Source organism: Actinoplanes sp. CA-142083 (assembly GCF_050942195.1).
Classification (GTDB): domain Bacteria; phylum Actinomycetota; class Actinomycetes; order Mycobacteriales; family Micromonosporaceae; genus Actinoplanes.
The window spans coordinates 4,736,629-4,792,906 of sequence record NZ_CP192076.1 but is presented as its reverse complement, the minus strand read 5'-3'; the positions used below and the strand labels follow the sequence as shown (position 1 = coordinate 4,792,906).

At 70.7% G+C, this 56,278-nt stretch carries 52 protein-coding genes (2 of these 52 running past the window's edge); 23 read left to right on the top strand and 29 right to left on the bottom strand.

Annotated elements, in window-relative coordinates; all coding sequences use genetic code 11:
* Positions 1-715, bottom strand: the 5' portion of a protein-coding gene (locus ACQPZX_RS21905) for a helix-turn-helix domain-containing protein (RefSeq protein ID WP_433383641.1). The gene continues 110 nt to the left of window position 1, outside the view; only the first 715 of its 825 coding nucleotides appear in the window; the start codon lies at positions 713-715; its stop codon lies off the left edge, out of view.
* A gap of 200 nt (positions 716-915) precedes the next feature.
* Here ACQPZX_RS21905 and ACQPZX_RS21900 point away from each other — a divergent pair, with 200 nt between their 5' ends.
* A complete protein-coding gene (locus ACQPZX_RS21900; protein ID WP_433383639.1) occupies positions 916-1,638 on the top strand; it encodes a M15 family metallopeptidase in 723 nt (240 codons plus the stop codon).
* Here the strand turns inward: ACQPZX_RS21900 and ACQPZX_RS21895 are convergent.
* The 4 genes from ACQPZX_RS21895 to ACQPZX_RS21880 form a co-directional block, all read right to left on the bottom strand.
* Entirely contained in the window at positions 1,625-2,410 is a 786-nt protein-coding gene (locus ACQPZX_RS21895; protein ID WP_433383637.1) for a polysaccharide deacetylase family protein, read from the bottom strand. The genes ACQPZX_RS21900 and ACQPZX_RS21895 overlap by 14 nt on opposite strands.
* Positions 2,411-2,528: 118 nt before the next feature.
* The gene (locus tag ACQPZX_RS21890; RefSeq protein WP_433383635.1) at positions 2,529-3,959 is read right to left on the bottom strand and encodes a serine/threonine-protein kinase; all 1,431 of its coding nucleotides are present in this window, start codon (positions 3,957-3,959) and stop codon (positions 2,529-2,531) included.
* A gap of 39 nt (positions 3,960-3,998) precedes the next feature.
* Positions 3,999-5,399 carry a hypothetical protein gene (locus ACQPZX_RS21885; protein WP_433383633.1) on the bottom strand — a complete coding sequence of 467 codons (1,401 nt, stop codon included), beginning with the start codon at positions 5,397-5,399 and terminating at the stop codon, positions 3,999-4,001.
* Positions 5,400-5,456: 57 nt separating this feature from the next.
* Positions 5,457-6,056, bottom strand: coding sequence for a TetR/AcrR family transcriptional regulator (locus ACQPZX_RS21880; protein WP_433383631.1), 600 nt, complete (start codon positions 6,054-6,056; stop codon positions 5,457-5,459).
* A gap of 154 nt (positions 6,057-6,210) precedes the next feature.
* Between ACQPZX_RS21880 and ACQPZX_RS21875 the strand changes: the two genes are divergently transcribed.
* From ACQPZX_RS21875 to ACQPZX_RS21860, 4 genes are all read left to right on the top strand, one after another.
* The gene (locus ACQPZX_RS21875) at positions 6,211-6,774 is read left to right on the top strand and encodes a permease (RefSeq protein ID WP_433383629.1); all 564 of its coding nucleotides are present in this window, start codon (positions 6,211-6,213) and stop codon (positions 6,772-6,774) included.
* A 208-nt stretch (positions 6,775-6,982) separates the two neighbouring features.
* A complete protein-coding gene (locus tag ACQPZX_RS21870; protein ID WP_433385371.1) occupies positions 6,983-7,558 on the top strand; it encodes an endonuclease V in 576 nt (191 codons plus the stop codon).
* Between the two features lie 62 nt (positions 7,559-7,620).
* A complete protein-coding gene (locus tag ACQPZX_RS21865) occupies positions 7,621-8,664 on the top strand; it encodes an ATP-binding protein (RefSeq protein WP_433385368.1) in 1,044 nt (347 codons plus the stop codon).
* The gene (locus ACQPZX_RS21860) at positions 8,630-10,420 is read left to right on the top strand and encodes a vWA domain-containing protein (protein WP_433383627.1); all 1,791 of its coding nucleotides are present in this window, start codon (positions 8,630-8,632) and stop codon (positions 10,418-10,420) included. Before ACQPZX_RS21865 ends, ACQPZX_RS21860 begins: the two co-directional genes overlap by 35 nt.
* A 12-nt stretch (positions 10,421-10,432) precedes the next feature.
* On the opposite strand, the gene ACQPZX_RS21855 is transcribed toward ACQPZX_RS21860, so the two are convergent.
* Positions 10,433-11,158 (bottom strand): SDR family oxidoreductase, encoded by a 726-nt coding sequence (locus tag ACQPZX_RS21855; RefSeq protein ID WP_433383625.1) that lies wholly within the window; start codon positions 11,156-11,158, stop codon positions 10,433-10,435.
* Positions 11,159-11,244: 86 nt separating this feature from the next.
* Here ACQPZX_RS21855 and ACQPZX_RS21850 point away from each other — a divergent pair, with 86 nt between their 5' ends.
* Genes ACQPZX_RS21850 through ACQPZX_RS21835 form a run of 4 tightly spaced genes read left to right on the top strand, consistent with a single transcriptional unit; the run spans position 11,245 to position 15,019 of the window.
* Positions 11,245-12,084: a LysR family transcriptional regulator gene (locus ACQPZX_RS21850; protein WP_433383623.1), complete on the top strand. Its 840-nt coding sequence runs from the start codon at positions 11,245-11,247 to the stop codon at positions 12,082-12,084.
* A 9-nt stretch (positions 12,085-12,093) separates the two neighbouring features.
* Positions 12,094-12,840, top strand: coding sequence for an IclR family transcriptional regulator (locus tag ACQPZX_RS21845; protein ID WP_433383621.1), 747 nt, complete (start codon positions 12,094-12,096; stop codon positions 12,838-12,840).
* Between the two features lie 44 nt (positions 12,841-12,884).
* Complete coding sequence (locus ACQPZX_RS21840; RefSeq protein ID WP_433383619.1) at positions 12,885-13,841, top strand: PDR/VanB family oxidoreductase; 957 nt, start codon at positions 12,885-12,887, stop codon at positions 13,839-13,841.
* 8 nt (positions 13,842-13,849) lie between these two features.
* Positions 13,850-15,019, top strand: a complete 1,170-nt coding sequence (locus tag ACQPZX_RS21835) for a cytochrome P450 (RefSeq protein WP_433383617.1) — start codon at positions 13,850-13,852, stop codon at positions 15,017-15,019.
* A 653-nt stretch (positions 15,020-15,672) separates the two neighbouring features.
* Here ACQPZX_RS21835 and ACQPZX_RS21830 read toward each other — a convergent pair.
* The 8 genes from ACQPZX_RS21830 to ACQPZX_RS21795 all read right to left on the bottom strand — a co-directional run bounded on the left by ACQPZX_RS21830 (position 15,673) and on the right by ACQPZX_RS21795 (position 25,766).
* Complete coding sequence (locus ACQPZX_RS21830; RefSeq protein ID WP_433383615.1) at positions 15,673-17,337, bottom strand: sulfatase-like hydrolase/transferase; 1,665 nt, start codon at positions 17,335-17,337, stop codon at positions 15,673-15,675.
* A 106-nt stretch (positions 17,338-17,443) separates the two neighbouring features.
* Positions 17,444-19,573: a tetratricopeptide repeat protein gene (locus ACQPZX_RS21825; protein ID WP_433383614.1), complete on the bottom strand. Its 2,130-nt coding sequence runs from the start codon at positions 19,571-19,573 to the stop codon at positions 17,444-17,446.
* A gap of 32 nt (positions 19,574-19,605) precedes the next feature.
* The gene (locus ACQPZX_RS21820; protein ID WP_433383612.1) at positions 19,606-21,063 is read right to left on the bottom strand and encodes an aldehyde dehydrogenase family protein; all 1,458 of its coding nucleotides are present in this window, start codon (positions 21,061-21,063) and stop codon (positions 19,606-19,608) included.
* Positions 21,064-21,147: 84 nt separating this feature from the next.
* Complete coding sequence (locus tag ACQPZX_RS21815) at positions 21,148-22,149, bottom strand: branched-chain amino acid ABC transporter permease (protein WP_433383610.1); 1,002 nt, start codon at positions 22,147-22,149, stop codon at positions 21,148-21,150.
* Complete coding sequence (locus ACQPZX_RS21810; RefSeq protein ID WP_433383608.1) at positions 22,146-23,033, bottom strand: branched-chain amino acid ABC transporter permease; 888 nt, start codon at positions 23,031-23,033, stop codon at positions 22,146-22,148. The genes ACQPZX_RS21815 and ACQPZX_RS21810 overlap by 4 nt, the downstream gene beginning before the upstream one ends.
* Positions 23,030-23,746 carry an ABC transporter ATP-binding protein gene (locus ACQPZX_RS21805; RefSeq protein ID WP_433383607.1) on the bottom strand — a complete coding sequence of 239 codons (717 nt, stop codon included), beginning with the start codon at positions 23,744-23,746 and terminating at the stop codon, positions 23,030-23,032. Before ACQPZX_RS21805 ends, ACQPZX_RS21810 begins: the two co-directional genes overlap by 4 nt.
* The gene (locus tag ACQPZX_RS21800) at positions 23,743-24,468 is read right to left on the bottom strand and encodes an ABC transporter ATP-binding protein (protein ID WP_433383605.1); all 726 of its coding nucleotides are present in this window, start codon (positions 24,466-24,468) and stop codon (positions 23,743-23,745) included. The genes ACQPZX_RS21805 and ACQPZX_RS21800 overlap by 4 nt, the downstream gene beginning before the upstream one ends.
* Positions 24,465-25,766, bottom strand: coding sequence for an ABC transporter substrate-binding protein (locus ACQPZX_RS21795; protein ID WP_433383602.1), 1,302 nt, complete (start codon positions 25,764-25,766; stop codon positions 24,465-24,467). The genes ACQPZX_RS21800 and ACQPZX_RS21795 overlap by 4 nt, the downstream gene beginning before the upstream one ends.
* A gap of 108 nt (positions 25,767-25,874) precedes the next feature.
* Here ACQPZX_RS21795 and ACQPZX_RS21790 point away from each other — a divergent pair, with 108 nt between their 5' ends.
* From ACQPZX_RS21790 to ACQPZX_RS21780, 3 genes are all read left to right on the top strand, one after another.
* Complete coding sequence (locus ACQPZX_RS21790; protein WP_433383600.1) at positions 25,875-26,669, top strand: IclR family transcriptional regulator; 795 nt, start codon at positions 25,875-25,877, stop codon at positions 26,667-26,669.
* 70 nt (positions 26,670-26,739) lie between these two features.
* Positions 26,740-28,203, top strand: a complete 1,464-nt coding sequence (locus ACQPZX_RS21785; RefSeq protein ID WP_433383598.1) for a benzaldehyde dehydrogenase — start codon at positions 26,740-26,742, stop codon at positions 28,201-28,203.
* A 237-nt stretch (positions 28,204-28,440) separates the two neighbouring features.
* Positions 28,441-29,700 (top strand): vanadium-dependent haloperoxidase, encoded by a 1,260-nt coding sequence (locus ACQPZX_RS21780; protein WP_433383596.1) that lies wholly within the window; start codon positions 28,441-28,443, stop codon positions 29,698-29,700.
* A 146-nt stretch (positions 29,701-29,846) separates the two neighbouring features.
* Here ACQPZX_RS21780 and ACQPZX_RS21775 read toward each other — a convergent pair whose 3' ends face one another.
* On the bottom strand, positions 29,847-30,260 hold the full coding sequence (locus tag ACQPZX_RS21775; protein WP_433383594.1) for a hypothetical protein: 414 nt from the start codon (positions 30,258-30,260) through the stop codon (positions 29,847-29,849).
* 113 nt (positions 30,261-30,373) lie between these two features.
* Between ACQPZX_RS21775 and ACQPZX_RS21770 the strand changes: the two genes are divergently transcribed.
* Positions 30,374-30,766 (top strand): DUF1801 domain-containing protein, encoded by a 393-nt coding sequence (locus tag ACQPZX_RS21770; RefSeq protein ID WP_433383592.1) that lies wholly within the window; start codon positions 30,374-30,376, stop codon positions 30,764-30,766.
* On the opposite strand, the gene ACQPZX_RS21765 is transcribed toward ACQPZX_RS21770, so the two are convergent.
* Entirely contained in the window at positions 30,763-31,248 is a 486-nt protein-coding gene (locus tag ACQPZX_RS21765) for an N-acetyltransferase family protein (protein ID WP_433383590.1), read from the bottom strand. The genes ACQPZX_RS21770 and ACQPZX_RS21765 overlap by 4 nt on opposite strands.
* Positions 31,249-31,300: 52 nt before the next feature.
* On the opposite strand from ACQPZX_RS21765, the gene ACQPZX_RS21760 reads away from it, so the two are divergent.
* Both ACQPZX_RS21760 and ACQPZX_RS21755 read left to right on the top strand, forming a co-directional pair.
* Positions 31,301-31,630 (top strand): ArsR/SmtB family transcription factor, encoded by a 330-nt coding sequence (locus ACQPZX_RS21760; protein ID WP_433383589.1) that lies wholly within the window; start codon positions 31,301-31,303, stop codon positions 31,628-31,630.
* An 11-nt stretch (positions 31,631-31,641) separates the two neighbouring features.
* Entirely contained in the window at positions 31,642-32,316 is a 675-nt protein-coding gene (locus tag ACQPZX_RS21755) for a cation transporter (RefSeq protein ID WP_433383587.1), read from the top strand.
* A 71-nt stretch (positions 32,317-32,387) separates the two neighbouring features.
* Here the strand turns inward: ACQPZX_RS21755 and ACQPZX_RS21750 are convergent, their stop codons facing one another.
* The 4 genes from ACQPZX_RS21750 to ACQPZX_RS21735 are packed head-to-tail and all read right to left on the bottom strand — an operon-like array spanning position 32,388 to position 37,585.
* Entirely contained in the window at positions 32,388-34,364 is a 1,977-nt protein-coding gene (locus ACQPZX_RS21750; protein WP_433383585.1) for a beta-galactosidase, read from the bottom strand.
* 49 nt (positions 34,365-34,413) lie between these two features.
* Positions 34,414-35,754, bottom strand: coding sequence for an ABC transporter substrate-binding protein (locus ACQPZX_RS21745; protein WP_433383583.1), 1,341 nt, complete (start codon positions 35,752-35,754; stop codon positions 34,414-34,416).
* 11 nt (positions 35,755-35,765) lie between these two features.
* Entirely contained in the window at positions 35,766-36,644 is an 879-nt protein-coding gene (locus ACQPZX_RS21740) for a carbohydrate ABC transporter permease (protein ID WP_433385365.1), read from the bottom strand.
* Positions 36,645-36,682: 38 nt separating this feature from the next.
* On the bottom strand, positions 36,683-37,585 hold the full coding sequence (locus tag ACQPZX_RS21735; RefSeq protein ID WP_433383581.1) for a carbohydrate ABC transporter permease: 903 nt from the start codon (positions 37,583-37,585) through the stop codon (positions 36,683-36,685).
* Between the two features lie 187 nt (positions 37,586-37,772).
* On the opposite strand from ACQPZX_RS21735, the gene ACQPZX_RS21730 reads away from it, so the two are divergent.
* Positions 37,773-38,822: a LacI family DNA-binding transcriptional regulator gene (locus tag ACQPZX_RS21730; RefSeq protein ID WP_433383579.1), complete on the top strand. Its 1,050-nt coding sequence runs from the start codon at positions 37,773-37,775 to the stop codon at positions 38,820-38,822.
* On the opposite strand, the gene ACQPZX_RS21725 is transcribed toward ACQPZX_RS21730, so the two are convergent.
* The gene (locus ACQPZX_RS21725) at positions 38,800-39,378 is read right to left on the bottom strand and encodes a GrpB family protein (RefSeq protein WP_433383577.1); all 579 of its coding nucleotides are present in this window, start codon (positions 39,376-39,378) and stop codon (positions 38,800-38,802) included. The genes ACQPZX_RS21730 and ACQPZX_RS21725 overlap by 23 nt on opposite strands.
* A 14-nt stretch (positions 39,379-39,392) precedes the next feature.
* Positions 39,393-40,118 (bottom strand): AfsR/SARP family transcriptional regulator, encoded by a 726-nt coding sequence (locus ACQPZX_RS21720; protein ID WP_433383575.1) that lies wholly within the window; start codon positions 40,116-40,118, stop codon positions 39,393-39,395.
* Positions 40,119-40,221: 103 nt separating this feature from the next.
* Here ACQPZX_RS21720 and ACQPZX_RS21715 point away from each other — a divergent pair, with 103 nt between their 5' ends.
* Positions 40,222-40,410 (top strand): hypothetical protein, encoded by a 189-nt coding sequence (locus ACQPZX_RS21715; protein ID WP_433383573.1) that lies wholly within the window; start codon positions 40,222-40,224, stop codon positions 40,408-40,410.
* Between the two features lie 67 nt (positions 40,411-40,477).
* Positions 40,478-41,191, top strand: a complete 714-nt coding sequence (locus ACQPZX_RS21710) for an AfsR/SARP family transcriptional regulator (protein WP_433383571.1) — start codon at positions 40,478-40,480, stop codon at positions 41,189-41,191.
* Here the strand turns inward: ACQPZX_RS21710 and ACQPZX_RS21705 are convergent.
* Complete coding sequence (locus ACQPZX_RS21705) at positions 41,170-42,861, bottom strand: Imm49 family immunity protein (RefSeq protein ID WP_433383569.1); 1,692 nt, start codon at positions 42,859-42,861, stop codon at positions 41,170-41,172. The genes ACQPZX_RS21710 and ACQPZX_RS21705 overlap by 22 nt on opposite strands.
* Positions 42,862-43,034: 173 nt before the next feature.
* On the opposite strand from ACQPZX_RS21705, the gene ACQPZX_RS21700 reads away from it, so the two are divergent.
* The 3 genes from ACQPZX_RS21700 to ACQPZX_RS21690 all read left to right on the top strand — a co-directional run bounded on the left by ACQPZX_RS21700 (position 43,035) and on the right by ACQPZX_RS21690 (position 48,061).
* Positions 43,035-44,435 carry an alpha/beta hydrolase family protein gene (locus ACQPZX_RS21700; RefSeq protein WP_433383567.1) on the top strand — a complete coding sequence of 467 codons (1,401 nt, stop codon included), beginning with the start codon at positions 43,035-43,037 and terminating at the stop codon, positions 44,433-44,435.
* 82 nt (positions 44,436-44,517) lie between these two features.
* Positions 44,518-45,150, top strand: coding sequence for a sensor domain-containing protein (locus ACQPZX_RS21695; protein ID WP_433383565.1), 633 nt, complete (start codon positions 44,518-44,520; stop codon positions 45,148-45,150).
* A 451-nt stretch (positions 45,151-45,601) separates the two neighbouring features.
* Positions 45,602-48,061: a glycosyl hydrolase family 95 catalytic domain-containing protein gene (locus ACQPZX_RS21690; RefSeq protein ID WP_433383563.1), complete on the top strand. Its 2,460-nt coding sequence runs from the start codon at positions 45,602-45,604 to the stop codon at positions 48,059-48,061.
* A 42-nt stretch (positions 48,062-48,103) separates the two neighbouring features.
* On the opposite strand, the gene ACQPZX_RS21685 is transcribed toward ACQPZX_RS21690, so the two are convergent.
* From ACQPZX_RS21685 to ACQPZX_RS21675, 3 genes are all read right to left on the bottom strand, one after another.
* Positions 48,104-49,552, bottom strand: a complete 1,449-nt coding sequence (locus ACQPZX_RS21685) for a flavin-containing monooxygenase (RefSeq protein WP_433383562.1) — start codon at positions 49,550-49,552, stop codon at positions 48,104-48,106.
* Positions 49,549-49,917, bottom strand: coding sequence for a hypothetical protein (locus ACQPZX_RS21680; RefSeq protein ID WP_433383560.1), 369 nt, complete (start codon positions 49,915-49,917; stop codon positions 49,549-49,551). The genes ACQPZX_RS21685 and ACQPZX_RS21680 overlap by 4 nt, the downstream gene beginning before the upstream one ends.
* A gap of 97 nt (positions 49,918-50,014) precedes the next feature.
* A complete protein-coding gene (locus tag ACQPZX_RS21675) occupies positions 50,015-50,845 on the bottom strand; it encodes an alpha/beta fold hydrolase (protein WP_433383558.1) in 831 nt (276 codons plus the stop codon).
* Positions 50,846-50,894: 49 nt separating this feature from the next.
* On the opposite strand from ACQPZX_RS21675, the gene ACQPZX_RS21670 reads away from it, so the two are divergent.
* On the top strand, positions 50,895-52,583 hold the full coding sequence (locus ACQPZX_RS21670; RefSeq protein WP_433383556.1) for a GMC oxidoreductase: 1,689 nt from the start codon (positions 50,895-50,897) through the stop codon (positions 52,581-52,583).
* A 97-nt stretch (positions 52,584-52,680) separates the two neighbouring features.
* Here the strand turns inward: ACQPZX_RS21670 and ACQPZX_RS21665 are convergent, their stop codons facing one another.
* Positions 52,681-54,249 carry a pectate lyase gene (locus ACQPZX_RS21665; RefSeq protein WP_433383554.1) on the bottom strand — a complete coding sequence of 523 codons (1,569 nt, stop codon included), beginning with the start codon at positions 54,247-54,249 and terminating at the stop codon, positions 52,681-52,683.
* Positions 54,250-54,394: 145 nt separating this feature from the next.
* Between ACQPZX_RS21665 and ACQPZX_RS21660 the strand changes: the two genes are divergently transcribed.
* Positions 54,395-54,961, top strand: a complete 567-nt coding sequence (locus ACQPZX_RS21660) for a MerR family transcriptional regulator (protein ID WP_433383552.1) — start codon at positions 54,395-54,397, stop codon at positions 54,959-54,961.
* 42 nt (positions 54,962-55,003) lie between these two features.
* Here the strand turns inward: ACQPZX_RS21660 and mmsB are convergent, their stop codons facing one another.
* A complete protein-coding gene (mmsB, locus tag ACQPZX_RS21655; protein WP_433383550.1) occupies positions 55,004-56,254 on the bottom strand; it encodes a multiple monosaccharide ABC transporter permease in 1,251 nt (416 codons plus the stop codon).
* Positions 56,251-56,278, bottom strand: the 3' end of a protein-coding gene (gene mmsA / locus ACQPZX_RS21650) for a multiple monosaccharide ABC transporter ATP-binding protein (protein WP_433383548.1). Its footprint extends 1,505 nt past the window's final position; 28 of the gene's 1,533 nt are visible here — the last part of the coding sequence; its start codon lies beyond the right edge, outside the window; the stop codon is at positions 56,251-56,253. The genes mmsB and mmsA overlap by 4 nt, the downstream gene beginning before the upstream one ends.

The window sequence follows — 56,278 nt, the reverse complement described above, 5'->3', positions numbered from 1 at the left end:
CGCGGATGAAGTGGGCCTGGTCGAAGTAGCCCGCGGTCTGGGCGACCTCGGCCCAGTCGACGGGTTGCCGGGCGTCCACCGTGATGATCAGCTGGGCGAAGCGGTAGATCCGCGCCATCCGCTTCGGGGTGATCCCGACGTGCTGCTTGAACTGCGCGGCCAGGTGGTTGCCAGTCACCCCGGCGGCGTCGGTCAGCGCGCCGATCGGGACGGTGCCGTAGGACGACTCCAGGCGCCGGCCGGTGTGCCGGACCAAATCGAGGCCCTGCGACGGCGACCCGGCGAGCCGCGATCGCAGCTCCTCCTCCAGGACCCGCAGCGAGTCGGTGACCTCGTCGCGGATCCGATCCACCGACCGCTGCCAGCCGCGGTCCACCGGCATCCAGGCGTTTCGTAGCTCGGACGCGGGCGTGTCGACGAACGGCGACATCCCCCACGGCTTGAAATGCACCCCGACGAGCCGGACCGGGATCGGGTACTCGACGAGGAAGCGCCGGGTCCAGACACCCATGAACCATGAGCCGTCGAGCAGGGCCGGCGGCACCGCCGGGTCGGAATCCCACAGGCGTACGGGTCCGCCGAGGTTGACGAACAGGTGGGCCGACGGCATCGGCGGGACATTCATCATGCGGTGCCGGGGGATGCCGCTCATGCAGTAGATGTCGTCGATGAACAGGTCGAGCGGCGGGGCGGGCGCCCGGCTGACGTAGTCCATCGGCCTATTGTGGCTTGGTGCGCCACCTTCGGCTGTTGACCGCCACGCTGGTCTGTGGCGTCGCGGCAGCCTGTTCCGGCCCTACGCCCTCCGGCCCTGTGCCCTCCGGCCCTGTGTCCTCCGGTCCTGTGTCCTCCGGCCCTGCGTCCTCCGGCCCGGCGCCCACCAGCTCTGCGCCCGCCGCGTCCCCCTCTCCGTCGGTGAAGCCTCACGGCAATGCCACCGCCGCGCCGGCCTGGCTCGGCACCCGGGTTCTGCCGACCGGTTCGAACGGCTTCGCCTCGGCGCGGACCACCCCGCCGGAGCTGACCCATCGATCTCTCGTTACGACCGACGACCTGCCGCCGCCCGCCGACGGAGCCTTCCACTCCACGGTCCAGGCCGTGCCGCCGAGTGTGCTCGCCCGTTCCACCTGGACCAGCGCCTGCCCGGTGAAGGCCACCGACCTGCGCTACGTGACGGTCGGCTTCCGCGGCTTCGACGGGCTCGCGCACACCGGTGAGCTACTGGTCAACGCGCGTGCGGCCAAGGATCTGGTCACGGTCTTCGGCCGGTTGTTCGCCGAGGGTTATCCGATCGAGCGGATGCGGGTGACCAGCGCCGCCGAGCTCACCGCCCCGCCGACCGGGGACGGCAACACCACGGCGGTGTTCGCCTGCCGGCCGGTGCGCGGTCAGAAGGCCTGGTCGCAGCACGCGTACGGCCTCGCCGTGGACGTCAATCCGTTCCAGAACCCGTACCACAAGGGCAAGGTCGTGCTCCCCGAGCTGGCCACGTCCTACCTGGATCGCGGCGCCGTCCGGCCCGGCATGATCGTCGCGCGCGGGCCGGTGGTGAAGGCGTTCGCCGCCATCGGCTGGGAGTGGGGCGGCGACTACCGCTCGCTGAAGGACTACATGCACTTCTCGCTCACTGGCGGCTGATCAGGCCCGACACGGTGACGAACTCGAAACCCCGCGCCTTGAGGCCGGTGACCAGGTCCTTCAGCGCCTCGAGCGCCACCAGCCGCCGCTCGTCGCCGACGTCGTGCGCCAGAATGATCGATCCCGGCCGGACCGTGTCGACGAGATCCTTGGCCTGCCCGGCGGGGTCGTCCTTGAAACGCCGCTCGCGCATCTGCCGGTCCCAGAGCACCACGTCGTACCCGAGCGAGTCGGCTGCCAGCACGGTGGACCCGCCGAGGTGCCCGAACGGCGGGCGCATGAGCGTGGGCGTACGCCCGAGCTTCTCCTCGATGATCTCGCGGGTGCGCCGGAGGTCGTCCTGGATCTGGGGAAGGTCCATGGTCGCGAGATCCCGGTGGGCCCACGAGTGGTTGCCCACCTCATGCCCGTCGAGCCGGTCCTTGACCAGGCCGGAGTGGTCGCGGACGTTGCGGCCGACCATGAAGAAGGTGGCCGGCACCCCGGCCTCTTCCAGCGCATCGAGGAACCAGGGCGTGTACCGCGGCGCCGGCCCGTCATCGAACGTGAGCGCGACAAGGGGTCGCGACGTCTCCACGAAGTACCGGATGTGCACCGAGGAAGTGCCGACCGCACCCTGATTGTCGGCGGCGGCCGCGTACCCGCCACTGAGCGGCGGATGATCCCACCCGCACCACCGTGGCACCTCGGTGACGCCGACGGCCCCCGTGGCCGCCCCGGCCGCCGCGAGCCCCACCCCGCGCAGCAGCCTTCGCCGGCTTATCCCCTCCATGACCCCGTGCACCGTCCCCCGTGTGAAGCGCCCGCACCAAACGAACGCGAACACCACGGTGGTTGATCAAGGCGACCCGGGCCATCCCGCCAAGGTCAGAAATCGCGCCCGGCCGGCATCAGCCGAAAGAGGGACTCAGGGTGTCCGCGATCGGGTCGAGATCCGGCAGGTCGAGGCCTTCGAGCTCGCCCACCCGCTCCCGGAAGTCGTCGAACCTCTCGGCCGCCTCCTCGGACTTGCCGGAGTCGCGGGCCCGGACCACGCCTTCGAGGTCGCGCAGCAGCGCCTTGGCGGTCTTGGGTCGCAGCCGGCCGCTGTCGGCCTCGTTCTGGATGAGGATGGCGAGACCGATGATCCGGTCGACCGGCGTGGCCCGGGCGGGCGCCGCGGTCGTGGCAGTTGCCGGGGGCGCTGACGATGGCGCCGCTTCGGTCGACCGGGCCGCCGGGGACGCCGTCGCCGTAGCCGTCGGTGCCGGCGCGGGCGGCTCGGCGGCGGGGGTGGCCGGCCGATCGCCGCCGGCCGCCAGCGCGATGACCAGGGCCATGGCGAGCACGGCGGCGAGTACTACGCCGGCCACCAGCATGGCCTCCCGGTCGCGCGTCCATCGGTGGCCCCGCCGGACGTGCGACGCGGGAAGCACCGCCGTCAGCTCGGGAAGCACCGCCGTCAGCTCGGGAAGCGCCGTGGCGGGCATGGCCGCGGCGGCGGGCTCCGGCATCTCGGGGCCACCGATCGCCCGCAGCCGATCCCGGACCGACCAGGCCGCCTCCGGCCGGTCGGCGGCGTGCTTGGCCAGCAGTTCCTCCACCAGTCGGTGCAGGTCATGCGGCACGTCGTCGCGGTGGGCACGCAGCGGCACCGGCGGTTCGTTCAAATGCAGCTCGAGTACGTCGATCGGATTGTCCGCGGCGAACGGCGGGGCCCCGGCCAGCATCGCGTAGAGCACGCAGCCCACGGCGTACAGGTCGGCACGTCCGTCGACCGGGTCGCCGGCGGCCTGCTCGGGCGCCATGTAATGACAGGTCCCCACGACGTTGCCGGCGCCGGTCAGCGCCACGTCGCCGCCGGCCCGGTCGAGCAGCGCGACCCCGAAGTCGCACACCTTCACCAGGCCGGACGGGTCGACGAGGATGTTGGACGGCTTGATGTCGCGGTGCACGACGCCGGCCGCGTGGGCCGCGCCCAGCGCGTCGCAGATCTGGGCGGCGATCGACACCGCCTGGCCGACCGGCAGGCGGCCCCGCAGCGCGATCACCTCGGTCAGGCTCCGGCCGTCCACCAGCTCCATGACCAGGTACGCGGCGTCCTCGGCGATGTCGATGTCGTACATCCCGACGATGTTGTCGTGCGCGAGCCGGGCCACCGACCGGGCCTCGCGGCGCAGCCGCTCCAGCGCCGCCGGGTCGGTTCGCGACCGCGCGTCGAGGATCTTCACCGCCGCGTCCCGTTCCAGGCGTGTGTCGCACGCCTGCCACACCGTGGCGGTGCCACCGTGCCCCAGCGGCCGTTGCAGGCGGTAGCGGCCGCCCAGTACCCGATTCGACATGGCGAGAAGAGCGCGATCGGGCGGCCGCCTGTTACACCCCTATCGGGTTGTTCGATAGGTGCTCCGTCCGTCCTGGCCGCTCGCCGCCTGGTAATCGGCGAGACCTTGCCGCTCGATGTCGTTCCAGAAGTACAGCTCCTGCCCGGCGGGCACCCGGCCGCCGTACGTGTTGCGGTCCAGCACCAGCCGGGCGTTCTTGGCCGCGCCGCCGGCCGGCGCGACCCGCTGCAGCAGCACCGCCTCGGGGTTCGTCGAGATCACGGTGTTGCGGGTGATCGTGGTGTCGTGGACGTAGTACTGCAGCAGCATCTCGGGCGACCCGTCGCGCAGCGTGTTGTTGCCGCGCAGGAAGTTGCCGGTGACCGTGATGTCGTACGCCTCGCCGCGGTCCTGGTCGTAGCCGCCGATCGCGAGGCCGGTGAAGCGGCTCCGCGTGACGGTGTTGCCGCTGACCCGTACGGCGTTGGTGCGGCCCTGCTTCCACTCCGAGGCGACCTCGATGCCGATGTCGGAGGCGTCCACCCGGTTGCCGGTGATGGTGATCGAGCCGCCGCCGTCGACGTAGATGCCGTCGGCGCAGTTGCACCAGGAACCGTCTTCCCAGTACGCCGGGTTGCCCTCGCTGATGATGCGGGACACCTTGTTGTAGGCGATGAGCCCGTGGCGCGCCCGGTTGACGTCGGTGAACCGGGCCGGGCCGGTGATGGTGTCCTCGAAGCCGATGGCGTCGATGCCGATGTTGTTGTTGTCGTGGATGACGTTGTGGGTCACCGACCAGCCGTCGACGTTGCCGTTGAGCACCAGGGTCTCGCTGGCGCCGAGGACGAGATGGTCGAGCTCGTTGCCGGCGATCCGCACGTCCGAGAGCGACCGCGCCGCGCTCGTGCCGTAGACGGCGATGCCGTGCGCGTTCATGTCGAAGCTGCCCAGCGTGCCGTTGTCGTTGCCGAGGTGGTGGATGTGGTTGCCGGTGAGCCGGATCGTGCGGCCCGAGCCGGTCACGAAGATGCCGATCGGAACGGCGTCGAGGGACTTGGTGCGGTATCCGGTGATGGTGAGGCCCTGGACGGCGACGTCGGAGCTGTCCCGGATCTCGACCATGCCGCTCTGGTCGGCGAGCGGCTTCAGGCCGGCGCCGTCGAGCACCGGGGTCGCGCGGGCGGCGGCCCGCACCGTGACGTGGGCGCGGTTCTTGATGACGATCCGCTGGCGGGCGTACGTGCCGCCGGCGAGCACCACCGTCCCGCCGGAACGGCCGAGGCGGTTGACGGCGAGCTGCGGCGTTCGCAGCGGGGAGCGCGCGGTGCCGGAGGCGGAATCGGACCCGTGCGGTGACACGTACAGGGTCGTGCCACGATGCGCCTGCGCCTCGGTCCCGGAGAGGCCGAGAACGACGGCCGCGGTGCTGACAATCAATGCGATGCGGCGGACGAGCGACATGCCGCGTACTGTCCTCCCCCTTCCCCACCAGCGCAAACGTGCAATCTGGACTGCGCGTTACCCCGCCCGCGCCTGGCCGAGCAGGCCCGCGCGGGCGGCCGTGGCGACCACCGCCGCCGCGCGGTCGGCGTCGGCCTCGCCGATCGGGTCGCCGGTGATGTACAGGCGGGCGTAGTACGGCGCGCCCAGCTGGCGGATCACCTCGGCCGCGTCCGTGTCCGCCGGGATCTCGCCGCGGGCCACCGCGCGGGCCACGATCGGGGCGGCGTTGGCGACGCGGCCGGCGAAGAAATCGGTCAGGGCCGCGCGGGCCGCCTCGTCGTGGATGGCCTCGCCCACCACGATGTCGAAGACGGCTCGGCTGCGCGGGTGCAACAGGAGGGCGACCGCGCTGCGGGCCAGGGCACGCAGGTCGCCCTCGAACGAGCCCGTGTCGGCGATCGGGATCTCGACGGCGGCCGCCTCGTGGAACAGGTCGACCACGAGCTGGCCGACGCTCGCCCACCGCCGATACACCGTCGTCTTGGCGACACCGGCGCGGCGGGCGATCCGCTCGATGGTGGTGCCGGCGTAGCCGACTTCCAGCAGTTCCTCCTGGAGGGCGGCCGCCACCGCCGTACGCGTGCGGGCCGTGCGGCCCCCCGGGCGCGAAACCAATTGAAACTCCAGTTGCGTTAGTGGTCTACTCTCATCCTAACGCAACTTCGGTTCACTTTAGGGAAGGTAAGACCATGTCGTTCTTCGTGGGCGTGCTCCTGTTCGCCGCCCTGGTCGGCGTCCTCGACGCCAAGCTCGTGCGGTGGCCCAAGAAATGATCACGGGACACTTCGGGCTCGCGGCCGCGGTCAAGTCGGCCGAGAAGCCGGTGCCGCTGTGGGCGCTCATGCTCGCCACGGTCTGGCTCGACATCATCTTCGCGCCGCTGTTCCTGGCCGGGATCGAGACCATCGACGACGCGCCGGGCACCAACGGCGGCTACGGCGACGGGATCATCCACGCCGACTACACGCACTCGCTGGTGGGCGCCCTGCTCATCGCGGCGGTGACGGGCTGGCTCTGCGCTCTCTGGTGGAAGAACCGGCGGGCCGGCGTGGTCATCGGCGCCGTCGTGTTCTCGCACTGGCTGCTCGACCTGCTGGTGCACCGGGCCGACATGCCGATCCTGCCGGGCAACCTCGGCGACCTGCCCCGGCTCGGCCTCGGGCTGTGGCAGTACCACGCGCTGACCGCCACGATCGAGGCCCTGCTGCTGCTTGTCGGCGCGGCGCTCTACTGGCGGGCGGCACGGCGGGCCGGCGGCCGCGCCACGCTGCTCACCGTCCTGATCGTCGCGAGCGGCGGCCTCACGCTCGCCCTCGATCTCGCCGGGATCTAGCGGGATTCTCGCGACGGCGGGGTGGGCGTCGAAACGCTCGAACGCGCATGGTGGGATGCACGCACTTTCAAGAGGGCGGGCGATGGCGCAGAAGTGGACAGTCGTGCCGTTCGAGCTTCCGGCGGACGCCGCCGAGGCGGAACGGATTCAGGAGTCCCTGCGGGAGCGGGTGCGGCTTCCGCAGGGCCGCGGCGAGACGCCGGCGACGGTGACCGGCGTGGACATCTCGTACGCGGTGGGCAGCCGCCGGGCGGTGGCCGCCGCGGTCACGGTGGACGTGCACAACCTCCGGGTGCGGGAGGTGGCGACCGCCGAGGGTGACATCACTTTCCCGTACGTGCCGGGTCTGCTCGCCTTCCGCGAGCTGCCGCTGTTGCTGGAGGCCCTCGGCCGCCTCGAGCGCCGGCCGGAGATGCTCGTCTGCGACGGCTACGGCGTCGCCCACCCGCGCCGCTTCGGCCTCGCCAGCCATCTCGGCGTGCTGTTCGACCTGCCGGCCTTCGGCATCGCGAAATCGCTGTACCTGGGCAGCCACGCCGAGCCCGGCCTCCGCCGCGGCGAGTGGACGCCGCTGACCGAGGGCGACGAGGTGCTCGGCCGGGCGGTGCGCACCCAGACCGAGGTCAATCCCGTGTACGTCTCGGTGGGGCACCGGATCAGCCTGGCCGACGCCACCGATCTGGCCATCGCGCTCAGCTCGCATTTCCGGATCCCGGAGCCGACCCGCCAGGCCGACATCCTCTCGCGGCAGGTGCTGCGCGAGAGCTGGCGCGGCATGACCTGATATATCGCATGACCGCGCGGCCGCGAACCCGCACACTTTCCTGCGTGCACTCCCCGATCACGGTGACCCCGGCTCAGCTGCCCGGCCTGCTGCTTCAGGTGGCGGTCATGCGGCCCGTCTTCGTGTGGGGCGCGCCCGGCATCGGGAAGAGCTCGCTGGTCCGCGACTTCGCGGCGTCGCTGGGCCTGGAGTGCGTGACGCTGGTCGGCACCCAGCTGGCCCCCGAGGATCTGATCGGCGTGCCGGAGCTGCGCGACGGCCGCAGCCGGTTCGCGCCGCCCGAGTCGATCGCCCGCGACGAGCCGTACTGCCTCTTCCTCGACGAGCTCAACTCGTCGAGCGCCGACGTGCAGAAGGCGTTCTACTCGCTGATCCTCGACCGCCGCATCGGCGCCTACGAGCTGCCGGCCGGGTCCATCGTGATCGGCGCGGGCAACCGCTCCAGCGACAACGCGCTCGCCCGCCCGATGGCGTCGGCGCTGGTCAACCGGCTGGTCCACGTGCACCTGCGCGCCTCGCACGCCGACTGGCACGCGTGGGCGGCCGAGGCCGGCATCCACCCGTGGATCGTCTCCTATCTGGCCGAGCGCCCCGACCACCTGTGGGCGCAGCCGCCCAAGACCGAGGAAACTTTCTCGACGCCGCGCAGCTGGCACATGCTCTCCGACGCGATGCGCTCGTGCGGCGACGCGATCGACGAGGGCACGCTGGGGGTGCTGGCGGCGGGCACGCTGAGCCCGGCGCACGCGAGCGCCTTCTGCGGCTACGTGAAGGTCGTCCGCCATCGCTACGGCCTCGACGCGATCCTGCGCGGCGACGCCGGCTGGCCGACTGCGCCAGGCGACCGCGATCTGCTGTACTTCCTGGCCGAAACTTTCCGCGCCCGTCTGGTCAAGGATCTGCCGGCCGAAAAAGACAAGGCGCCGGCATCCGTACGTCATTTCGCACACCGGGCGAAGGCTCTGCTCGTCGAGCTGTCCGAGCTGTCGCTGGAGTGCGGCCGCCTGGTGATCGCCGCCGACGAGGAGGGCGCGCCGGTGCTGCCCGCGTGGTTCCTGGTCGAGGTGAGCCGTGACCTGCCGCGCCTGGTCGCGGCGCGGGCCTGAGATGGGCCGCCGCAAGGAGCAGCAGAAGGATCCGAACACGCTCGCGTTCGAGGCCGCGTGGCGCTCGCTCGCGGCCCATCCGATGTTCGCCGAGATGACCACCGGGTCCTGGCACCGGCCGGTCGCCACCGCGGTCATCTCCGACGGGCCGGGCCTTGTTTCGGTGGCATCCGACGGCGCCATCCGGGCCGGCAAGGCGCACAAGCTCGACGCCGAGGAATGGATCTGGGCTCTCGCGCACTGCCTGCTGCACCTGGGCTTCGGCCATCTCGACGACAGCGCCGCGCGTGATCGCGCGTACCAGGAGGTCGCGTGCCTCGCCGTCGCACGTTTCCAGCGTGCGGTGAAGCTCGGCCGCGAGCCCATCCCGCTCCCCCGCGAGTTGCCCGCCACCGGCGAGGCGCAGTTGCTGCGCGCCTGGCGGCGCGATGGGGTGCCGGCGGAGAGCTTCGGTCTTGCCGATCTCCGGTACGGCCTCCGCGCGCCCAAGGATCCGCATTGGCAGGACCGGTTCGCCGTCGGCCTCTCCGCGGCGGCGGTCGCGGCGGTCGAGGTGGCGGGCGGCGCCCGTACGTCGATAACCGCCCCCGGAAGCCGGCGGCGTCCCTGGCAGCTCGCGCTCAGCTGGTTTGTCGGGTCGTATCCGTTGCTGGGCGCCCTCGCCGCCCGGTTCACGCTCGTCGCCGACGCCGATCTCGCTCGCGACTGGGACATCGCGATCGCCGCCGTCTCCGCCGAGGCCGGCGAGATTTACGTCAACCCGCTGCGAAACCTCGGCGAGCAGGAGTGGCGATTCGTTCTCGCGCACGAAATGTTGCACGCCGCGCTGCGGCACGGCGACCGGGCCGGCTGGCGTGACCGCGAGCTGTGGAACGTGGCCTGCGACTATGTCGTGAACGGCTGGCTGGTCGAGATGGGCGTCGGCGTGATGCCGGACGGCCTGCTGCACGATCCCGCGCTGGCCGGCATGTCGGCCGAGGACGTGTACGACCGGCTCGCCACCGACCTGCGCCGCGCGCGAAAGTTGCTCACCTCGCGCGGCGACATCCTGGGCGAGCCGCTGCCGTGGCGCGGCCCCCGCTCGGGCGCCGTCGACCTCGACGAGTACTGCCGCCGCGCGCTGCTGACCGGCTACGCCTACCACCTGAGCGGTGGGCGCGGGCTGCTCCCCGCCGGCCTGGTCGCCGAGATCAAGGTGCTGGAGCAGCCGCCGCTGCCGTGGGACGTGCGGCTCGCCCGCTGGTTCGCCGAGCACGTGCCCGCGCCCGAGCCGGTGCGCAGCTACGCCCGCCCGTCGCGGCGGCAGGCGTCCACACCGGAGATTCCCCGGCCCGGCCGGCGCCTGCCGGAGGAGGTGGTCCAGCGCTGCACGTTCGGCGTCGTCGTCGACACGTCCGGCTCGATGAACCATGAGCTGATGGGCAAGGCGCTCGGCGCGATCGCCTCGTACGCGCGGGCCCGCGACGTGCCGGCCGCCCGCGTGGTGTTCTGCGACGCGGCCGCCTACGACGCCGGGTACCTGCCGGTCGACGACATCGCCGGGCGGGTGCGGGTGCGCGGCCGCGGCGGCACCGCGCTGCAGCCGGCCATCTCACTGCTGGAGCGGGCCGCCGACTTCCCGCCGGCGGCCCCGATCCTCGTCATCACCGACGGCGAGTGCGACGTGCTGCGGGTGCGCCGCACCCACGCCTACTTGATGCCGCGCGGCGCCCGCCTGCCCTTCACCCCGCGCGGCGAGGTGTTCGACCTGCGCTGAGCGCCACGTTTCTCACCACGGCACCGGGCCTTCGTCGTCGAAGAACGCGCCGGTCGGGCCGTCGTCCGGGATCGTGGCGAGGTGGATCGCGATCTGTGCGCCCTGTTGCGGCGTGCGGAAGCCGCGGTGGCCGTTCAGGTCGGTCGCGCAGAAGCCCGGGCAGCCCGCGTTGATAAGGACGTTCGTGTCGTGCAGTTCTTTCGCGTACTGGATCGTGACCGCGTTGAGGAAACTTTTCGACGGCGCGTAGGCGGCCGAGATCGGCCCGGTCTCCCCGCCGGGCGCGCTCTGCCGGGTCAGGGACCCGACCGTGCTCGACATGTTCACGATTCGCGGCCGCGCCGAGCGGCGCAGCAGCGGCAGCATCGCGTTGGTGACCCGGATGACCCCGATGACGTTGGTTTCGACGACCGTTCGCACGATCGCCGGATCCACGATCGTCGGTTCCTGCGGCATGCCCCCGGTGATGGCGGCGTTGTTGACGAGCACGTCGAGACCGCCGCGCTCCTCGAGAATCCGCGCGGCCGCCGCCACGCTCGCGTCGTCGGTCACCGCGAGTGGCACCCCGAACGCGTCGACGCCCGCGGCCCGGAGTTTCGCAACGGCCTCCTCCCGGCGCCCGTCGTCCCGGGCGCCCACACCCACACTCCAGCCGAGCGCGCCCAGCCCCGCCGCGATCTCGTACCCGATCCCTTTGTTCGCGCCGGTGACCAGCGCGATCGTCGTCCGTTCGCTCATGAGTCGATCCTGTCCGCGCCGCCGTCCGGCCTCCAACACCGTCTGGGTAGGCGTCGATACCCGGCAGGTATCGGTAGCGTGGAAACATGGAGACGCGGGAGCTGCGCTATTTCGTTGCCGTCGCCGAGGAACTGCATTTCGGGCGGGCGGCGCTGCGGCTCGGCATCGCGCAGCCGCCCCTGTCGCGGGCGATCGCGCAGCTGGAGCGGCGGATCGGGGTTTCGCTGCTGGAAAGAAACAGTCGCGGTGTCGCGCTGACCGACGCCGGCGCCGTGCTGCTGCGCGAGGGCCGGGCGGCCCTGGACGCGGTCGAGGCGGCCGAGCGCCGCACGCGCCGGGCCGTGCCCGGCAATCCCGGGCTGGTGCTGGTCGTCAAGGCCGGCGCGGCCGGCGAGCTGCTGCCGAAACTTCTTGACGCGTACGCGGCGGAGCCCGGCGCCGTCCACGTCGAGGTGCAGCTGTGCGGGGTCGGCGAGCAGGAGCGCCTGCTGCGCGACGGCCGCGCCGACGTGGCGCTGCTGCATCTCCCCTTCGACTCGACGGCCGGCTTCGACGTCGAGGAGCTGGTGACCGAGAGCCAGATCGTGGTGCTACCGGCCGGTCATCCGCTCACCACCAGCGCCGGCCTGCGCATGGCGGAGGTGACCGACCTCCCGGGCCTGCCGCTGCCGCGTTGGCCGGGCCGGGACGGCACCTATCCGAGCGGTCCCGGGCCCGAGGTGCACGACAACACCCAGCTGCTCCAGCTGATCGCGCTCGGACGCGCGGCGGCGATCCTGCCCGAGTCGTGCCGTCCGCTGCTCACCAGGGACCTGGCCGCGGTGCCGCTGGTGGACGCCCCGCAGGTCACCACCGTGATCGCTTGGCCGCCGCACAGCCGCTCGCTGGCCCTGGCGGGGCTGGTCCGCGCCGCGACCCGGCTGTAGCGTCCCGCCATGGCGCGCGGGAGCAGCGGGGAATCGGTGCTCGATCGCGCCGTCCGGATCCTGGCCGCGTTCACCGCCGACGAGCCGGCGCTGACGGTCACGCAACTCTCCACGCGAACGGGCCTTCACTTGGCGACAACGTCGCGGCTCGTGCGCCAGTTGACCGACCTCGGCCTGCTCGCCCGGGACGCTGACGGAGGCGTACGGATAGGGATGCGCATGTGGGAGCTCAGCGCGCGTGCCGCTCCCACCCGCGGTCTCCGTGAGGCCGCGCTGCCTTTCCTCGAAGATCTGCACGCCGTCGTCGGGCATCACGCGCAGCTGGCGATCCGGGAGGGCGCCGAGGTGCTGTTCGTCGAGCGGCTGAGCAGCCCCGGCGCGGTGATCAACTACTCGCAGGTGGCCGGGCGGCTGCCGCTGCACGCGTCGTCGTCGGGCCTCGTGCTGCTCGCGGCGGCGCCGGCCGAGCTGCAGGAGGAGATGATCGCGCGGCCGCTGGTGGCGTTCACGCCCGAGACCATCACCGATCCGCGGCGGCTGCGGGCGGTGCTGGCCGAGGTGCGGCGGCAGGGGTACGCGCTCAACGCCGGTCACATCCATCCCGACGCGACCGGGGTCGCCGTGCCGATCCGCGACGCGAAAGGGCATGTCGTCGCGGCGGTGTCGGTCATCGTGCCGAACCGGCCGGAGGCCCGCGCGACCATCGGCATGCTGCAGGCGGCCGCCCGGGGAATTTCGCGCTCTCTCATTGAGTGATAGCGCTCTTCTTTCGTGGATGTCACGAAGTTCATCCTTCCGGCATGCGCACTCTCCGGCCCGCCGTCGATGCCTCCGCCGCCCTCCGGTTGCGCGTCGACGCGAAAAGTTTCGTCGCCGACGGCGTCCAGAGCCTGGTGCTTTCCGATCCCGGCGGTCGCCGGCTGCCGCCCTGGACGCCCGGCGCACATGTCGATCTGGTGCTGCCCAACGGCATCACGCGGCAGTTCTCCCTGTGCGGCGATCGGTGGGACGCGTACGCGTACCGGGTCGCGGTTTTGCGATCCTCCGACGGCCGCGGCGGATCGACGTACGTGCACGACGGCCTCCGCGTCGGCGACCTGGTCGGGCTGGGCGGGCCGCGCAACAATTTCCCGCTGGTTCCCGCGCCGCGATACGTCTTCGTCGCGGGCGGGATCGGCATCACGCCGCTGCTCCCGATGATTTCGCAGGCCGACGCGCTCGGCGCCGACTGGCATCTGTTCTACGGCGGCCGGTCGATGGCGTTCCTCGACGAGCTTTCGCGCTTCGGCGACCGCGTCACGGTGTGCCACCGCGGCCTGCGCGATCTCCTCCCCGCCGTCGTGGCGGACACCGATCCCGCCGGCGCCCGGCTGTACTGCTGCGGGCCTGCTCCCCTGCTCGAAACGGTCGAACGGCTCTGCGCTGGTCGTCCCGCCGGGTTCCTGCGCACCGAGCGGTTCGTCGCCGCCGACGCCGGCACGGTGCATGACACCGCCTTCGAGATCGCGCTCGCCCGGTCCGCCCGCACCGTCACGGTCACCGCCGGCGACAGCGTGCTCGACACCCTGCGCCGCTCCGGCGTACCCGTGCTCTCCTCCTGCCAGCAGGGAATCTGCGGCACCTGCGAGGTCCCGGTCCTGGGCGGCGAGGTCGACCACCGCGACAGCCTCCTCGACGACCGGGAGCGCGCCGACAACACGAGCATGTTCGTCTGCGTCTCCCGCGCCCGCGGCCCCCGCCTCGTCCTCGACCTCTAGGAGCTCCCATGCTGGATCCGTTCGGACACGAAGTGCTGGAAGACCCCGCGGAGTTTCACGCAACAATTCGCGAGGCCGGCGCCGTCGTCCACCTCGAGCGCTACGACGTCTACGCGATGGGCCGCTACGAGCACGTGCATGCCGCGCTCACCGATTGGCAGGGCTTTCAGTCCGGCGCCGGCGTCGGTCTATCCAATTTCCGGTACGAGAAACCGTGGCGTCCCCCGAGCCTGTTGCTGGAGGCGGATCCCCCTCGGCACGATGCCCCGCGCACGGTGCTGACCCGGATCCTCGGCCAGCGCGCCCTGCGCCGCCTCCGTACACAGTGGATGGACGACGCCAGCGAGCTCGTGGACTCGGTTCTGGCCGCGGGCCCGTCGTTCGACGTCGTAACGGCCCTGGCCGCCGCCTTCCCGCTGCGAGTGTTCCCCGATGCCGTCGGCATTCCCCGAGATGGCCGGGAAAACCTTCTCCCGTACGGCGATCACCTGTTCAACGCCTTCGGCCCGCACAACGACCTCGTCGCGGCCGGCGCCCCACGGGTGGCCGAGCTGTCGGCCTGGGTCAACGCCCAATGCGCTCGCGACGTGCTCACCCCCGACGGTTTCGGCGCCCGCATCTGGGCCGCCGCCGACCACGGCGACATCACCCACGAGCAGGCGCCGCTGGTGGTCCGCTCGCTGCTCTCGGCCGGCGTCGACACCACCGTGCACGGCTTGGCGGCCGTCCTCTACGCCTTCGCCACCACGCCCGGGGCCTGGCAGCGCCTGCGCGCCGAGCCGGCCCTCGCCCGGGTCGCCTTCGACGAGGCGGTCCGCTGGGAGTCCCCCGTCCAGACCTTCTTCCGCACCGCCACCACGGATATCAAGGTCGACGACACGATCGTCCCCGACGGCAAGAAGATCCTCATGTTCCTGGGCGCCGCGAACCGCGACCCCCGCCGCTGGCCCGACCCGGACCGCTTCGACCTCGACCGCGACCCGTCCGGCCACGTCGGCTTCGGGATGGGCATCCACCAGTGCGTGGGCCAGCACGTGGCCCGGTTGGAGGCCGAGGCGCTGCTGACCGCCTTGGCGGCCCGCGTCAGCGACATCACCCTCGACGGCAGCCCGGTGCGGCACCACAACAACACCTTGCGCGCCTGGGAGTCACTGCCCGTCCGAGTCACGGCCGAGTAGGCGCCCCCGCCGTCACGGATGGCGCGCCGACCTTGTCACCGCCGGGGCGGTCGCGCCGGGCGATCCCACGATGTGACGGGGAGTCTCAGTCAGTAGTCAGGATCCCGCATGCCGGCCACGCATCCCGACAGCCGATCCCACCGTCCGCATTGCGAGACGACCGGCGAGTGCAGGCCGGACATGTCGCGTTAATTCGGTCAGAGGCCGATCGAGCCCACTGGAGGCTGATGACTTGCCGTTTCCACCAAGCGGCAGATCATCAAGATCCAACCGCGGGCAGGGGGCAGGCGGACCGGCCGACCAGGCGGGGAGGCGGGCAGCCGACCAGGCCGACCAGGCGGGCCAGGCGGGCCAGGCGGGCCAGGCGAGCAGGCGGGCAGGTGGGCAGGTGGGCAGGTGGGCAGGTGGGCAGGTGGGCATGCGGGACAGGGCGCCCGAGACGTCGATGCACCGACGACCGCGACTGCCGCACCCACCGCAACCACGCAGTACCCGGGCATGGCAATCCCGCCTGGTCACCACGAACGGCGACCGGCGCCACCAGCCTTTGTGCACTGCCACATATCGCCGCCGCGGCAGATCCTGAGCGGATGACCCCTGCCGACGTGGCGCGGGCCGGCCAGGCGAGCCGGCGCGGCCAGGTGGGTGTGGTGTCAGCGGGGCGCCGGCAAGGCAACCGCGTTCTGGGCGCCATAAGCGGCGAAGAACTTGTCGCGGAACTCGTCCATGCGCCAGACCGGGGTGGACGCCTTCGGGCGCAGGCCGTCCGCCCAGTTCCAGTCGGTGATGCGCTCGAGGACCGACTTGTCGTGGGCGATGATCGTGACCGGGATGTCGTGGCTGGCGCCGTTGCCGCTGACGATGGACATCGGCTGGTGGTCGCCGAACATGATCAGGACCAGGTTCTTGTCGCCGTATTTCTGGGCCCACGAGACCAGGCTGTCGACCGAGTAGGCGATCGACTTCGCGTACTGCGTCTGGGTGCGCTCCGACGAGTTCCACAGCGTCGTGCGCTTCTCGGCGCCCTTCACCATCGGGGCGAAGACGCTGCCGTCGCCGACCTTGTCCCAGTCGACCATCTGCGGAATCGGCGTCCACGGCTCGTGGCTGGAGGTCAGGGTGATCTCGGCCATCAGCGGGCCCTGCTTCTTCGAGTACACCTCCCGCTGGAAGGCGGACAACGTGTACTGGTCGGGCATCCGGGACCAGCCGAAGCGGGGGCCCTTGTAGCCGAGGTTCCGCGAGTCGTACACGGTGTCGTATCCGTAGAACGACGCCTCCGGCCAGGCCACGGTGTTGCCCGGCTCCATGCCGACGGTCTGCCACCCGGCGTTGTGGAAGGCGCTGGTCAGCGTCACCCGGTTGCTGGCGGTGAGCTGCCGGTACCGCGGCTGGCTAGTGATCCACAGGCCGCTCTGGAAGGTGGCGTGGGCGAGCCAGCTGCCGCCGCCGAAGGTCGAGGAGGTCAGCCAGCCGGTCTTCGCCGAGAAACCGGCGGCGGAAAGTTTCTGCTCGTCGGCGGTGAGGGCGGGGGAAACTATCGCGTTCATCCCGGGGTCGGTGAGCACCGAGTGGCCGTAACTCTCCACCACGCCGATCACGACGTCCTTGCCGGCGAGGCCGCTGACCAGATCCTGGGGGGCGACGTTGCGATAGGGGTCGTGCTCCGACGCGTACGCGAACTGCCGTTGATCCCTGATTGCCTCCGGCACCTGGGTGACCGTCGACTTGAGCAGGTCGGCGGCCGTGTCCGAAGCAACCGGAGCGTTCGGGAACCAGGTGATCCCGCTGATCGCGAGGGCGATCCACACCGCGCTGAGGCCGACCAGGGTGCGCCGCGCCGGCCCGGGATAACGCATGGTCAGCCGGGTGAGGCGGAGCACCGCAAGCGTGCACACCACCAGCGCGAGCAGCGCCAGCACCCCGGCTCCGACGGCGGCCGCGATCGCCTTGCCGCGGCCGTCGGTCTCGGTGAGCGCGTTGAAGCCGTCCTGGAACAGTGGCCAGTCGAGCACCGGGTTGAACCGCCGGCCGAGCACGATCCGGAAGCCCATGTTCACGACTTTCAGGATCACCACGAAGCCGAGCCCCGCGCCGAACAGCGCCGCGACCGGCTTGCGCCATTTCGGCGACAGGGCGAGCAGCACCGCCGCCCCGATGATCGCCTCGATCGGGAGCCGGAGGAACGCGGCCTCGAAGAAAGTTCCGTTCTTCGGTTTCGCGACGGCGTCGGGCACGACCAGCGCGACGAAGACGAGGACGGCGGCCAGGACGGTGAGCACCGCGCCGGAAATGGTGCGGATTCGGCGGAGCAGCAAAATTTCGTCCCTCGCAGCGCTCGGTAGACAACCCGGTCGCCGATGGGTACGGATCTAGGACCGCGAGCGGTTCACCGCCTACGGGGTGACAATCGCGAAATTCGGGTCAGCCCGGATGAGACCGCGCCGCCGCGTGCAACTCCCGCAGAAACATGGCCGCGTTCTGTGTGCTCGGGTGGTCGGCGCCGAGCACCCGTCCGCGGTCGGCAAGAACCCGCTCCACGAGGGCTATGGCGTCCGGGATGCGCCCGATCGCCCGGTAGTCGAAAGCCAGGTTGGAACGCTGGGTGGAGGTGTTGGGGTGGTCGGGACCGAGCAGCCGTTCGCTCTCGACGACCAGCTGCTCCTTGATCGAGACCGCCTCGGCAAGACGGCCCGCCTGCGAGTAAGCGGCAGCCAGGTTCGCCTGACTCTTCAGAGTCTCCCGGTGATCAGCACCGCGTCGCCGTCGGTTGGCGGCGACGACCTGCTCGAGCAGGACGATGGCCTCCGCTGTCCGGCCCATCTGCCCGTAATAGACGGCCAGGTCCGACCGTGCGGTCAGCGTGTTCACCTCGTCCGGCCCGAACAGCCGGTCGAAATCCGTGATCAAGTCTTCCAGTTGCGTGACGGCTTCGGCTCGGCGGTCGGCAAGCCAGTAGGCGCCGGCGAGGCCGAAGCGGCAGAACATAGTTTCCTGGCTGTCGGGGCCGAGCACGCGTACGCAGTCGGCAGCTGTCCGCTCCAGAAGCGTGATCGCCTCGGTGGCCCGCCCGGCTTGCCGACAAGCGTCGGCGAGGCCGGCCCTTGCCGTCAGCGCGTTCACGTGGTCGACGCCCAGGAAGCGCTCCGCCTGCTCGGCCACCGTGCGCCAGTGGGCGACGGCCGCCGCATACTGGCCGGCGTGGACGAGCGCCGACCCGGCCACCCATAGCACCCGATATCCGGTCGCTCGCCACAGATCCTCGCCGGTCACGGTGTGCAGCGTCGCGACGTTGGCCTGCAGCGCCGCGAAAGTCAGGGTGGCCCGGTCACCGGCGGGCCAGATCTCGCACAGAGCGTCGGCGGCGGCCTGGGCCGTCGCGACCGGGTCGGGCAGCGTCTCGCGCATCGCCCGGGCGGTCAGGGCGTGGATGCGCACCGAGCGGACCGGGTCGGCGCCGGTATGCGTGATCAGGGCATAGCGGTGCAACAGGCGCAACGACCGGCGGGCCTGCTCGGGCGTGACCGGAGCGCCGCCGTGGCCGGTCAGATATCCGGTGACCGGCCCGGTCGCCCAGAGCGCCTCGGGATGCCCGGCCGGGTCGAGGACCGACGTCAGAGCCAGGGCCCGGCGGGCCAGCCCGGCCGGGGCGGCGGTGTCCGCGGCGTCCAGGGCCAGCAGCAGCGTGACCCCGACCGAGCGGCCGTATCCGTCCGGGTCGGTGCCGGCGGGCATGAGGTCGGCCAGGTTCTCGCGGCCGCTGAGGTAGCGGTCGAGGTACGCGGCGCTCGGCTCGTCCTGGTTGGCCATGTACGCGGCGGCGTGCGACAGCGCCAGCGGCAGGTGGCCGAGCGCGACGGCGAGATCCGGACCCTTCTCGTCGAGCAGATGCGACATCCCGGCCCCGGTGAGCCTGTTCTCGAAGTAGGCCGCCGATTCCTCCGGCGTGTACACCCCGATGTCGACGCGCTGCCGTCCGGAGCTGGCCAGGGCCGCGTCATGCAGCCGGGTCGTGGCGAGCGTCCAGCCGGCCGGGCGGGCCGGGGGCCACAGGCCGGACAGGTGAGCCGGGTCGGTGATGTCGTCGAGCACGATCAGCCACGTACGGCCGGTGGCGCGCAGCCACTCCAGGAACGCTGTCGCGTCGTCGGCGGCGTCGCCGGTGACCTGGGCGCCGACGCGCTCGGCGGCACGCGCGTAGGTGGCGGCGATCTGCTCGGGGCTGTCGGCGACGACCCACACCACGAGGTCGACGGCCGGGTCCTCGATCGCCTGGTGGGCGAACCACGCGGCGAGCTGGGACTTGCCGACCCCTCCCCCGCCGGCCAGGATCCGCGTCGAGCCGTGACGGCGGGCCGCCTGGATGTGATCGCGCAGGTCGTGCCGGGGCTGGAAGGCCGAAGCCAGCTCGGGGACCGCGCCGGTACAGACCGGCCAGGAGACTTCGTGCGGCGGGAGCACGATGTTCGTGGTGATGGAGCCGTGATTGTCGCGGCCGACGGCGACCGCGGCGGGCCCGGAGGCATCGACGTTCTCGGGCCCGCGAGGATTCACCGGCACAGTCTAGGAGCGCTCGCCCAGGGCCCTCAGAACGGGAAGTCGCGCGGGGTGTCGCGCAGCGTGATCCACTGGAGCTCGGTGAAGTCCTCGCTCGCGAACTGCAGGCCGAACCGGCCCCACCCGCTCTCCTTGAGACCGCCGAAGGGCATCTGGGGCTCGTCGTTGACGGTCTGGTCGTTGATGTGGACGATCCCGACCTCGAGGCGCCGGGCGAGGTCGAGCGCGCCATACGTATTGGCCGAGATGATGCCGGCGGTGAGGCCGAAGCGGGACGCGTTGGCCCGGGCGATAGCCTCCTCGGGACCATCGGCCGTCTCCAGCAGCGCGACCGGGCCGAAAGTTTCCTCGAAAGCTATCTCGGCCTCGGGCGGCACGTCGGTGAGAACCGTCGGCGGGTAGCACGGCGGCGCCGCCACGCCACCGGTCAGCAGGCGCGCGCCGAGCGAGACCGCCTCGGAGACCCGGCGGTCGACCAGGCTCAGCGCCCACTCGTTGATCAGCGGACCGACCACCGTCGCCGGGTCGCGCGGGTCGCCGACCGGCAGCCGCGAAACTTTCTCGACGAAGCGCGCCGTGAATTCCGGAGCGACCGCCCGGTCGACGATGATGCGGCGCACGCACATGCAGATCTCGCCCTGGTGGACGAAAGCGCCGTAGGCGGCGGCCTCGACGGCGAGCGAGAGGTCGGCGTCGGCGAGCACGATCAGCGCGTTGTGCCCGGAAAGTTGCAGCACCGGCCGCTTGAGATGCCGGGCCGCCAGCTCGGCCAGCCGCCGCCCGGTGACCGTCGACCCGGTGAAGCTGATCCGCCGCACCAGCGGATGTGTGACCAGCTCCTCCGCGATCATCCCGGCGTCGCCGGGGGCATGGGTGACCACGTTGACCGCCCCGGGCGGCAGCCCGGCCTCCTCGAAGACCGAGGCCCACAGGGTGCCGCCGGTGATCGGCGACTCCTCGCTGGGCTTGAGCACGACCGTGTTGCCCAGCGCGAGCGGCCCCACGATCGCCCGCCCGGCGAGGGTCAGCGCCGCGTTCCAGGGGGCGATCGCCGCGACCACTCCGACCGGGCGCCGCACGGCCAGGGCCCGCGACCCGGGCAGGTCGGTCGGCAGCACCTGCCCGGTCGGCGCGTGCGCCAGCGATCCCGCCTGCCGCAGCATGGCGAGGCAGAAATCGAACTGAAGATTCGCGAAATACGGCCCGCAGCCGGTCTCGGCGGCGAGCAGGCCGATCACCTCGGCGCGCCGCCGGTCGAGCGCGTCGGCGGCCCGGATGAAGATCAGCTGCCGGTCGCTCGGCGCCATCGCGGCCCAGGCCGGAAAGGTGACCTGAGCAGCCTCGATGGCGCGCCGGGTGTCCTCGCCGTCGCCGGATGCCACCTCGGCGAGCACCGCCCGGCTCCACGGGTCGTGGTCGGGATGCCGGCGCCCGCTGATCGACGCGACCCGAGCACCGCCGATGTGATGCAGGACCGGCTCGATCATCGCGCGCCCCTGACGCCACTGAGCTGCAGGACCGGCTCGATCATGGCGCGCCCCTGACGCCGCTGAGCTGCAGGACCGGCTCGATCATGGCCCGATGCTAACCGGCCGCAGCGTGTAGCCGACCGGGAGCAGCCGGAACGGCAGCCGGTCGTCGGCGAGACTCCACAGGCCGCGCGGCAGGAACAGCGCGAAAGCGATCGCGACCGCGCCGAGCCCGATGAGATACCACGCGCCGTATTGCGCGAACCAATCCTGCAGCAGGAAGAAAAGTATCGCGCCCAGGATCGGTCCCTCGTAGGTGCCGATCCCCCCGACCAGCACCATGAACAGCATGTAGGCCGACCACTGCACGCCGAAAATGCTCTGCGGCTGGATGAAGAGGGTGTTCGCGAGCGTGAGGGCGCCGGCCGCCCCGCAACCGAAACCCGCAAGGACGAAGAGCATGAACTTCAAGGGCATGATCCGTACGCCGAGGGAAGCGGCCGCCTCCTCGTCGTCCCGGATCGCCCGGATGGCCGCGCCGCTGCGCCGCCTCAGCAGCAGGAACACCAGCACGAGCAGCAGCAGCGTGAACCCCAGCGTCAGCCAGTAGGTGTACGCGCGGCGCCAGTCCGGCGCGATCGTGTTCAGCCCCCGCAGCGAGACTCCGGTACCGCCGCCCAGCGACCCGTCGAGCGCGACGAGCAGCGCGAGGGCCTCGGCGACCACCCACGTGCCGACCGCGAACTGGCCGCCGCGCAACCGCAGCAGCAGCGGGGCCAGCGCCACGGCAAGAACGGCGGAAAGTATCGCGGCCAGGACGACGGAAAGGTACGGGGGAATGTCGCGCTGGGTGAGGAATACCGTCGCGTACGCCCCGAAGCCGATGAACGCCTGCTGCCCGACCGAGACGAGTCCGCCGTAGCCGGCCAGGACGTTCCACATGACGGCCATGATCAGCAGCGTGCACAGGGTGGTGAGCTGCTGCACCACGTCGGTGCGGAACCCGAACGGCACGGCGAACAGCGCGATCGCGAACGCGACCATCACCGACGACGAAATTTTCGTCGCGCGTCCCGACCGCTTCACGGTCCACTGGTCGCTCACGCTGTTCTTCCTTCCCGGCGAAGCGCCAACAACGATCGCCCGTGCGGGCTGGCGAGCACGATGAGGAAGACCAGGTGGCCGGCGAGGATCGAGTACTGCGGATCGATCGTGGCGCCGATGGTCTGCGCGACGCCGAGGACCATGCCGCCCCAGAGGGTGCCCCACAGCGAGCCCAGCCCGCCGATCACCACCGCCTCGAACGCGAAGATGAGCTGGGTCGGCCCGCTCGACGCGTCGAAAGTCGAGCGCACGGCGAGGAAAACTCCGGCGAGAGTTGCCGTGGCCACCGCGATCGCCGTCGCGCGGGCGTACACGGAAGAGGCCGGCACCCCGACCAGCGTGGCCGTGTCCGCGTCCTGGGCCGTCGCCCGCATCTCCCGGCCGAAGGCCGTGCGGCGCAGCGTCAGCTGCAGGCCGCCGAGGACCAGCACCGCGGTCGCCAGGATCAGCACCCCGAGGTACGAGATGGAGAGCTGATCGGTGATGCGCCAGCTGCCGGTCGCCACGTCCCCGGCCGCGCCGCCGAGCGAGCGCACGTCCGGGTTGTAGGCCTGCAGCAAGGCGTTCTGGATGACGATGGCCAGGCCGAAGGTGGTGAGCAGCGGCGTGAGCGGGCCGCCGCGCAGGCTGCGGGCAAGGACCGTGCGGTGCAGCACGTAGCCGACGATCAGCATCACCGGCAGCGCGGGCACCAGCGCCCAGAACGGCCCGATCCCGGTGTGCACGGTCAGCGACCAGACCAGGAAGGCGCCGAGGACCGCGAGGTCGCCGTGCGCGAGGTTGATGATGCGCATGACGCCGAACATCAGCGAGAGCCCGCAGGCGAACAGCGCGTAGAGCCCGCCCAGCAGGATCCCCTGAATGACCGCGTTGACCCAGTTCATGGCTGCCGTCCGGCGAATCCGAAGTAGGCGGTGACGACCTCGTCGCGGGTGACGCCGGCGGTCTTCGAGTCGAGCACGATCCGGCCCTCGAGCAGGCAGATCACCCGGTCGGCGGTGGACAGGGCGCGGTTGAGGTCCTGCTCGACGAGGAGCACGGTGGTGCCGCTCTCCCGGAGGACCGTCATGCAGGCGTACACGTCATCGACGGCCTTGGGCGAAAGTCCCAGCGAAACTTCGTCGATCAGCAGGAGCCGCGGGTTGGTCATGAGGGCCCGGGCGATTGCCGTGGCCTGCTGCTGACCGCCGGAAAGCCGCGAGGCCGGGCGCGCGCGCAGCGGCTTCAGGGCGGGGAAACTTTCCAGGACCGAGGCGAGATTCCACGGGCCGGGGCGGGCGCGGCGGCCCGCGACCAGGAGGTTCTCCTCGACCGTGAGCTCGGGGAAGAGGCGCCGGCCCTCGGGGACGTAGGCGATGCCCAGGCGCACGCGTTGATGCGCGGGCACGCCGGCGAGGCTGCTTCCGCCGTACGATATGACGCCACCCGCCAGCGGATGCGCGCCCGCGACCGTGCGCAGCAACGTGGTCTTCCCGGCCCCGTTGGCGCCGATCAGCGCGACCACCTCGCCTTCCGCGACCTGGAACGAGATGCCGCGGACCGCCTGCAGCAGGCCGTGGCGGGCCTCGACACTTTCCGCGCGCAGAAGCGTGGTCATGAGGCGGCCTTTCCGAGGTACGCGTCGATCACGACCGCGTCGCCCAGAACTTTCGCGGGCTCGCCGTCGGCGATCACGCGGCCGGTGTCCATGCAGACCAGGCGGTCCACGACCTGGACGAGGACGTGGACGATGTGCTCGATCCAGACGATCGCCGTGTTGCCGAGCTTGATCTGCCGGACGGCCGCGACCAGCTCGGCGGCCTCCGCGTCGGTCAGGCCCGCGCCGATCTCGTCGAGCAGCACCACCCGCGGCCCGGTCGCCAGGCAGCGGGCCAGCTCGAGGCGCTTGCGATGCAGCAGGCCGAGGCTCTCGGCGCGCCGGTTGGCCAGCTCGGTGAGCCCGCATTCGTCGAGCACGTCGACGGCTTTCTTGTTGGCGGCGGCGCCGGAAAGGCCCGCACCGTAACTCGCCGCGACCACGACATTTTCCAGGACGGTCATGCCGCCGAACGGGCGCGGGACCTGGAACGCCCGCCCCACGCCCATCCGGCAGCGCTGGTCCGGACGCGTCCGCGTGACGTCGCGCCCCTGGAAACTCACCGTCCCGGCCCGCGGGCGGACCCCGCCGGCCAGGACGTTGAGCAGGGTGGTCTTGCCGGCGCCGTTGGGACCGACGATGCCGACCGCCTCACCCTCGGCCACGGCGAAGTCGACATTGTGGAGGACCCGCAGGTCGCCGTAGCTCATGGCGAGCCCGCGGCCCTCGAGAAGGGGCGTCACGCCCGGTATTCCTGAAGTTTCGCGGCGGTCGGCACGTTCGGATCGGACGAATTTTCCACGAGCACGAACTCGACCTTGTACTTCGGATCGGTCGACTTGATCCACTGGCCGCCGAGGATCGGCGTGGTCACGACGTTGGCGTTCGGGCCCTTGCCCCACTGCAGGCGCCCGATCGGGGTCTCCACGTCGAGGGTCTTGATGGCGTCGGCCACACCCTGCTTGTCCTTGGGGTTGCTGGTCTTCTTGAGCGCGGCCGCCGCCACGTCGAAGAGGGCGAGGCTCGGCCCGAGCTGCTGGTTCCACTGTTTGCCGGTGGCCTGGTAGCCGTCGCCGAGCGCCTTGCTGTCCACCCCGGTGAAGCTCGACTTGTACGGGTACGTCGGCGCCCAGTAGGCGCCGCCGGCGATCCCGATGCCGATCGGGCCGAGCGCCTCGATCTGCGACGGGAAGAGTCCCGTCTTCGCGACCTGGCAGATCTTCGGCTTGTAGCCCTGCTGGGCGGCCTGCCGCCAGAACGTCGCGAAGTCCGGCGGGATCGGGAACGTGTTGAAGATTTCGCAGTTCTCGGCCTTGAATTTCGCGATCTGCGCGGAGAAATCGTTGGTCCCGTCGGTGTACGCGCCGGGGTCGACGATCGTGTAGCCGGACTGCTTGAGCAGCGGACCGAGCGCGGCCCGGATGGCGTTGCCGTCGGAGTCGTTGGGCCACATCACGCCGACCTTCTTGTTGGTCGGAACTTGCGGCCACTCGTGCGTGTACATGTTGTGGAACTGCTCGACGCCGAAGCAGAAGTGGTAGGTGAACTTGTAGGCATTTTGGTCGGTCTCTTTCGCGCCGCGGCCGAAATACCACGCTTCCCAGGGGACGACCGTGGAGACACAGGGGACGCCGGCCGCCTCGCAGGCATCGCTGACCGGGTTGACCGTTTCCGGTGTGCTCGTGGTGAGCATCAGGTCGACCTGGTCTCCGTTGATCAGATCGTTGGCGACCTGGGCGGAGCGCTGCGGGTTGGACTGGCTGTCGCGGTCGAGTATCTGAACGTCGTACTGGGTGCCGCCGATGTTCAGTCCCGGCTGGAACGCCTTCTTGGCGAGGTCGAGGACGTACGCGTCGGGCTCACCGAACCCGGCCGCCGGACCGGTGCGGGGACTGACGAAGCCGATCTTCAGCGACGATTTTTGAGTATTTTTCGTATTTTGATCGCTGCCGAGACCCCCGCAGGCGCTGAGGATGGGGGCGGCAGCGGTTAGGGAGATGCCGAGGCGGAGAAGGTCGCGCCGGGTTGTTCCAGATTCCATGGACGCCTCCTGGGCGAGGTCTGGTGCCGAGGAAGGTAGGAGTGCGCCAGGTCACACGTCAACGCGATGTTCGAATATCTGGAACGCGCGTTGATATGGTGCAACGCCATGACGCAGCCGTCGTTCTCCCAATCGCTCGAGCGCGGCCTGCGGATTCTCAGCGAGTTCGCCGCCAACGGCCCGGTCCTCGGCATCGCCGAAATCGCCCGCGCCGTCGACCTCAACCGCAGCACCACCCACCGCTACGTGGCCACGCTGACCAGCCTCGGCTTCCTCCAGCAGGACCCGGACACCCGGAAGTACTCGCTCGGCCCGCGCGTCGTCGACCTCGGCTTCGCCGCGATCAGCTCGATGGAGATCACCGGAGTCGCGGCCGGGCACCTGCAGGCGCTCTCCGACGAGACCGGCTGCGCGGCCAGCATGGCAGTCCTCGACGGCGCCGATATCGTCTACGTCGAGCGGCGGCGCTCGCGGCGCACGGCCGGCGTCGCGGTCGATCTCAACCTGCACGTCGGATCGCGGCTACCCGCGTACTGCACGTCGATGGGGAAAGTTCTGCTCGCTTATCGCGAGCCGGCGGCGCTGCGGGGGTTGCTCGACCGGATGGATCTCGCGCGCCGCGGTCCCAAGACGATCACCGTACGGGAACAGCTGGTCGCCGCCCTGGCCAAGGTGCGGCAGGCGGGCATCGCGGTCAACGACGAGGAGCTCGCGCCCGGGCTGCGCTCGATCGCCGCCCCGATCCGCGACCGCTCGGGCCACGTGGTCGCCGCGATCAACGTCGCCGTGCACCTGACGACCTGGACGACCTCGGTGGAGTCGGTGGTCAGCCGCCTCGGCGGACCGCTGCGGCGGACCGCTTCCGACATCTCGCACCAACTGGGTTACCGTTCGAATATCTGAAACACCGCGTTGTTTCGCGATGGTTTCGGGCCTAGATTCGGCGAAACTTTCTCGTGGGAAGGTGCCGACGATGGCTCTGCTCGATCAGTCCCGCTGGAACGACCAGATCTTCGAGGGCGGGTCGTGGCGCCCCGGGAGCGGCGCCGCCACCGACGTGATCGAGCCCGCCACCGGCGAGGCGCTCGGCCAGGTCAACCTGGCCACCCCCGACGACGTGTCCCGGGCCGCCAAGGTCGCCGCCGAAGCCCAGCGCGAGTGGGCCGCCCTGCCGCACTCCGCGCGCGCCGCCGTCCTGCGCAAGGCCGCCCAGCTGTGGTCTTCTCACGCCGAAGAGATCTCGTGGTGGAACGTGCGGGAGGTCGGCGCGATCCCCGGGCTGGCCGGCTTCGCCCTGCACGTCGCCGAGCAGGAGTGCTGGGAAGCCGCGGCGCTGCCCAGCCTGCCGTACGGGTCGCTGATCCCCTCCGAGGAGCCGCGGCTCTCGATGGCCCGCCGCTACCCGGTCGGCGTGGTCGGGGTGATCTCGCCCTTCAACGTGCCGATCATCCTGGGCATCCGCTCGGTCGCCCCCGCGCTCGCCCTCGGCAACGCGGTTCTGCTCAAGCCCGATCCGCGTACGGCGGTCACCGGCGGCCTCGTGCTCGCCCGCATCTTCCAGGAGGCCGGCCTGCCCGACGGCCTGCTGCAGGTGCTGATCGGCGGCGCCGACGTCGGCGAGGCCATCCTCACCGACCCGCGGGTGCCGGTCATCTCGTTCACCGGCTCCACCGAGGCCGGCCGCCGGGTCGGCGCGCTCGCCGGCAGCCACCTCAAGCGGGCCCACCTCGAGCTCGGCGGCAACTCGGCGATGCTGATCCTCGACGACGCCGACGTGGACGCCGCGGTCAACCTGGCCGCCTGGGGCAGCTGGTTCCACCAGGGCCAGATCTGCATGACCACCGGCCGCCACCTCGTGCACGAGCGCATCTACGACGACTTCGTCGAGCGCCTCGCCGACAAGGCCGCCAAGCTCCCCGTCGGCGACCCGGCCCGCGAGCAGGTGGCGCTCGGCCCCGTCATCGACGCCGGCCAGCGCGACAAGATCCACGACCTGGTGACCTCCTCGGTCGGCGACGGCGTCCGGCTGGCCGCGGGCGGCAGCTTCGACCGCCTCTTCTACCAGCCCACCGTCATCGCCGGCGTCGGGACCACGACGCCCGCGTTCGCCAAGGAGATCTTCGGCCCGGTCGCGCCGGTCGCCCGCTTCAGCACCGTCGACGAGGCGATCGCCCTGGCCACCACCACCGAGTACGGCCTGTCGCTGGGCATCGTCACCCGCGACGCGATGCGCGGCGTCGAGCTGGCCGACCGGATCCCGACCGGCATCGTCCACATCAACGACCAGACCGTGAACGACGAGGCCAACGCCCCCTTCGGCGGAACCGGCGCCTCCGGCACCGGCTCCCGCTTCGGCGGCGCTCAGGCCAACATCGACGCCTTCACCGACACACGCTGGCTGACCGTCCGCAGCCAGCCGGCATCTTTCCCCTTCTGACAGTCGTCGCCGCCCACCTGGCCCGCCGCCGGGCGGGCGGCGACCCGGATCGGTGGCGCCGGCCTCTCCCCCCGATGGCCGGCGCCCCGCCGTCCTCTGCCCTAGGTGCCGGGGCAGAGGCAACGGCGTCCCTACTGCCCGAAATCTCCTTCTGTCCAAATCGGATGGACGGTCTTGTCCCCCGCGCCGTACCGGGTTTCGATGCCTTTCGAACCGACGACTACGGGGGGATGTCGTATGAGAAGAATCAGGCTGTTCGCCGCCGTCGCGACTGTCGCGCTGGCCGTGACCACGCTGGTGACGCCCGCCTCGGCTTCGACCGGGGCTTCGGGGCCCAACGCGGTCGTGGTCTGGAACAACAACGCGCAGACCGCCATCTACGAGGTTGCCCGCCAGGGGCCGTATGTCGCTCCGCGCAGTTTCGCGATGGTTCAGGGGGCGGTCTACGACGCGGTCAATGCGATCGCGGGTACGCCGTACCAGCCGTACCTGGTCTCGCCTCGCACCCACCGGGGTGACTCCGCCGACGCTGCCGTGGCCACCGCGGCGCATCGCGTGCTTGTTTCGCTCTTTCCGGCGCAAGCCGCGTCGCTCGACGCCATGTACGCCGAGTCGCTCGCGGCCATCCCGGACGGGCGGGGCAAGGCCGGCGGCATCGCGGTGGGCACACAGACCGCGGACGCGATGATCGCCGCGCGGGTGGACGACGGCGCCTTCGACCCTACGGACGCCTGGACGGCCGGCACGACGCCGGGCGTGTGGCGGCCCACCCCGCCGACGAACGCGTCGGACGGCGCGTGGGTCGGGTCGATGCGCTCGTTCGTGATCCCGCGCAACGACATGTTCCGCACCGCCGGGCCGCCCGCGCTGACCAGCCGGCAGTACGCCCGCGACCTCAACGAGGTGCAGGCGATCGGCGGCGCCACCAGCACGGTCCGCACCCAGGACCAGACCGAGGCGGCGATCTGGTGGCACGACCGGCGGCTCACCGAGTGGGCGATCAAGCGCCAGCTCGCCGAGACGCAGCACCTGAACACGCTGCAGACGGCCCGGATGTTCGCGATGGCGGACGTGGCGAACGCCGACTCACTTGTCGCGTGCTTCAACGAGAAGAAGTACTGGAGCTTCTGGCGCCCGGTCACGGCCGTGCAGGAGGCTTCGAACGACGGCAACCCGGCCACCACCGGCGACCCGGCGTGGATGCCGCTGCTGGTCACGCCGCCGTTCCCGGACTACACCTCCGGCCACACCTGCTCCACGGCCACCATCATGACCACGCTGCGGGTGTTCTTCGGCCGCGACGACATCGCGTTCAGCGCCTACAGCGCCGACTCGGGAACGACGCGCAACTTCGACAGCTTCTCGGCGGCCCTGGACGAGGTGGTCGAGGCCCGCATCTGGGGCGGCGTCCACTTCCGCACCGCCGACGAGCAGGGCGTCCGGATCGGCAACGGCGTCGCCCGCTACGTCCTGTCCCACGAGTTCCGCCGCCGTTAGCGAAAGTAGGACGCCGGGCCGCGGGTGAGTTTGACCTTCAGTGACTCATTTCTTCCGCGGCCCGAGCGTCCCGGTTCCTACAAGCGTGACGTTCCCGCAGGTCAACGACAAGATCTCGGGACTAAGTACAAGTTTGTAGTTCGCCCTCACGGCACGCGGCGCACCGGGTCGGAGCCCTTCCGGGTCGCGGCGTACGCGCGGAGGCGCCCCCACGCGCCGAACACGCACACGACGACCGCCACCGCCGCGAAGATCACGAAACCCCAGGGCGACTTGGTTCCCGACTCGCGCAACAGGTCGCTGTCGCACGGGCTGGACGCCGCGTAGGACACCTCCGACGTCCCACCGACCCGGATCTCGCGAGGCGGCGGGTTCGAGCCGGAATCGACGCGAGACAGGCAGACCCGCCCATCAAGAGTGGTGAACCGGACGTCGTACCACCGCCGGCCCGGCACATTCGTCGTGATGTCGACGACTTCGGCGTCGACGGTTCCGCCGCGGGCATCGTCGATCGCTCGAGCACCGGAGAACGCCAGCGCGCCGGTCCACACGACTGCCATGATCGACAGGAAGGCGGCGGCGATCTCGGGCCTCGATCGCAGGCGGCCTCGAAAAACCATTCAGCCCTGCCGTTCCGTCGATGAGTTTCGCCGCTCGGGGCGGTCTAGGAAGTATGAGCGAAACCCATCCCGGCGTCGACGCGTACCTCGCCACCCTGCCCGGCTGGCAGGCGCGGCTCGGGCAGGACCTCCGCGACCTGATCCACGAGGCGGTCCCCGGCATCGAAGAGACCATCAAGCGCACCGTACGGCCCTACTTCGTGCACCACGGCAACGTCTGCGCGCTGCTGGGCACCAAGGATCACCTCAACCTGTTCCTCTACGACGGCGCGATCGTGCCCGACCCCGAAGGGATCATCACCGGCGGGCATGACAACACCACCGCCCGCACCGTCGCCTTCTGGGAGAACGACCCGATCCCGCGCACGGCGTTGACGGCGATGCTGCGGCAGATCGCGGTCAACAACGAGGCCGGCGGCTGGCGCAAGCTCAAGAAGACCGGCTAGAACTCCAGGTACATCAGGTGCAGTCCCACCCGCCCCCGCGACGGGTGGGCGAACGCCCGCGGCACGGTGCCGAGAATCCGGAATCCGTGCCGCTGATACAGCTCGACGGCCGAGCGGTTGGTCTCCACGACGGCGTTGAACTGCATGCCGGCGTAGTCGTGGCTTTTCGCCCACGAGGTCGCGTCCCGGCACAGCGCCCCGCCGACGCCGCGGCCCCGGGAGGCCTCGGCGACCATGAAGCTCGCGGTGGAGATGTGAGCGCCCGCTCCCGGCCGGTTCGGCCCCATCTTGGCCGTGCCGAGGACGCGATCGCCCTCGACCGCGACGATCGTCCGGCCGGGCGGCGCCTCGATCCAGGTCACGCGCGCCTCGCCCTCGGTCATCGCCGGGTCGTAGGGGAACGTCTCGCCGGCGCGCACGACGTCCTGGATGATCTCCCAGACCTGCGGCCAGTCGGCCTCACGAAACTCACGTATCCGCACCGACGCACCATACAGCCTTCCCTGGATTCAGGATCCGCTGTACTGTCGCGTCGTGGAGACCGTGACGCACGGGCAGGTTCTCGCCCGTTTCGGCCATGCGCTGTCGGACGGCACGCGGGCCCGGCTGCTGCTGGCCCTGCGCGAGGCGCCCGCTTACCCCGCCGACCTGGCCGACCTGCTCGGCGTGAGCCGGCAGAACCTTTCCAACCACCTCGCCTGCCTGCGCGGCTGCGGCCTGGTCGTCGCCGTCCCCGAGGGCCGTCGCACCCGTTACGAGCTGGCCGACGAGCGGATCAGGCAGGCGCTCGAAGCGCTGATGGGCCTGGTGCTCGCCACCGACCCGGCCGTCTGCCCGGACTCCGCCACGATGGGCTGCTGCTGACGATGACCGCCATGGGGATGACTTCGGTCGAGGCGCGGCGGGCTGTGCTGGGGCGGCGGATCCGGGTGCTGGTCGCGGCGACTATCGCCTACAACGTGGTCGAGGCCGTTGTTGCGATCGGCGCGGGCGCGGCGGCCGGCTCGACGGCACTGATCGGATTCGGGCTCGACTCTGTTGTCGAGGTGTCTTCGGCGGCCGCGGTCGCCTGGCAGTTCGCCGCGCGCGATCCCGAGACCCGCGAGAAGACGGCGCTGCGGATCATAGCGTTCTCGTTCTTTGGGCTTGCCGCCTACGTGGCTGTCGAGTCTGTGCGAACGCTCGTTAACAACAGCCCGGCCGAGCACTCCACGGCCGGCCTGATCCTCGCCGCTGTCTCGCTGGTGGTCATGCCGGGGTTGTCCTACGCGCAGCGCCGCGCCGGGCGCGAGCTCGGTTCCCGCACCGCCGTCGCCGACTCGAAGCAGACACTGCTCTGCACCTATCTCTCGGGCGTGCTGCTGGCCGGGCTGGCCCTCAACGGCCTGTTCGGCTGGTCCTGGGCCGACCCGGCCGCCGCCCTCGTCATCGCCGCGGTCGCGGTGAAGGAAGGCCGCGAAGCCTGGCGCGGCGGCACCTGCTGCACCCCGGGCGGGCCTGCGGCAGAGCAGGCCACGCCGCATTGCTCCGACGGCTGCTGCGCGGACTGAAAGCCGGAAACACCCGAGGGCCCGGTGGCCAACACCTCAGCCACCGGGCCTACCGCGCGCGCCTGGAACGGTCAGGCGCGGATCACCGCCACTCCCCTGGCGGCGAGCATCGGGTTGGCCGGGTCGAGGGCCGAGATGTCCACCAGCGCGTCCGTGCGGTTGAAGACGAAGCGGAACTCGCCGCGCCGGGCCACCTCGACACGGCCGCGCAGGTCCGCCGGCAGATCGCTGGTCACGCCGGCGCGCGCGAGGAGCTCGCCGAGGACCACACCGAGCCCTTCGGGCCCGAGACGCGTCGAAACGTACGAGGCCGAGCCCGTCCCGGCCGCACGCCTGGTCACCGCGGCGCGGCCGGCCAGGTCGCCGGTCTTGTACGACGCCAGGACCTCGACGGCGGCGTCGGTGACGTCGATCCGGTCGGTCCAGAGAGTGCCGACCGTGCCGTTGTCCAAGTCCGCCCGCTCGTCGTCCAGCAGCGGCGCGAACTCCTCGATGCGAATGCCGAGCAACTTCCGCAGGGCGCCCGGATACCCGCCCAGCCACACCTGGTCGTGCTCGTCGACGATGCCCGAGAAGTAGGTCGTCACGAGGTGCCCGCCGCCGGCGACATAAGCGTCCAAGCGGGAAGACAGGTCGGCCGGCACCACGTACAGGATCGGCGCGACGACCACGTCGTAGCCGGACAGGTCCGCCGCGAGCGGCACGACATCGGCCCGCACTCCGAGGTCCAGGAACGCCGTGTACCAGTCGAACGCCTCCCGCCGGTAGCGGAGCCGGTCGGTCGGGTGCGAGTCGAGCTCCGCGGCCCACCACGACTGCCAGTCGAAGACGATGGCCGCGCGGGCCGGCGTCCGCGGCGTGCCGGCGAGGGGCGCGAGCGACTCGAGCCGCCGGCCGAGGGAAACGACCGACCGGAACAGATCAGAGGAAGCCCCGGCGTGCGGCAGCATCGCCGAGTGGTACTTCTCGGCGCCGCCCTTGGACTGCCGCCACTGGAAGAAGCACACCGCGTCGGCGCCGTGCGCCACGTGCAGCAGCGAATCCCGCTCCAGCTCCCTGGGCCGCTTGGCCAGGTTGACGGGCTGCCAGTTCACCGCGCTGGTCGAGTGCTCCATCAGGAACCACGGCTTGCCGCCGGCGATGTTGCCGGTCAGGTTGGCCGAGAACGACAGCTCGTCCGCCGAGCGCGCGCCGGGCGTACGGTAATGGTCGTTGGAAATGAAGTCGACTTCCGAGGCCCAGTCGGCGTAGTCCATCGAGCTCTGCTCGCCCATCACCATGAAGTTGGTGGTGACCGGGACGGCGGGCGTGATCGACCGCAGCAGGTCCCGCTCGGCGATCAGGTAGTCCTTGAGCGCGTCCGACGAGAACCGCTTGAAGTCCAGCTGCTGGCCGGGATTGGGGTGGGTGGCGGCGAGCCGCGGCGGGATGATCTCGTCGAAGGACCCGTAGCGCTGCGACCAGAAGGCCGTGGCCCACGCGTCGTTGAGCGCCTCGATGGTCCCGTAGCGACTCTGAAGCCACGACTGGAAGGCGCGCGCCGCGTCGTCCGAGTAGTCGTAGACGTTGTGGCAGCCGAGCTCGTTGTTGACGTGCCAGGCGGCCAGAGCCGGGTGGTCGGCGTAACGGGTGGCGATGGCCCGGACCAGCCGCAGCGCGTGCGTGCGGAACACCGGCGACGTCGGCCGCCAGTGCTGCCGGCCGCCGGGCCAGATGGTGTTGCCGAGGCGGTCGACCGGGAGGATCTCGGGGTGCGCGGTGGTCAGCCACGGCGGCGGCGAGGCGGTCGCGGTGGCGAGGTCGACCAGGATCCCGTTGGCGTGCAGCAGATCCATCGCGTCGTCGAGCCAGGCGAAGTCGTATTCACCGGAAGCCGGCTCGATGCGCGCCCAGGAGAAGATCGCGAGCGAGACGATGGTGACGCCGGCTTCGCGCATGCGCTGGACGTCGTCGTCCCAGACCTCGCGCGGCCACTGATCGGGGTTGTAGTCGGCGCCGTACTCGAGGCGGGGCTCTCCGGAGCGGCGCAGCCAACGGGTGGAACTCACACGATCTCCTTTGGAACAGGGGGCCCGCCGCGAAGCGGGCCCCCCGGTGTCACTTGACGGTGAAGCCCTGCTCGGTGCCGTACTTGGCGGACTGCTCCTGCCAGGCCTTGAGGCCGTCGGCGAGGGTGGTGCCCGAGACGTACGCCTTGCCGACGGTGTCGTTGAAGATGCTGTTGGAATAGACCTGGAACGGCAGGTAGGACCAGCCGGGCACGACGTTCTGCGCGGACTTCTGGAAGATCTCGTTGGCCTTCTGACCGCCGAAGTACTTGAACTCGGTGCTCAGGAACTTCGGGTCGTTGATCTGCTTGGTGGTGGCGGGGAAGGCGCCGTTGTCGACGCGGATCTGCACGCCGTCGCCGTCGTTGGCGTACTTCATGAAGCCGTAGGCGAGGGCCTTGTTGGCGCCCTTGTCCATGATGGCGAGCGAGCTGCCGCCGTTCTCCGCGCTGGCGTTGGCGCCGGCGGTCCACTGCGGCAGTTCGGCGGCGCGCCACTTGCCGGAGCCGCTGGGGGCGCTGGAGGTGAAGTTGGCGGGCATCCACGCGCCGGTGGGCAGGGTGGCGATGGTGCCGTTGGCGATGCCCTGGAACCACTGGTCGGTCCAGCCGGAGATCGGGGCGACCAGCTTCTCGGTGATCAGCTGCTGCCACACCTGGGTGAAGGTGGTGCTGCCCTGGTCGGCGAAGTTGATCGTCACGTTGGTGCCGTCGACCTGGTACGGCTTGCCGCCGGCCTGCCAGATCATGCTGGTGGTGAAGCCGGCGTCACCGGTGTCGCTGGTGATGTAGACCTTCGGGTCGGCCTTGTGGATCTTGCGGGCGGCGTCGAGGTACTCCTGCCAGGTGGTGGGCACCTTGACGCCGAACTTGTCGAAGACGTCCTTGTTGTAGAACAGCGCCATCGGGCCGGAGTCCATCGGCAGGCCGAAGATGTCGCCGCCGGAGTGCACCGAGTTCCACGGGCCGGGGGTGAAGTCGGCCTTGAGGTCCTCGGCGCCGTAGCCCTTGAGGCTGGTCAGCGACTTGCCGAGGGCGAACTGCGGCAGCGCGTAGTACTCGATCTGCGCGACGTCCGGGACGCCCTTGCCGGCCGCGACCGCGTTCTGCAGCGCGGTGTACTGCTTGTCGCCGGTGCCGGCGTTGACCAGGTCCACCTTCACGTTGGGGTACTTCTGCTGGAAGCTCGTGACGACCTGCTTGAGGGTGGGCTCCCAGGCCCAGACCGTCAGCGTGCCGCCCTTCTCGAGCGCCGCCGTGACGTCGGCGTCCGACACGGAACCGCCCGAGGACGAGCCGGAACCGGAATCGGAGGAGTCGTTGCCGCCGCCGCAGGCGGCCAGCGCCAGGGTGAGGGCGGCAGCTGCCGCCACCGGCCAAAGTTTGCGCATGAGGGGTCCTTTCATTCTTTGACGCTTCCGGCGGCGAGGCCGGACTGCCAGTAGCGCTGGAGCAGGAGGAACGCCGCGATCAGCGGCAGGATCGTGAGGAGCGACCCGGTGATGACGAGGTTGAAGACGGCCTGGCCGCCCGCGGTGCCGGACTGCGCGTTCCACGCGTTGAGGCCGATCGTGAGCGGGTACCAGTCCGGGTCCTTCAGCATGATCAGCGGCAGGAAGTAGTTGTTCCAGGTCGCCACCACGTTGAAGAGCAGCACCGTGACGAGCCCGGGACCGAGCAGCGGCACGGAGATCTTGAAGAAGGTGCGGAACTCGCCGGCGCCGTCGACCCGGGCCGCCTCGAGGATCTCGCCCGGGACGGCCTGGGCCGAGAAGGTCCACATCAGGTACAGGCCGAACGGCGTGACCAGCGACGGGATGATCACGGCCCACGGGGTGTCGGTGAGGCCGAGCTTGGCGAACAGGAGGAACTGCGGAACGGCGAGCGCGGTACCGGGCACCGCAACCGCGCCGATCACGACGGCGAACACGCCCTTGCGGCCCGGGAAGTCGAACTTGGCCAGCCCGTACCCGGCCAGCGCGGCGAGGAACGTCGCGCCGCCCGCGCCGATGACGACGTACAGCAGGGTGTTGCCCAGCCAGCGGAGGAAGATCCCGTCGTCGTACGTCAGCGTGTCTTTGATGTTGGAGAAGAGGGCGAACTTGCCGTCGTCGAACCACAGCCCGAACGACGTGAACAGACCGTCCTGCGTCTTTGTCGAGTTGAAGAACAACCAGGCCAGCGGCACGAGGGTGTAGAGAGCCATGAGCGCGGTCAGGATCGTGAGGGTCACGCTTCCCTTGCGCTTGCGCTTGGTGCGACCGGTCGCGGTGGATGACATTTCCCGCGTACGGGTGGTGGAGCGCAACGCCGTGGACATCAGTTCTCCCTAGCGCCGCGGAGCTGCACGACGTAGGCGATGACCATGGTGATGAGGCCCATGATGATCGCGACCGTGGCCGCGTAGTTGTACTGCTGACCGGAGAAGGACAGCGAGTAGGCGTACAGGTTCGGGGTGAAGAACGTGGTGATCGCGTTGGGGGCGAGCGGCTTGAGGATGGCCGGCTCGTTGAACAGCTGGAAGCTGCCGATCACCGAGAAGATGGTGGCGATCACGAGCGCGCCGCGGATGGCCGGCAGCTTGATCGCCGTGATGATCCGGAACTGGCCGGCGCCGTCGATCTCGGCCGACTCGTAGAGCGAGTGCGGCACGGTGCGCAGCGCCGAGTAGAAGATCAGCATGTTGTAGCCGACGAATTCCCAGGTCACGATGTTGCCGATGCTCGCGAGCACGAGGTGCGGGGAGAGGGGGTCGGGCAGCGCGACGTGCAGGGCGTCGTTGATGTTGCCGACCAGGCCGAACCGGCTGCCGTACATGAAGCCCCAGAGCAGCGTCGCGACGACGGCCGGCACCGCGTACGGCAGGAAGATCGTGATCCGGAAGAAGGACTTGCCGTAGAGCCGCCCGGAGTCGAGGGCCAGCGCCACCAGCAGGGCCAGGAACAGCATGATCGGCACCTGGACGACCAGGAACAGCGCGACCCGGCCGAACGACGACCAGAACTGCGAGTCCTGGATCGCCTGCTGGTAGTTGTCCAGCCCGACGAACGAGTTGCCGCCGACCAGGCGGTTCTTGAACAGGCTCAGGTAGATCGAGTACACGATCGGCGCGAGGAAGACCAGCGCGAAGACCAGCATGAACGGGGCGACGAACTGCCAGCCCTTCCATGACCGGCGTCGAACGCGACGGCCTGGCGGCGCCGCGACCTGGGTTGTTGCCATGCCCCTCACCCTTCCGATCCCGCCGGGGCTCCCCGGCGGCGTTCCGGATGTTTACGTAAACATTGTGCACCCGGCGCGTGTTCGATCGTGTTTCAGTGTGTTGCTCGAAGTTCAGCGACGTGATGTTTACGTAAACATCGAGGTGATAGTTTCACTGGCACCACGGATCGTCAAGGAGTCAGGTTCGATGACCGACGCATCTCCCCGGCGGCGCAGCCGCGGCGTCTCGATGGCCGACGTCGCGCGGCTGGCGGGCGTCTCGTCACAGACCGTTTCGCGGGTGTCGACCGGCCATCCGGGCGTGGTCGAAAAGACCCGGATTCAGGTGCTTCAGGCGATGCGGGAGCTCGGCTACCGACCGAACAGTGCCGCACGTGCGCTCAAGCGCGGCAGCTTCCGCACCATCGGCGTCATCCTGTTCACGCTCGCCACCACCGGCAACAGCCGCACCGTGGAGGCCATCGCGGCGCAGGCCGCGCAGGAGGGGTACGCGATCACGCTGTTCCCGGTCGCCGCGCCGACCCAGGACGGGGTGCTCGGCGCGTTCACCCGGCTCGGCGAGCTCGCGGTCGACGGCATCATCGTGATCATGGAGGTCCACCTGCTCGACGCGGTCGACCTGACGCTGCCGCCCGGCGTGCAGGTGGTGGTCGTCGACTCGGACGCCGGCGACCGCTACCCCGTCGTCGACACCGACCAGGCCGACGGCGCCCGCCAGGCCGTACGCCACCTGCTCGGCCTCGGCCACGAGACGGTCTGGCACGTCACCGGGCCCGCCGAGTCGTTCTCCTCCGAGCGGCGCGCGGCGGCCTGGCGCGCGGTGCTGGAGGACGCCGGCCGGGTCGTCCCGCCGGTCCAGCGCGGCGACTGGTCGGCCGCCTCCGGGTACGAAGCCGGCCTGGTCCTGGCGGGCGAGCCGTCGTGCACCGCCATCTTCGCGGCGAACGACCAGATGGCCCTGGGCGTGCTGCGCGCCCTGCACGAGCGCGGCCGCCGGGTGCCCGAGGAGGTCAGCGTGGTCGGCTTCGACGACATCCCCGACGCCGCCGCCTACCTGCCGCCGCTCACCACGGTCCACCAGGATTTCGCCGAGGTCGGCCGGCGCTGCGTGCACGGGTTGCTCGAACAGATCCACGACGAGCGCGCCGAGGCCGGCACGGTGCTGGTGCCGACCACGCTGGTCGTGCGGGAGAGCACCGCTCCCCCGCCGGCCCTCAGCTCAGGCCGGCGCGCCTGAGGATGTCGAGGATGACGCCACCCTTGGCGGCGACGTAGCCGGACATCGACATCGGGCTCGCCGCGGCCGCCTCGCGCTTGCCGGCCTCGTAAAGGACGCGGTCGCCGGGATTGGCTCGCAGCCAGTCGCGCAGGATCAGGTGGCGCAGGTGCTCGTCGCAGTCGGGACCGAAGACGTGCAGGTTGACGTCGTGGTTCGCGTCCCACAGGCAGCGGTGCTCGTACCAGTGCGGCTCCCGGGCGGCCAGCCGGTAGCCGGCTACTGCCAGCGCCGGCACGTACGCGTCCTCGTCGGCGGGATCGGCCACGATCAGATCGATGTCCACGCGGTCCTTGGCCGCCAGCCCCGGCACGGCCGTCGACCCGACGTGGTCGATGGAGAGCGCGGTCGCCCCCAGCGCGCACCGGATGCGGGCCTCCTCGCGGCGGAACCGCACCGGCCAGTCCGGGTCGTACGGGCTGATCGTGATCGGCTTCGACACCTGGGTAGGGCGGTCGCCCACGACGCGGCTGGGCTCGTCGAGCGGGGCCGGTGTGGGCAGCGGCGGCATACGCATGTCGCACAAGCTAACTACACGGAGGCAAGCCGGCGGGCTCTCGGCAGCCGGGCCGCCAGGTCGGGTGACGGCTCGGCGCCCAGCTCACGGCGCAACAGGTCGCGGTAGGCGTCGAAACTGCGGCGGGCCTCGACCCAGTTGCCCTCGGCTGCGTGCGCCTGGATCAGGGCCCGCTGGGCGCTCTCGCGCAGCGGATCGGCGGTCGCCGCGGCCACGGCGGCCTCCACCGCCTCGCCCAGCCGGCCGGCCCGGGCCAGGGCCCGGCTCAGCGCCTCCAGGGCCTCCAGGAGCCGCCGGCGCATCCGCTCGCGCTCGGCCAGGGCCCAGTCGTCGTACCAGCCGGGCAGCAGCTCCAGGGCGTCCGAGAGGGACGGCAGGACGGCCAGGTCGGCCGAGTGCGGGACGCCGCGGGTCAAGCGGGCCGCCCAGTCGCTCATGAGGTGCACGTCGACGAGGACGTCGTCGCGCAGGCGCAGCGACCATTTGTCGGCGGCCAGCAGGCCGACGCCCGCGGTGCGCAGCCGCCACAGGGCCGAGCGCAGGTTGCCGGAGGCGCGGACCTCTCCAGCGCCGGGCCAGAGAATGGCCGCGACCTGCCGCCGCCGCATCGGGGCGCGGCTCAATGACACGTACGCGAGAAGCCGTTTGCTGCCCTCGGGGACCTCGCGGCGTTCCCGGCCCACGGTGACGTAGGGGCCGCCGCGAAGGTGCAGCACGACGGCGGCCGGATCGGGCGTCATCCGGCCAAGCTAGCCAGCCGCCGTCACCGGCGCGTCTCCGCCGCAACGCCGCCGTGACAGCGCCCCGCGACGATCGATCCGCACTCGACCCGGGGAGGAAGCCGTGGATGAGGGGCCGCCGTCGGGCGCGCTGCTGCTGCGCGTCTGGTGCGATCGTCAGGACGTCGTCGCGCGCTTCTTCGAGTGGACCGTCGCCGGCGAGGAGGACGACGGCCCGCCGCGCTACGCCGCCGGGATCGACGAGATCACCGAGGCCGTCCGCCATTGGCTGCTCGATATGTCAGGCAAATAAAATCAACGACAACTGCCTTGAAGGCCCGCCGGGCGCGTTCTCCAATGGCGTCCGGGGGGTGCGTTTCATGGCGGTGGTGGCGCAGCTCAGCCTGCTTGGCGGGCTGGAGTTCAAGTATGCGGGAAAGAGCATTTCCATTCCGGTCGCGGGGCAGCGGCTGCTCGCATTTCTCGCGCTGCACGATTGGCATCAGCACCGTTGCGTCGTCGCCGGCACGCTGTGGACGGACGTGGGCGAGGAGCGCGCGGCGGCCCGGCTGCGCACCGCCCTGTGGCGCATCCGCCGCATCGGCGCCGGCCTGATCAGCTCCGAGGGCCCGTACCTGTGCATCGACCGCGGCATCCGGGTCGACCTCACCGACCTGGTCGGCGCCACCCGGCGGCTGATGGCCGACCCGTTCGCGGCCGGCGAGCCGCCGGTGACCGCGGCCATGCTCGGCCTCGACCTGCTGCCGCAGTGGCACGAGGACTGGGTGGTCATCGAGCGGGAACGGCTGCGCCAGCTGCGGATGCACGGCCTCGAGGCGCTCTGCCGCCGGCTGTCCACGCAGGGGCGGCACGCGTCCGCGATCGACGCCGGCATGCGGGCCGTGCAGATCGAGCCGCTGCGCGAGACCGCCCAGCGGGTGCTGATCGCCGCCCACCTCGGCGACGGCAACGTGGCCGAGGCGGTCCGGCAGTACCGGTCGTTCCGCGGCGAGCTCCGCGAGCACCTGGGCATCGAGCCCGGCCCGGAGATCCGCGCCCTCTTCGAGAAGGTTCAGCTCGCCAGCAGCCGGTAGGGCTTGGGAAACCACGCCCAGTGGTCGTCGCACCAGGTGAGCCCGTCGTAGGAGAGGCCGGCCGTCTGTCCCGGCGTGACATACCGCCAGGCCGCCCACACCCGCTTGGGCATCAGCAGGCCCGCGATCGAGCGGTACCCGCCGGGGAAGAACCGGGACAGCTCGTTCGCGTCGCCGAGCATCCCGGCCGGCGCCACGTGGATCTCCACCCGGGCCTCGGGATCGGGGCGGCGGAAGTCCAGCGGCCCCGCCCACAGCTCCTCGTAGCGGCTGCGCGCCCGCTCGACCGTCCCCGGCGTGAAGGTCTTCGCGTAGTCCTCGTCGCGGGGCCGCATCTCGCGCAGCGCCACGCCGGTGCGGTCGACGGCAATGGCCTCCAGCATCGGCTCCAGCTGCAGGCGCAGCACGGTGATCGACACGCCCGCCTGGGTGCGGGAGTCGGCGGCGTCCCACTCGTCGAGCATCTCCCGCCACGCGGTCTCGACGGCGGCCAGGCGCTCCGGGTCGAAGCGGCCGGGCTCGGCGCGGTAGGCGGCCCAGCCGCGCTCGTGGACGAAGCGGGGCTCGGGACGGGACCGGGCGGCGGCCAGGCAGTCGGCGGCCTCGGCCAGCCAGGCGCGGCGCTGACGGTCGTCGCCGGCGCGCCCGGAGAGCAGGTCGGCGGTCAGCACGAGCTCGCCGGCGTCCATCAGATCCTCGACGCCCTCGACCGGTGGCGGCGGCTCGACCGACAGGCACGCTTCGGGCAGGCCGGGACCGTCGGCCGCGGTGTAGGTGGCGCGCATCCGGCCGTCCCGCAACGCCATGCCGTGCGCGCGTCCGGCCCGGGGGAAGCCCTCCAGGTCGAGGAACCAGGTGGCCTCCTCGGAGCGGTGCAGCCGCCCCGGCGGGAAGTGGTAACGGACAGTGCCGAGGGGACGGACGTCACCGCGTACGAGATCTTGCGGCAGCAACCCCGCACCCAGCCGGACCTGAAATCCCCGGTCATGGCCGAGCGCGGCGAGGCCGATGAGCGGCAGCGCGAGCAACCCGAACGCGTCGGACTCCCACTCCTGCCGGCCATAGAACTCCTGGTGACACCGCAGGGCGGCGGCGAGGGCCACGTCGAACGCCGTCTGCTCACCGGCGGCAAGAAGATCAAGCAGAGGACGTACGCGCAAAGCGACGTATTCCGGTTCGGCGATCGTTTCGCCCGTCCCCATCAGGGCTTCGCGCGCCGCCGCGACCGTCGCGGCGTCCGGCCTGGTCAGAGCCGTGGCGACCGGCGTCCAGAAGGAATCGCCGTGCTCGCCCAGCCGCTCCAGCAGCCGCGGATCGCCCAGCACGGCCAGCGCCGCCCCGTCGCGCAGCGCCCGGCACACCCCGAACGCCATCAACCAGGTGCCCGGCGCCATCGAGGCGCCCCGGCACGGGAGCTGCCGCACGCCGCCGGCCACCGGAAGCTCGACGTGGCCACGGTCGCGCATCCAGGCGATTCCGGCCGCGGCCGCCGCGCCCGAGGCGGTGGCCAGGGCCTGGTCGCGCAGCCGGGACTTGCCGAGGGTGGCGGTGAGGCAGGCGCGTTCCAGCTCGGCCTCGAGCAGATCGAGCCCGTCGCGGCCGGCGGGGTCGCGGGTCAGCAGCGCGTCGCGGCGCTCCTCGACAAACGCCAGGGTCTCCGTCCAGCGCACTTTGCTGCCTCCCCTCGGTCTGCTTGACGTAGTAGTAGACGACGTGGGGCAGGGTCGTGGACAGCTCCTTTCCCAGCCTGTAGCCGTATTGCCGCTCAACCAGGTCAGCGCCGTGACCTCGGTCTTGACAGTCATCGATGGCGGGCATTGGATGTTACCGGGAGGTAACGACGATGATCACTGCCTGGACGCGTGCCGCTGTCGCCCTGAGTCTCGTGGCCGCGTTCGCGGTGGTCGGGACGCCGGCATCCGCTTCCTCCCCGCCGGCCTGTGTGGCGCCGGTTCCGAGCACCACCCAGACCGGGTATACGGTCGCCGACCCCAACTGCGACGTCAGCGGGACGCCGTTCGTGGCGCTGGCCGGGGCCCGGGTCTACACCGGGATCAGCGCGGGCGCGGCGTACCGGATCGAGGTGCCCGCCCAGTGGAACGGCCGGCTCGTCGTGTACGCGCACGGCTACCGCGGCACGGGCACGACGGTGTATGTGGAGTCGCCCGGATTGCGCGCGCACTACATCGAATCCGGGTACGCGTGGGCGGCCTCGAGTTACGCGACGAACGGTTACGACGTGGGGCAGGGCGTGCGTGACTCGTACGCGATGATCGGTCTTTTCCGCCAGGCGACCGGCCACCCGGCGCGAAGCGTCATCATGACCGGCGCGTCGATGGGCGGGCATGTCACCGCGGTGGCGATCGAGACCTACCCGCGCGCGTTCGCCGGCGCGATGCCGTATTGCGGCGTGCTCGGCGACGCGAAGCTGTTCGACTATTTCCTCGACGCGAACGTGACCGCCGCCGCCCTCACGCGAACGTCGATCAACTTCCCGCTGACGCCCCCGCCGGACTATCAGGACCAGTGGCGGGCGAAGGTGGCGGCCATGCTGCCGGCCCTCGGCGTGAACGTGGGGCGGCCGCCGACGCTGACTCCCGCCGGGCAGACGTGGTCCGACGTGGTGGAACGCCGCACGGGCGGGTCGCGGCCCGGCTTCGACAGCGCGTTCGCCTACTGGAACACGGCGACCTCGCTGGCGCCCCTCAGTGACATGCCGTTCCTCTTCGGGTTGTACCCGGGTCTCAGCGGAGGGACGGCCAACATCGCGCCCGGGAACGTGACCGACAACCGCGGGACGTTCTATCGCAGCACCGACCGGATCTGGCCGACGGCGGACGAGTGGCGGCTCAACGCCTCGGTGCTGCGGGTGCGCCACACCGCCGTCGCCGATCGGGGGCTGGCCGGGATCCCGCGCGTGGACGGCAACCCGCGAATCCCGGTGCTGTCGCTGCACGACATCGGCGATCTGTTCGTGCCGTTCTCGATGGAGCAGGTGTATGCCCTGCGGGCGGCGGCGCACGGCCGGCCGTTCGTGTCGCGGGCGATCCGGGGCGTGGGGCATTGCGACTTCACGCAGGAGGAGCTGGTTTCGGGTTTCGACGATCTGACCGCTTGGGTCTACACCGGACACCGGCCGGCCGGGGACGCGATCCTCAACCCGAAGGCGGTGGCTTCGCCGGCGTTCGGGTGCCGATTCACGCGGGGAACGCACGCTTACTTCGTGGCGCCGGCCTGCCCTTAGCCGTTTGGTAGGGCTAGCACCACCATCGATCGGGCGGCTCACCGGATCGGCCGCGCGCCCATCGGTGAATAGCGTCATGGGCATGACGACGACACAGATCGACACCCAGCTCGCTCCCGCGCCGGCGGTCCGCGCGTGGGGACGCCTCGTCACCGACACCCGTTATGTGCTCACCGGATTCCCGCCGGCGGTGATCGCGTTCAGCGCCTGCCTGACCGGCTTCGCGGCCGGGGCGGGCCTGGTGGTGGTCTGGATCGGCGTGCCCTTGCTCGTTGCGACCTTGATGCTGGCGCGAGGCTTCGCCGCCGCCGAGCGCGCCCGGGTCGGGGCGGTGCTCGGCGCGGCCCTACCCACGCCGTCCTACCGCGCGGCCAAGTCGGCCACGATGCCCGCCCGGGTGCTGGCCGTGCTGAGCGACCCGCAGTCATGGCGCGACCTCGCCCACGCGGTACTGCGGCTCGCCCCCAGCACCATCGCGTTCTCTTTCGTGGTCACCTGGTGGGCCGGCGTGCTCGGGGGCGCCACCTGGGCGCTGTGGGGCTGGGCCCTGCCTTCCGACGACGTCGAGCTGCCCGAGCTGCTGGGCTTCGGCGACAAATACGGCACGATCGTCATCTTCTACCTGGCGATCGCCGCGGTCTTCGCCGTCACCCTGCCGGCCGTCACCCGCTGGGCGGCGACCCTGGAGGCGCGGTTCGCGAAGGTGCTGCTCTAGCTTTCTCCTCGCTGCCTTTCCTGGCTCTGCGAGCGCGGATGCGCACCGGGCGTCGACGGTGCGCATCCGCGCTCGCGCTTTCCCGCCCGTCCGCAGGGCCAGCGTTCCGCACTCCGCTGGGCCGCTGCGTTCCGCCCCTCCGGGGCCTGCCGCGTTCCGCACTCCTCCCGGGCCCGCCAGGCGCTCCGCACTCCCCCGGGCCCGCCGCGTTTCGTACTCCCCTGGCGCGGCTGCGTTCCGCGCTCCTCCCGGCGCGGCTGCGTTCCGCGCTCCTCCCGGCGCGGCTGCGTTCCGCGCCCCTCCCGGCGCGGCTGCGTTCCGCGCTCCTCCCGGCGCGGCTGCGTTTCCCGGCCCACGATGCAGGTAAGGCCTTTCCCCGTCACCCACGGCGGCCTTACCCTCCCAGGTGACATTGAAGTTTGCCGATCTTTGCGGAGGGGACGTGCACGAGATGACGAACCGGGGGGTGTCTCGGCGGGCGATGCTGGCAGGGACCGGGGCGGCGGTCGCGGCCTCCGCGGTCGGGCTGCCCGGGCGGGCCGACGCGGCGCCGGGCGATGCCGGGCTCGCCGATGCCACGCCGGCCGGGTCCGCGCCGGGCGAATCGGCGTTAACCGGGACGGCGCCGGACGCGGGGCTCACGCTCTGGTACGACGAGCCGGCCGAGGATTGGGAAAGCCAGGCGCTGCCGATCGGGAACGGCACCCTCGGGGCGATGGTCTTCGGGCGAACCGGGACCGAGGCGATCCAGTTCAACGAGAAGACGTTGTGGACCGGCGGCCCGGGCTCGGAGGGCTACGACTTCGGGAACTGGCGGGAGCCCCGCCCGGGGGCGATCGCCCGAGTGCAACAGGAGATCAACGAGCGGGAGCGGGTGGCGCCCGAGGAGGTGGCCGCGGAGCTCGGGCAGGCGCGGTTCGCCTACGGCAGCTATCAGAGCTTCGGCGAACTCACATTAACTTTCCCGGAGTTGGACGCCGCGGTCACCGGATATCGGCGCTCCCTCGACCTGAATACGGCATTGGCCACGGTCTCGTACACGGCCGATGGCGTGCGGCATGAGCGTTCACATTTCGTCAGCAACCCCGGCCGGGTGATCGTGGTCCGGCTCGGTGCCGACCGGGCCGGGCAGGTCTCCTTCACCGCGGCGGTCGCGCTGCCGGCCAACCGCACCGCCACCACCACCGCCGTGAACGGCCGGATCACGGTCGCCGGCGCGCTGACCGACAACGGGCTGCGCTTCGAGGGGCAGGTGCGGGTGCTGACCGGCGGCGGCAGCCGGGTGGACAATCCGGACGGGTCGGTCACCGTGAGCGGCGCCGACTGGGCGACCATTCTCGTCGCGGCGGGAACCAATTACTCCGACAAATACCCCACCTATCGCGGAACCGATCCCCACCGCCGAGTCACGGCCGACGTCGATCGCGCCGCCGCGCAGCCGTACGCGAAATTGCTCGCCGCTCACGTGCGCGACCATCGGTCGCTTTTCGGCCGGGTGCGTCTCGACCTCGGACAGCACATGCCGAATGTGCCGACCGATGAGCTGCTGGCGTCCTATCAGGGCGCCGGAAGCCCGGCCGACCGCGCCCTCGAGGCCCTTTTCTTCCAGTACGGCCGCTACCTGCTGATCGGGTCCTCGCGCGACAACGCCCGGCTCCCCGCGAATCTGCAGGGCGTGTGGAACAAATACGACGCGGCGCCCTGGAGCGCCGATTACCACGTCAACATCAACCTTCAGATGAACTACTGGCTCGCCGATCCGGCGAACCTCGGCGACACGACCGGCCCGCTGTTCGACTTCATCGACGCGCTGCGCGCGCCGGGCGCGGTGACGGCCAAACAGATGTTCGGCAATCCGGGCTTCGTGGTCCACAACGAGACCAACGCGTACGGTTTCACCGGCGTCCACGATTGGCCCACTGCTTTCTGGTTCCCCGAGGCGGCGGCGTGGCTCGCCCAGCATCTCTACGACCATTACCGCTTCACCCTGGATCGCCGTTTCCTGCGGGACCGCGCCTACCCGGTGATGCGCGAGGTGGCCCGTTTCTGGCTGGAGGAGCTCATCGTCGACCCGCGCGACGGCACCCTGGTGGTCTCCCCCAGCTACTCCCCCGAGCACGGCGATTTCTCGGCGGGCGCGTCGATGTCCCAGCAGATCGTCTTCGACCTGTTCACCAATGTGGTCGAGGCCGCCACCCTCCTCGGCGAGTCCCGTTTCCGGAACGAGGTCGCCGCCGCCCTGAACCGCCTCGACCCCGGCACCCGGATCGGGTCGTGGGGCCAGCTCCAGGAATGGAAAGGCGACTGGGATGATCCCGCCGACGACCACCGCCACGTCTCACACCTCTACGCGCTGCATCCCGGCCGTCAGATATCGCCCGCCACGACTCCCGAGTTGACCCGCGCCGCCGAGGTTTCGCTGCGCGCGCGGGGCGACGGCGGCACCGGCTGGAGCAAGGCCTGGAAAATCAATTTCTGGGCTCGTCTGCTCGACGGCGACCACGCTCACCTGATGCTCAGCGAACAGCTGAAGACGAGCACGCTGACGAACCTGTGGGACACCCACCCGCCGTTCCAGATCGACGGCAATTTCGGCGCCACCTCCGGCGTCGTCGAAATGCTCCTGCAGAGCCACGGCGACGAGGTCCACATCCTGCCCGCGCTGCCGGCGTCCTGGCCCGAAGGCAAGGTGACCGGGCTGCGCGCCCGCGGCGACCTCACCGTCGACATCGCCTGGTCGGCCGGCGCCGCCCGGGAAATAGCCGTCACGGCCGGCCAATCCGCCCGCGTCATCCTGCGCAGCAGCCTTTTCGGGTCGGCGTTCCGTTTCCCGCACCGCTCGGAACGCGAAGGAGACCGGATCACCTTCACGACCCGCCCGGGCGAACGTTACGTCGTCACCGCAGGCTGAAGTCCCCGCCCCACCCCGGACGTCCACCGGGGTGGGGCGACCCTAACGGCCGCCCGCGTAGTCGGAAGCATCGAGGCGCGACGTTCTGCGCCGGTATTCGGACGCCATTCCCGGCCAGTTCGTGACGACCCTCCCGGTGGCGGTGCGATACCAGCTCTGGCAGCCGGTCCACACGCTCGTCGCCAGGCGCTGCTGCATCTCGGCGTCGAAGGCCATCGCCCGCTCCGCGCGCACCTCCATCGGGCCGGCGCCCTGCCCGATCCGTTTCACGGCCTGCACGAGATAGCGGGCCTGCGCCTCGTGGAAATAGATGACCGAGGTGTTGCCCGTGTTCGTGTTCGGGCCGTACATCAGGAACAGGTTGGGAAACCCGGGAACGGCGACACCCAGGAACGCGTACGCGCCGTCGCGCCACACCTCGCCGAGGGGCCGGCCGTTCCTTCCCGTGATGCGCATGGGCGCCAGGAATTCGGTGGCCGCGAAGCCCGTCGCGTACACGAGAAGGTCGCAACCATGCACCTCGCCGTCGGCCGTCCGAATGCCCTCCGGAGTCACCTCGACGATTTTCTCGGTGACGAGGTCGACGTCGTCGCGCCCGAGCGTCGGCAGCCAATCGCTGGTGAACAGGATCCGTTTGCAGCCCATCGGCTCGGTCGGGGTGACCCGGGCGCGCAGCGCCGGATCCCGCACCTGCCACCGCCGCTGCAGCGTCGAAACGCGGCGCAGAACGGCGGCGGCGACCGGATTTCCGGTTATCGCCTTTCCCTGCACCATCGTCATGACCCAGGTGGCGGCGCGGGGCAGGCGCATCAGTCGCGGCAATCTCCGGTACGCGGTGCGCCGCCCCGCCCCGTAGCGCCGATCCGGTTTCGGCAGCGTCCACGGGGCGTTCCGCTGAAAGACGCTGACCTTCGCGGCGCGTCCCGCGATCGCCGGCACGAGCTGAATGGCGCTCGCGCCGGTGCCGATGACCGCGACCCGCTTTCCGTCGACCTCCAGGCTCTCGTTCCATTCGGCGGTGTGCACGGCCCGGCCGGCGAACCGCTCCGCCCCGGAAAGCGACGGCACCGAGGGACGGCTGAGCTGACCGACGGCCGGCACGAGCACGTCGGCAATCACTTCCTCGCCGTCGCTCGTGCGCAACCGCCAGCATTCATCGGCGTCATCCCAGCACGCCTCGGTGACCTCGGTGTTCAGACGCACCCGCTCGGTCACCCCGAAACGGTCCGCGGTCCGCCGCAGATAGGCCAGGATCTCGCCGTGCGGCGGAAAGCGCCGGGACCATTCCGGGTTGTGCGCGAACGAGTACGAATACAGCGGCGCCGGCACGTCGCAAGCACATCCCGGGTACGAGTTGTCGCGCCAGACGCCACCGATCGACCCCGCCTTCTCGAGCAGGACGACGTCCCGGAAGCCGGCCTTCAGGAGAGCGACCGCGGCCGCAACGCCGCCGAAGCCGGCCCCGATGATGACCAGGCGCGGTTGGCTCATGCCCGATGCAAGACTTCGACCCGCCCGGCGTAGGCGCCGAGCGCCGCACGAGGCCGGGCCGAGTCCTGGGGAGGCGCGGTGCCGCCACCGCCGTCCTCACCCGTGCCCGTGTTGTCCGGGTCGTCCGGAGGCGCGCTGCCACCACCGCCGTCCTCACCGGTCCCGGTTTCCTCAGCGGGCGGGGCGCTGCCACCGCCGCCATCCTCGCCGGTGCCGATCTCCCCCGGCGGGGCGCTGCCACCACCGCCGTCCTCGCCGGTCCCGGTCTCGGTGCCGTCGACCAGGATCAGCAGGCTTTCCGGGTCAACGTCGGCTATATAGACAGTGGTAGATTCGGCAACCACAGTGTTCCGGGGCTGGCTCATCGCGTCCCCTCTCGACGTGCAGGACGAGGTTTCTGCGCCGAAACTAGCAGCCTATTGGCAGTGTGCCAATAGGCTCGGATCACGTCCCAGCTGCCTTTCAGCCAGTGTCTCGGGCAGCCTCCCGGAACTCCTGCCCGGCGGCCTCCGACAGCAGCCGCGCGCAGGTCACCGGGTCGTCCGCGAACGGAAGGTGCCCGCAGCCGTGAAGCCGGACGTGCCGGGCGTCCGGGAGGATGCGCCGGGCCCGCCTCGCCTGCCAGTAGGGCAGCACGAGATCACGGTCGCCCCAAGCGATCGTCACGGGCACCTCCGGCATCGGCGACGCGCCGGCGAAGGCGGTTCGGAGTGTCGGCGATGTCAGTCGCCATTCGCCCAGCCGGCGCCGGGCCTCGACGAAGCCCGGTGCGGCCACGAGGGCGCGAGCGCCGGCGAGACAGTCTTCCGGATCCAGCGATGACGGCCGGCCGTAGAAGACTCCGCCAAGCGCGATTCGCCCCGGGCGGGTGGCGAAGATCCGAGGGAGGGCCGGGCTCAGCGTCCCGCCGCCGGCGCGTGCGGCATTCACGACCGTACGGCACCAGGCCGCCCCCGCCGATCCGAAGAACCCGACCGGGGAGAACGCCACCACCGACCGCGCCACACCGCGCCGAGCCAGCTCGAGCGCGATCCCGCCACCGAGCGAGTTGCCGCCGATCGTGGGCCGGCGCACGTCCAGCTCGGACAGGAAAGCGGCGACCCGATCGGCCAGATGCGGCACCGATCCCGGTACACCGTCGTATTCGCTGCCGCCGAAGCCCGGCAGGTCGAGCGCGATCACGTCGTGCCGCTCGGCAAGCCGATCGAGCACCGGATTCCAGACCTGCCAGTGACTGCCGATCCCGTGGATCAGCACGATCGGGCTGCCGCTCCCCCGCCTGTCGTGGTTCACCGCGCCTCCACTTATTGACATCTCGCCAACAACGGTGCCACCGTACGCCATGGCGCATGACTTCGACGTCGTCATCATCGGCTCGGGTTTCGGCGGCAGCGTAAGCGCGCTTCGCCTGACCGAGAAGGGCTATCGCGTGGCGGTCCTGGAGGCAGGCCGCCGCTTCGCCGACGACGAATTCGCCGAAACTTCCTGGCGGCTGCGCCGCTACCTGTTCGCCCCCGCCCTGGGCTGCTACGGCATCCTGCGCCTCACCCTTCTGAGACACGCCATGATCATGTCCGGCGCCGGAGTCGGCGGCGGTTCCCTCGGCTACGCCAACACCCTTTACGAACCGCCCGCCACCTTCTTCGCCGACCCGCAGTGGTCCACCATCACCGACTGGCAGGCCGAGCTAGCGCCGGCTTACGACCAGGCAAAACGCATGCTCGGCGTAACAACCAACCCGGCCGAGACCGAGTCCGATCGAGCCTTGCGCGCGGTAGCCGAGGACCTGGGCGTCGCACACACCTACCGACACACCCCGGTCGGCGTTCTCTTCTCCACAGGCAACTCGGGAAGGGTCAACGACCCCTTCTTCGGCGGCGTGGGACCCGAGCGGCGAGCCTGCACCCTCTGCGGCGCCTGCATGACCGGATGCCGAGTCGGTGCCAAGAACACGCTCGTCAAGAACTACCTCTACCTCGCCGAGCAAGCCGGCGCCGTGGTCAAGCCGCTCACCACAGCGACCGACGTTCGGCCGCTCGCAGACGGGGGCTTCTCCATCCGTACGCGGAGAACCGGCGGCATCGCCAAGGGTGAGGTGACCGCCGGGCAGGTGATTTTCGCGGCCGGGGCGCTCGGCACCCAGCGGCTGCTGCACCGCCTGCGCGATCGGGGCCAGCTGCCGGGCATCTCCGCCCGGCTCGGCGAGCTCAGCCGCACCAACTCGGAGTCCATCCTCGGCGCGCGGACCCGGCGGCGCGACCGTGACTACAGCCGCGGGGTGGCGATAACTTCGTCGATCCACCCGGACGCGGCCACTCATGTCGAGCCGGTCCGCTACGGCAAGGGAAGCAACCTGCTGGCGCTGCTCGCGACCGTGCTCGTCGACGACACCGGCGGGCGCTCGCGGCTGCTGGCCGGAGTCAAAGAGCTGGTGCGAAGCCGCAATAACTTGCGGCTGCTCGTCTCGCCCCGCCGCTGGTCGGAGCAGACGATCGTCCTGCTCGGCATGCAACCGCTGGACAACTCGATCACCCTCTACCGCAAGCGCGGCCGCCTCCGCAGCCGCCCCGGTGTGGGCGAACCCAACCCGGTCTGGGTCCCGGCCGCCCACGACGTGGCCCGGCGCGTGGCCGAGAAGATCGACGGCGTGCCGCTAGGCGCCGCGACGGAGCTGATCGGCCGCCCGGTGACCGGCCACTTCATCGGCGGCTGCGCGATCGGCGCCGACGCGGACCACGGCGTGATCGACCCTTACCACCGGCTCTACGGCCATCCCGGTCTGCACGTCGTCGACGGCTCCGCGGTAGCCGCCAACCTTGGCGTCAACCCGTCGCTCACGATCACGGCACTCGCGGAAAGGGCGATGTGGATGTGGCCCAACGCCGGCGACGAGGACCAGCGTCCCGCGCTCGGCGAGCCCTACCAGCGTGTGAACCCGATCGCCCCGCGCAAGCCGATCGTCCCGGAGGCGGCGCCGGGAGCGCTGCGCCTGCGGTTGCTTCCCGACGTCAACATTGACAGTCAACATTGACGACTTGGGTGGGTCGGCGCCCCGGTCCAGGGCCGGGCTGAAGGCTCTGGGCCGGGGCGCCAAAGGCCGTAGGGCGCCGCCGCGCCCCACGGCCCGTCTACTTGAGCGTGATTCCGGTGGCCACGCAGGCGACGCCGTCCGGGACGCTCGACGTCTGCGTGGGCTCGCCGCTGGTCACGCCCTTGAAGAGGGCGCACACGTTCTTCGTCGTGCCGCCGATGAGGGTGGCGTTGGTGACCGTCGCGGTGTCGCCCAGGTTCGGGTTGATGCCGACCAAGGTCTTCAGCGGCGCGGTTACCGTGACGTCCGAGACCTCTACGTGGCGGGCGAACTGCTTCGAGCAGTTGCCGCACGAGCGGTACAGCTTGCCGATGTCGGCGGCCTGGAAGTTCCTGATGATGAACGTTCCGGGGCCGTTGTGCTGGAAGACCTTGTCGGAGGCGTGCATGGCGCCGCCGCCGGTGACTGCCATGGTCTGGGTCGCGGCGGTGCCCTTGAAGGTGGCGGCGTCCTCGCCCACGTCCAGCCACCACACGTTGCGCAGGGTGCAGCTGCCCTTGCAGTGCACGCCGTCGGCCGCGGGGGCGCCGATGATGACGTTCGCGAGGGTGGCGCCGTCGGCCAGCTCGAACAGCGGGTCCTGACCCTCGTCCTGGCCGCCGTCGCCCAGGGCGCCGCCGCCGATGAACTCGACGTTCCCGCCGTCGAAGGTTCCGCTCACCGGTTTGGTCGCGGTCAGCGTGGTGGTCCCGGTCGCCTTCGGCCAAGAGGCCGGCGAGACCGTCGAGGATCCGGAAGGGGAAGCGGTGGCAGGCCCGGAAGAGGAGGCGGTGACAGAAGACGAAGCGGTGGCGGTTGCGGACGACGAAGGGGTAGTGGTAGCGGAAGACGAAGTGGTGGCAGAGACGGAGGCGGACGGCCCGCTGGGTGACGCGGTCGGGGGTACGCCGTCAAGTGCCGTAACCGCGACGTCGTCGAAGGACGCCGCCGACCCCGTCGTCAGCAGCCCCACCCGGCCGGCGGTCAGGACGGTGCTCCCGCTACCCACGGAGACCCCGTCCACAAAACCACTGACCGTCCCGCCGGAGACGTCGACCCGCAGCGTGTGCCACCCGCCGGCTGCCGAAACGAGCGAGATCGACCCGAGAACGGTGACAGTGGACCCGCGCACCTCCTCGAGGCGAGCACCTCCGGGCACCAGCACGAGCCGATCGAACTGGTGAGCCCCGCCGGCTCTCGCCGCGATCCCGGCCGCCGCGCCCGGCCCGGTTAGAGAGACAGCCTTTACCGCGGCGGAGAAGGTGTAGTCCGTCCAGCCCGAGTCCCCGGCGAACTGCCGCGCCAGCGCACTCCCCGCATCGGACTGCCGCAAGACCTGGGTGCCGTCCGCGACGACGGCCCACGAGCCGCCCGACTTCGACCATCCGGACGAGTTCCCGTCCTCGAAGTCGTCGCTCAGCGAGGCGGCCGCGCTCCCCGCGAACGCGGTGGCGGTCACGCCCACCGCCGCCGCCACGACGACCGCGAAACCGCCGGCCACAACGGCCCGCCGCCGCCCATGGCGAGCCGGCGTCGATCGGGCCGAGCCCACCTTCGGCGTTCGCGCCGGCGTCGGCGGCGGCACTGGCGGCGTCGACCGCGTCGTCATCGGCTTTGCGTGCTTCATCCGTGCGCTCCTCCAGATCAACGTCGTACGTGATCTAGTGGTCGGACGGCGCGGAAAGGTTGCCCGAGAATCCGAGAAAGTTTGAGCTTGAACCCGACCCGACGTCAGGTCCTAGCGTTCGACGTGACCGCGAAGGGAGGGACGAATGACCGGACAGCGAGAGTGGCGGATCGGGGAGCTGGCCCGGGCCACCCGGGTGACCGTGCGGGCCCTGCACCACTACGACCGGCTGGGCCTGCTGCGGCCGTCGTCGCGGACGGCGGGCGGGCATCGGTGCTACACCGGCGACGACGTGCGCCGGCTGCACACGATTCTCGCGCTGCGCGGCTTCGGCCTCTCCTTGCGGGACATAGCGGCGGCCCTGGAGGCCGGCGGCGAGGATCCGCGCGAGATCCTTCGCCGTCAGCTCGCCGAGACCGAGGAGCGGATCCGCCAGGCCCAGCAGGTACGCGCGAGCCTGCGACGCCTGTTGGAGAGGGATCCGGAGCCGTCGCAGTTCGTCACTTTGATCGAGGAGATGGTCACGATGAGCCAGCCATTGACGCCCGAACAGGTCGAGGAGATGCAGCGGACCCGCCGGGAGTGGGCGGCCACGCTCAGCGAGGAGGAACTCGCCGAGATGAGCCGCAAGAGAGAAGAGGCGAGGGCCGCCATGTCGGAGGAGCAGCTCGCCGAGATGCAGCAGACCCGAGCTCGCCTGATGGGCCACTGAGAGAATGGGGCGCCCCAGCAAAAGGGGCGCCCCAGCAACAATTCAGCGCGACGCGCCGGCCCGCCGCTTGGTCCAGACGTCGAACGCGACCGCGGCCAGCAGAACGGCGCCCTTCACGAGCATGACCCGCTCGGACGGCGCACCGATCAGGCTCATGCCGTTGTTGATCACACCCATGATCAGGCCGCCGGTGATGGCGCCGACGACCTTGCCGACGCCGCCCTGCACCGCCGCGCCGCCGATGAAGGCGGCGGCGATGGCGTCCAGTTCGAACTGGTTGCCGGCGGTCGGGTTGGCCTGGTTGAGCCGTCCGGCGAAGATGATGCCGGCCAGCGCCGACAGCACCCCCATATTGACAAAAATCCAGAAAATAACGGACTTGACCTTCACGCCGGACAGCGTCGCGGCTTGCAGGTTGCCACCGACGGCGTAGATCTGGCGGCCGAACACGGATCGGTTGGCCAGCAGTGAGTAGCCGAGGACGAGGCCGGCCAGCAGGACGAGGACCCAGGGCAGGTTCCGGAACCGGGCGAGTTGGACGAGGACGAACATGATGACGACCGCGGCGACGACGATCTTGGCGATGAACACCCAGATCGGGTCGACGGCTTGGCCGTAGCGGGCCCGTCCGGCGCGGGTGCGCCATTGCGTCATGATCAGCCCGGCGACGGCGATCAGCCCGATCAGCAGGCTGAACAGGTCGGCGCCGCCGAGCGCGCCGAGGCCGATGTTGCCGAGGTAGCCGCCGGTGAAGCCGTTGGCCAGCGTGCGTACCGCGTCGGGGAACGGCCCGATGCCCCGGTTGCCCAGGATGGACAGCGTGATCGCCCGGAACAGCAGCATGCCGGCGAGCGTGACGATGAAGGCCGGGATCCCGAAGTACGCGACCCAGTAGCCCTGCCAGGCGCCGATCAACGCGCCGAACACCAGGGTGATGATCAGGGCAATCGGCCAGGCGATGTGGTTCTCGACCATGAGTACGGCGGAGACCGCGCCGCAGCAGGCGACGATGGAACCGACGGACAGGTCGATGTGCCCGGCGATGATCACCAGGATCATGCCGATCGCCAGGATCAGGATGTAGGAGTTCTGGACGATGATGTTGCTGATGTTCTGCGGCTGCAGCATGTCGCCGCCGGTGAGCACGGTGAACAGCAGCACGATCAGCGCGAACGCGATGTAGATGCCGCTCTGCCGCAGGTTGATCGAGAACCTGCGGCCGCTGCCGGCGGCGGAGGGCTCGCCCGGCGTCGGGTCGACGGCGAGGTCGGCGTTGGTGGGTGCGAGGCTCACTCGCCTGCCTCCTGTCCGGCGGTC

Coding starts and splice junctions, on each gene's coding strand:
- ACQPZX_RS21895 (WP_433383637.1), bottom strand. CDS start 2,410: ATGGAGGGGATAAGCCGGCGAAGGCTGCTGCGCGGGGTGGGGCTCGCG.
- ACQPZX_RS21890 (WP_433383635.1), bottom strand. CDS start 3,959: ATGTCGAATCGGGTACTGGGCGGCCGCTACCGCCTGCAACGGCCGCTG.
- ACQPZX_RS21885 (WP_433383633.1), bottom strand. CDS start 5,399: ATGTCGCTCGTCCGCCGCATCGCATTGATTGTCAGCACCGCGGCCGTC.
- ACQPZX_RS21875 (WP_433383629.1), top strand. CDS start 6,211: ATGATCACGGGACACTTCGGGCTCGCGGCCGCGGTCAAGTCGGCCGAG.
- ACQPZX_RS21855 (WP_433383625.1), bottom strand. CDS start 11,158: ATGAGCGAACGGACGACGATCGCGCTGGTCACCGGCGCGAACAAAGGG.
- ACQPZX_RS21850 (WP_433383623.1), top strand. CDS start 11,245: ATGGAGACGCGGGAGCTGCGCTATTTCGTTGCCGTCGCCGAGGAACTG.
- ACQPZX_RS21845 (WP_433383621.1), top strand. CDS start 12,094: ATGGCGCGCGGGAGCAGCGGGGAATCGGTGCTCGATCGCGCCGTCCGG.
- ACQPZX_RS21840 (WP_433383619.1), top strand. CDS start 12,885: ATGCGCACTCTCCGGCCCGCCGTCGATGCCTCCGCCGCCCTCCGGTTG.
- ACQPZX_RS21835 (WP_433383617.1), top strand. CDS start 13,850: ATGCTGGATCCGTTCGGACACGAAGTGCTGGAAGACCCCGCGGAGTTT.
- ACQPZX_RS21820 (WP_433383612.1), bottom strand. CDS start 21,063: ATGATCGAGCCGGTCCTGCATCACATCGGCGGTGCTCGGGTCGCGTCG.
- ACQPZX_RS21810 (WP_433383608.1), bottom strand. CDS start 23,033: ATGAACTGGGTCAACGCGGTCATTCAGGGGATCCTGCTGGGCGGGCTC.
- ACQPZX_RS21805 (WP_433383607.1), bottom strand. CDS start 23,746: ATGACCACGCTTCTGCGCGCGGAAAGTGTCGAGGCCCGCCACGGCCTG.
- ACQPZX_RS21795 (WP_433383602.1), bottom strand. CDS start 25,766: ATGGAATCTGGAACAACCCGGCGCGACCTTCTCCGCCTCGGCATCTCC.
- ACQPZX_RS21790 (WP_433383600.1), top strand. CDS start 25,875: ATGACGCAGCCGTCGTTCTCCCAATCGCTCGAGCGCGGCCTGCGGATT.
- ACQPZX_RS21785 (WP_433383598.1), top strand. CDS start 26,740: ATGGCTCTGCTCGATCAGTCCCGCTGGAACGACCAGATCTTCGAGGGC.
- ACQPZX_RS21780 (WP_433383596.1), top strand. CDS start 28,441: ATGAGAAGAATCAGGCTGTTCGCCGCCGTCGCGACTGTCGCGCTGGCC.
- ACQPZX_RS21775 (WP_433383594.1), bottom strand. CDS start 30,260: ATGGCAGTCGTGTGGACCGGCGCGCTGGCGTTCTCCGGTGCTCGAGCG.
- ACQPZX_RS21770 (WP_433383592.1), top strand. CDS start 30,374: ATGAGCGAAACCCATCCCGGCGTCGACGCGTACCTCGCCACCCTGCCC.
- ACQPZX_RS21755 (WP_433383587.1), top strand. CDS start 31,642: ATGGGGATGACTTCGGTCGAGGCGCGGCGGGCTGTGCTGGGGCGGCGG.
- ACQPZX_RS21745 (WP_433383583.1), bottom strand. CDS start 35,754: ATGCGCAAACTTTGGCCGGTGGCGGCAGCTGCCGCCCTCACCCTGGCG.
- ACQPZX_RS21740 (WP_433385365.1), bottom strand. CDS start 36,644: ATGTCATCCACCGCGACCGGTCGCACCAAGCGCAAGCGCAAGGGAAGC.
- ACQPZX_RS21735 (WP_433383581.1), bottom strand. CDS start 37,585: ATGGCAACAACCCAGGTCGCGGCGCCGCCAGGCCGTCGCGTTCGACGC.
- ACQPZX_RS21730 (WP_433383579.1), top strand. CDS start 37,773: ATGACCGACGCATCTCCCCGGCGGCGCAGCCGCGGCGTCTCGATGGCC.
- ACQPZX_RS21725 (WP_433383577.1), bottom strand. CDS start 39,378: ATGCGTATGCCGCCGCTGCCCACACCGGCCCCGCTCGACGAGCCCAGC.
- ACQPZX_RS21720 (WP_433383575.1), bottom strand. CDS start 40,118: ATGACGCCCGATCCGGCCGCCGTCGTGCTGCACCTTCGCGGCGGCCCC.
- ACQPZX_RS21710 (WP_433383571.1), top strand. CDS start 40,478: ATGGCGGTGGTGGCGCAGCTCAGCCTGCTTGGCGGGCTGGAGTTCAAG.
- ACQPZX_RS21700 (WP_433383567.1), top strand. CDS start 43,035: ATGATCACTGCCTGGACGCGTGCCGCTGTCGCCCTGAGTCTCGTGGCC.
- ACQPZX_RS21695 (WP_433383565.1), top strand. CDS start 44,518: ATGACGACGACACAGATCGACACCCAGCTCGCTCCCGCGCCGGCGGTC.
- ACQPZX_RS21690 (WP_433383563.1), top strand. CDS start 45,602: ATGACGAACCGGGGGGTGTCTCGGCGGGCGATGCTGGCAGGGACCGGG.
- ACQPZX_RS21685 (WP_433383562.1), bottom strand. CDS start 49,552: ATGAGCCAACCGCGCCTGGTCATCATCGGGGCCGGCTTCGGCGGCGTT.
- ACQPZX_RS21680 (WP_433383560.1), bottom strand. CDS start 49,917: ATGAGCCAGCCCCGGAACACTGTGGTTGCCGAATCTACCACTGTCTAT.
- ACQPZX_RS21670 (WP_433383556.1), top strand. CDS start 50,895: ATGGCGCATGACTTCGACGTCGTCATCATCGGCTCGGGTTTCGGCGGC.
- ACQPZX_RS21665 (WP_433383554.1), bottom strand. CDS start 54,249: ATGAAGCACGCAAAGCCGATGACGACGCGGTCGACGCCGCCAGTGCCG.
- ACQPZX_RS21660 (WP_433383552.1), top strand. CDS start 54,395: ATGACCGGACAGCGAGAGTGGCGGATCGGGGAGCTGGCCCGGGCCACC.